Source organism: Bacillus sp. ISL-4 (genome assembly GCF_018613275.1).
Classification (GTDB): domain Bacteria; phylum Bacillota; class Bacilli; order Bacillales; family DSM-1321; genus Peribacillus; species Peribacillus simplex_E.
On sequence record NZ_JAGGQN010000015.1, the window covers coordinates 57672 to 115342 of the forward strand.

General features: G+C 37.4%; 54 protein-coding genes and 7 pseudogenes (2 of these 61 cut by a window edge). 16 read left to right on the forward strand and 45 right to left on the reverse strand.

Annotated elements, in window-relative coordinates; genetic code table 11:
* Positions 1-180, forward strand: partial view of an amino acid permease gene (locus J7J00_RS14410; protein WP_144528659.1) — the 3' end only. It extends 1224 nt beyond the left edge of the window; the window shows 180 of its 1404 coding nt (coding positions 1225-1404); the start codon falls outside the window, past its left edge; its stop codon occupies positions 178-180.
* A gap of 73 nt (positions 181-253) precedes the next feature.
* Here J7J00_RS14410 and J7J00_RS14415 read toward each other — a convergent pair whose 3' ends face one another.
* The 3 genes from J7J00_RS14415 to J7J00_RS14425 form a co-directional block, all read right to left on the reverse strand.
* Positions 254-1114, reverse strand: a complete 861-nt coding sequence (locus J7J00_RS14415; RefSeq protein WP_214791574.1) for a MurR/RpiR family transcriptional regulator — start codon at positions 1112-1114, stop codon at positions 254-256.
* 205 nt (positions 1115-1319) lie between these two features.
* Positions 1320-2693, reverse strand: coding sequence for an aspartate aminotransferase family protein (locus J7J00_RS14420; protein WP_214791576.1), 1374 nt, complete (start codon positions 2691-2693; stop codon positions 1320-1322).
* 920 nt (positions 2694-3613) lie between these two features.
* Positions 3614-3820 (reverse strand): hypothetical protein, encoded by a 207-nt coding sequence (locus tag J7J00_RS14425; RefSeq protein ID WP_214791578.1) that lies wholly within the window; start codon positions 3818-3820, stop codon positions 3614-3616.
* Positions 3821-4122: 302 nt separating this feature from the next.
* Here J7J00_RS14425 and J7J00_RS14430 point away from each other — a divergent pair, with 302 nt between their 5' ends.
* Positions 4123-4629, forward strand: coding sequence for a DinB family protein (locus J7J00_RS14430; RefSeq protein WP_214791580.1), 507 nt, complete (start codon positions 4123-4125; stop codon positions 4627-4629).
* Positions 4630-4671: 42 nt separating this feature from the next.
* Complete coding sequence (locus J7J00_RS14435; protein WP_214791582.1) at positions 4672-4836, forward strand: hypothetical protein; 165 nt, start codon at positions 4672-4674, stop codon at positions 4834-4836.
* 78 nt (positions 4837-4914) lie between these two features.
* Here the strand turns inward: J7J00_RS14435 and J7J00_RS14440 are convergent, their stop codons facing one another.
* The 5 genes from J7J00_RS14440 to J7J00_RS28080 form a co-directional block, all read right to left on the reverse strand.
* Positions 4915-5643 (reverse strand): GntR family transcriptional regulator, encoded by a 729-nt coding sequence (locus tag J7J00_RS14440; RefSeq protein ID WP_214791584.1) that lies wholly within the window; start codon positions 5641-5643, stop codon positions 4915-4917.
* 67 nt (positions 5644-5710) lie between these two features.
* Complete coding sequence (gene frlD / locus J7J00_RS14445; protein ID WP_214791586.1) at positions 5711-6493, reverse strand: fructoselysine 6-kinase; 783 nt, start codon at positions 6491-6493, stop codon at positions 5711-5713.
* Between the two features lie 325 nt (positions 6494-6818).
* Positions 6819-7832, reverse strand: coding sequence for an SIS domain-containing protein (locus tag J7J00_RS14450; RefSeq protein WP_214791588.1), 1014 nt, complete (start codon positions 7830-7832; stop codon positions 6819-6821).
* A 134-nt stretch (positions 7833-7966) separates the two neighbouring features.
* Positions 7967-9310: an amino acid permease gene (locus tag J7J00_RS14455; RefSeq protein WP_214791590.1), complete on the reverse strand. Its 1344-nt coding sequence runs from the start codon at positions 9308-9310 to the stop codon at positions 7967-7969.
* 312 nt (positions 9311-9622) lie between these two features.
* On the reverse strand, positions 9623-9853 hold the full coding sequence (locus J7J00_RS28080; RefSeq protein WP_286201360.1) for an apurinic/apyrimidinic endonuclease family protein: 231 nt from the start codon (positions 9851-9853) through the stop codon (positions 9623-9625).
* Between the two features lie 774 nt (positions 9854-10627).
* On the opposite strand from J7J00_RS28080, the gene J7J00_RS14465 reads away from it, so the two are divergent.
* From J7J00_RS14465 to J7J00_RS14480, 4 genes are all read left to right on the forward strand, one after another.
* Positions 10628-12118 (forward strand): DHA2 family efflux MFS transporter permease subunit, encoded by a 1491-nt coding sequence (locus tag J7J00_RS14465; RefSeq protein ID WP_214791591.1) that lies wholly within the window; start codon positions 10628-10630, stop codon positions 12116-12118.
* Between the two features lie 314 nt (positions 12119-12432).
* Entirely contained in the window at positions 12433-13014 is a 582-nt protein-coding gene (locus J7J00_RS14470; protein WP_214791593.1) for a YitT family protein, read from the forward strand.
* Positions 13015-13197: 183 nt separating this feature from the next.
* Complete coding sequence (locus tag J7J00_RS14475; RefSeq protein WP_214791595.1) at positions 13198-13656, forward strand: hypothetical protein; 459 nt, start codon at positions 13198-13200, stop codon at positions 13654-13656.
* A gap of 260 nt (positions 13657-13916) precedes the next feature.
* Positions 13917-14324 (forward strand): DoxX family protein, encoded by a 408-nt coding sequence (locus tag J7J00_RS14480; RefSeq protein WP_214791596.1) that lies wholly within the window; start codon positions 13917-13919, stop codon positions 14322-14324.
* A 110-nt stretch (positions 14325-14434) separates the two neighbouring features.
* Here J7J00_RS14480 and J7J00_RS14485 read toward each other — a convergent pair whose 3' ends face one another.
* The 12 genes and pseudogenes from J7J00_RS14485 to J7J00_RS14540 form a co-directional block, all read right to left on the reverse strand.
* Complete coding sequence (locus J7J00_RS14485) at positions 14435-15070, reverse strand: class D sortase (RefSeq protein WP_214791598.1); 636 nt, start codon at positions 15068-15070, stop codon at positions 14435-14437.
* A 1-nt stretch (position 15071) separates the two neighbouring features.
* Positions 15072-16487 (reverse strand): processed acidic surface protein, encoded by a 1416-nt coding sequence (locus tag J7J00_RS14490; protein WP_214791600.1) that lies wholly within the window; start codon positions 16485-16487, stop codon positions 15072-15074.
* A gap of 871 nt (positions 16488-17358) precedes the next feature.
* Positions 17359-18909: an acyl-CoA carboxylase subunit beta gene (locus J7J00_RS14495; protein ID WP_214791602.1), complete on the reverse strand. Its 1551-nt coding sequence runs from the start codon at positions 18907-18909 to the stop codon at positions 17359-17361.
* A gap of 39 nt (positions 18910-18948) precedes the next feature.
* Entirely contained in the window at positions 18949-19440 is a 492-nt protein-coding gene (gene accB / locus J7J00_RS14500) for an acetyl-CoA carboxylase biotin carboxyl carrier protein (protein WP_214791604.1), read from the reverse strand.
* A gap of 15 nt (positions 19441-19455) precedes the next feature.
* Positions 19456-19593, reverse strand: a complete 138-nt coding sequence (locus tag J7J00_RS14505) for a hypothetical protein (protein WP_214791606.1) — start codon at positions 19591-19593, stop codon at positions 19456-19458.
* Between the two features lie 57 nt (positions 19594-19650).
* Positions 19651-21006, reverse strand: a complete 1356-nt coding sequence (accC, locus tag J7J00_RS14510) for an acetyl-CoA carboxylase biotin carboxylase subunit (RefSeq protein WP_214791608.1) — start codon at positions 21004-21006, stop codon at positions 19651-19653.
* 118 nt (positions 21007-21124) lie between these two features.
* Positions 21125-21325 (reverse strand): annotated as a pseudogene (locus J7J00_RS14515) (electron transfer flavoprotein subunit alpha/FixB family protein); the annotation flags it as partial.
* A complete protein-coding gene (locus J7J00_RS14520; protein WP_179891142.1) occupies positions 21277-21426 on the reverse strand; it encodes a hypothetical protein in 150 nt (49 codons plus the stop codon). The gene J7J00_RS14520 and the pseudogene J7J00_RS14515, both read right to left, overlap by 49 nt.
* A 59-nt stretch (positions 21427-21485) precedes the next feature.
* Positions 21486-22626, reverse strand: a pseudogene (locus J7J00_RS14525) (acyl-CoA dehydrogenase).
* A gap of 139 nt (positions 22627-22765) precedes the next feature.
* Positions 22766-23548 carry an SDR family NAD(P)-dependent oxidoreductase gene (locus J7J00_RS14530; protein ID WP_214791610.1) on the reverse strand — a complete coding sequence of 261 codons (783 nt, stop codon included), beginning with the start codon at positions 23546-23548 and terminating at the stop codon, positions 22766-22768.
* A 226-nt stretch (positions 23549-23774) separates the two neighbouring features.
* Positions 23775-24251, reverse strand: coding sequence for a 2,4'-dihydroxyacetophenone dioxygenase family protein (locus J7J00_RS14535; RefSeq protein WP_214791612.1), 477 nt, complete (start codon positions 24249-24251; stop codon positions 23775-23777).
* Between the two features lie 189 nt (positions 24252-24440).
* Positions 24441-25229 carry an SDR family NAD(P)-dependent oxidoreductase gene (locus tag J7J00_RS14540; protein ID WP_214791614.1) on the reverse strand — a complete coding sequence of 263 codons (789 nt, stop codon included), beginning with the start codon at positions 25227-25229 and terminating at the stop codon, positions 24441-24443.
* 143 nt (positions 25230-25372) lie between these two features.
* Between J7J00_RS14540 and J7J00_RS14545 the strand changes: the two genes are divergently transcribed.
* Entirely contained in the window at positions 25373-26278 is a 906-nt protein-coding gene (locus J7J00_RS14545) for a LysR family transcriptional regulator (RefSeq protein ID WP_214791616.1), read from the forward strand.
* A 94-nt stretch (positions 26279-26372) separates the two neighbouring features.
* Here the strand turns inward: J7J00_RS14545 and J7J00_RS14550 are convergent, their stop codons facing one another.
* From J7J00_RS14550 to J7J00_RS14565, 4 genes are all read right to left on the reverse strand, one after another.
* Positions 26373-27053 carry a 3-oxoacid CoA-transferase subunit B gene (locus tag J7J00_RS14550; protein ID WP_214791618.1) on the reverse strand — a complete coding sequence of 227 codons (681 nt, stop codon included), beginning with the start codon at positions 27051-27053 and terminating at the stop codon, positions 26373-26375.
* 63 nt (positions 27054-27116) lie between these two features.
* A complete protein-coding gene (locus tag J7J00_RS14555) occupies positions 27117-27797 on the reverse strand; it encodes a CoA transferase subunit A (protein ID WP_396020558.1) in 681 nt (226 codons plus the stop codon).
* 319 nt (positions 27798-28116) lie between these two features.
* A complete protein-coding gene (locus J7J00_RS14560; RefSeq protein WP_214791622.1) occupies positions 28117-29406 on the reverse strand; it encodes an MFS transporter in 1290 nt (429 codons plus the stop codon).
* Positions 29407-29522: 116 nt separating this feature from the next.
* Positions 29523-30578, reverse strand: a complete 1056-nt coding sequence (locus tag J7J00_RS14565) for a TauD/TfdA family dioxygenase (protein ID WP_214791624.1) — start codon at positions 30576-30578, stop codon at positions 29523-29525.
* Between the two features lie 480 nt (positions 30579-31058).
* Here J7J00_RS14565 and J7J00_RS14570 point away from each other — a divergent pair, with 480 nt between their 5' ends.
* Complete coding sequence (locus J7J00_RS14570; protein WP_214791626.1) at positions 31059-31832, forward strand: SDR family NAD(P)-dependent oxidoreductase; 774 nt, start codon at positions 31059-31061, stop codon at positions 31830-31832.
* A 127-nt stretch (positions 31833-31959) separates the two neighbouring features.
* On the opposite strand, the gene J7J00_RS14575 is transcribed toward J7J00_RS14570, so the two are convergent.
* From J7J00_RS14575 to J7J00_RS14600, 7 genes are all read right to left on the reverse strand, one after another.
* Positions 31960-32907: an alpha/beta hydrolase gene (locus J7J00_RS14575; protein WP_214791628.1), complete on the reverse strand. Its 948-nt coding sequence runs from the start codon at positions 32905-32907 to the stop codon at positions 31960-31962.
* A 179-nt stretch (positions 32908-33086) separates the two neighbouring features.
* A complete protein-coding gene (locus tag J7J00_RS14580) occupies positions 33087-34085 on the reverse strand; it encodes a TauD/TfdA family dioxygenase (RefSeq protein ID WP_214791630.1) in 999 nt (332 codons plus the stop codon).
* Between the two features lie 168 nt (positions 34086-34253).
* Positions 34254-34835, reverse strand: coding sequence for an MFS transporter (locus J7J00_RS28085; RefSeq protein WP_286201361.1), 582 nt, complete (start codon positions 34833-34835; stop codon positions 34254-34256).
* Positions 34780-35547, reverse strand: coding sequence for an MFS transporter (locus J7J00_RS28090; protein ID WP_286201362.1), 768 nt, complete (start codon positions 35545-35547; stop codon positions 34780-34782). The genes J7J00_RS28085 and J7J00_RS28090 overlap by 56 nt, the downstream gene beginning before the upstream one ends.
* Positions 35548-35639: 92 nt before the next feature.
* Positions 35640-36695, reverse strand: coding sequence for a TauD/TfdA family dioxygenase (locus tag J7J00_RS14590; protein WP_214791632.1), 1056 nt, complete (start codon positions 36693-36695; stop codon positions 35640-35642).
* A gap of 33 nt (positions 36696-36728) precedes the next feature.
* Positions 36729-38249, reverse strand: coding sequence for a long-chain-fatty-acid--CoA ligase (locus tag J7J00_RS14595; RefSeq protein ID WP_214791634.1), 1521 nt, complete (start codon positions 38247-38249; stop codon positions 36729-36731).
* A 273-nt stretch (positions 38250-38522) separates the two neighbouring features.
* Positions 38523-39419: a LysR family transcriptional regulator gene (locus J7J00_RS14600; RefSeq protein ID WP_214791636.1), complete on the reverse strand. Its 897-nt coding sequence runs from the start codon at positions 39417-39419 to the stop codon at positions 38523-38525.
* A 119-nt stretch (positions 39420-39538) separates the two neighbouring features.
* Here J7J00_RS14600 and J7J00_RS14605 point away from each other — a divergent pair, with 119 nt between their 5' ends.
* The 3 genes and pseudogenes from J7J00_RS14605 to J7J00_RS14615 all read left to right on the forward strand — a co-directional run.
* Complete coding sequence (locus J7J00_RS14605; RefSeq protein ID WP_396020554.1) at positions 39539-40579, forward strand: YeiH family protein; 1041 nt, start codon at positions 39539-39541, stop codon at positions 40577-40579.
* A gap of 349 nt (positions 40580-40928) precedes the next feature.
* Complete coding sequence (locus J7J00_RS14610) at positions 40929-41105, forward strand: hypothetical protein (protein WP_214791638.1); 177 nt, start codon at positions 40929-40931, stop codon at positions 41103-41105.
* Positions 41106-41298: 193 nt separating this feature from the next.
* Positions 41299-41406: pseudogene (locus J7J00_RS14615) on the forward strand (IS3 family transposase); the annotation flags it as partial.
* A 375-nt stretch (positions 41407-41781) separates the two neighbouring features.
* Here J7J00_RS14615 and J7J00_RS14620 read toward each other — a convergent pair.
* The gene (locus tag J7J00_RS14620; RefSeq protein WP_214791641.1) at positions 41782-42846 is read right to left on the reverse strand and encodes a sulfite oxidase; all 1065 of its coding nucleotides are present in this window, start codon (positions 42844-42846) and stop codon (positions 41782-41784) included.
* A gap of 1692 nt (positions 42847-44538) precedes the next feature.
* Between J7J00_RS14620 and J7J00_RS14625 the strand changes: the two genes are divergently transcribed.
* Positions 44539-44991 (forward strand): hypothetical protein, encoded by a 453-nt coding sequence (locus J7J00_RS14625; RefSeq protein WP_214791643.1) that lies wholly within the window; start codon positions 44539-44541, stop codon positions 44989-44991.
* 222 nt (positions 44992-45213) lie between these two features.
* On the opposite strand, the gene J7J00_RS14630 is transcribed toward J7J00_RS14625, so the two are convergent.
* From J7J00_RS14630 to J7J00_RS14645, 5 genes and pseudogenes are all read right to left on the reverse strand, one after another.
* Positions 45214-45528 carry an MTH1187 family thiamine-binding protein gene (locus J7J00_RS14630; protein ID WP_098372734.1) on the reverse strand — a complete coding sequence of 105 codons (315 nt, stop codon included), beginning with the start codon at positions 45526-45528 and terminating at the stop codon, positions 45214-45216.
* A 452-nt stretch (positions 45529-45980) separates the two neighbouring features.
* A complete protein-coding gene (locus J7J00_RS14635) occupies positions 45981-47147 on the reverse strand; it encodes an MFS transporter (protein WP_214791645.1) in 1167 nt (388 codons plus the stop codon).
* A gap of 433 nt (positions 47148-47580) precedes the next feature.
* A pseudogene (locus J7J00_RS28100) lies at positions 47581-47670 on the reverse strand (AraC family transcriptional regulator); the annotation flags it as partial.
* Positions 47651-48262: a LysE family translocator gene (locus tag J7J00_RS14640; RefSeq protein ID WP_214791647.1), complete on the reverse strand. Its 612-nt coding sequence runs from the start codon at positions 48260-48262 to the stop codon at positions 47651-47653. The pseudogene J7J00_RS28100 and the gene J7J00_RS14640, both read right to left, overlap by 20 nt.
* A 344-nt stretch (positions 48263-48606) precedes the next feature.
* Positions 48607-49983, reverse strand: coding sequence for an aminotransferase-like domain-containing protein (locus J7J00_RS14645; RefSeq protein WP_214791649.1), 1377 nt, complete (start codon positions 49981-49983; stop codon positions 48607-48609).
* A gap of 155 nt (positions 49984-50138) precedes the next feature.
* Between J7J00_RS14645 and J7J00_RS14650 the strand changes: the two genes are divergently transcribed.
* Both J7J00_RS14650 and J7J00_RS14655 read left to right on the forward strand, forming a co-directional pair.
* Positions 50139-51041 carry a DMT family transporter gene (locus tag J7J00_RS14650; RefSeq protein ID WP_214791651.1) on the forward strand — a complete coding sequence of 301 codons (903 nt, stop codon included), beginning with the start codon at positions 50139-50141 and terminating at the stop codon, positions 51039-51041.
* A gap of 73 nt (positions 51042-51114) precedes the next feature.
* Positions 51115-51542: pseudogene (locus J7J00_RS14655) on the forward strand (FMN-binding negative transcriptional regulator); the annotation flags it as partial.
* Between the two features lie 113 nt (positions 51543-51655).
* Here the strand turns inward: J7J00_RS14655 and J7J00_RS14660 are convergent.
* Together J7J00_RS14660 and J7J00_RS14665 are read right to left on the reverse strand one after the other, a co-directional pair.
* A complete protein-coding gene (locus J7J00_RS14660) occupies positions 51656-51913 on the reverse strand; it encodes a hypothetical protein (protein WP_214791655.1) in 258 nt (85 codons plus the stop codon).
* Between the two features lie 6 nt (positions 51914-51919).
* Entirely contained in the window at positions 51920-52735 is an 816-nt protein-coding gene (locus J7J00_RS14665; protein WP_286201363.1) for a hypothetical protein, read from the reverse strand.
* Here J7J00_RS14665 and J7J00_RS28875 point away from each other — a divergent pair.
* Positions 52674-52820 carry an AbrB family transcriptional regulator gene (locus J7J00_RS28875; protein WP_396020555.1) on the forward strand — a complete coding sequence of 49 codons (147 nt, stop codon included), beginning with the start codon at positions 52674-52676 and terminating at the stop codon, positions 52818-52820. The genes J7J00_RS14665 and J7J00_RS28875 overlap by 62 nt on opposite strands.
* Before the next feature lie 1089 nt (positions 52821-53909).
* Here the strand turns inward: J7J00_RS28875 and J7J00_RS14675 are convergent.
* From J7J00_RS14675 to J7J00_RS14700, 6 genes and pseudogenes are all read right to left on the reverse strand, one after another.
* The gene (locus J7J00_RS14675) at positions 53910-54125 is read right to left on the reverse strand and encodes a hypothetical protein (RefSeq protein ID WP_214791661.1); all 216 of its coding nucleotides are present in this window, start codon (positions 54123-54125) and stop codon (positions 53910-53912) included.
* Positions 54126-54459: 334 nt separating this feature from the next.
* Complete coding sequence (locus tag J7J00_RS14680; RefSeq protein WP_214791663.1) at positions 54460-54597, reverse strand: hypothetical protein; 138 nt, start codon at positions 54595-54597, stop codon at positions 54460-54462.
* Complete coding sequence (locus J7J00_RS14685) at positions 54597-54776, reverse strand: hypothetical protein (RefSeq protein WP_214791665.1); 180 nt, start codon at positions 54774-54776, stop codon at positions 54597-54599. Before J7J00_RS14685 ends, J7J00_RS14680 begins: the two co-directional genes overlap by 1 nt.
* Positions 54777-55077: 301 nt before the next feature.
* A pseudogene (locus J7J00_RS14690) lies at positions 55078-55665 on the reverse strand (SDR family NAD(P)-dependent oxidoreductase); the annotation flags it as partial.
* Between the two features lie 71 nt (positions 55666-55736).
* A pseudogene (locus tag J7J00_RS14695) lies at positions 55737-56534 on the reverse strand (aldo/keto reductase).
* Positions 56535-56688: 154 nt separating this feature from the next.
* A protein-coding gene (locus J7J00_RS14700) for a multidrug effflux MFS transporter (protein WP_214791667.1) crosses the window boundary here: on the reverse strand, positions 56689-57671 show its 3' portion. It continues 226 nt past the right edge of the window; the window shows 983 of its 1209 coding nt (coding positions 227-1209); the start codon falls outside the window, past its right edge; its stop codon occupies positions 56689-56691.

Sequence of the window (57671 nt, forward strand, 5' to 3'; positions counted from 1 at the left end):
CTGGGGATTTCCATCATTTTAATTTCCATGGCTTTTATCGATTCTACAAGAAGCCAACTATATTCAACACTCCTACTAACTGGGGTAATTATTGTGTTGACTCATTTTTTCGGGAAAAAGAACATCAGTAGCGCAGAGGAGAAAAGTAAACTATCCAGTAATTTGCCTCCATTGAAATAAGCTAAGGCAGAATACGATTATGTGATTAATTAAAAAGCCTTACTTTTCCAATGTGGAAGAGTAAGGCTTCTTTCTATTGCATTTTCTTTTTTTGAAAAACATCAAAATGACTCCAGATGTCTTCTAAAACTTCTAATCGCTCGTGTATATCTTCCTGCTTCTCTTTTCCGACAAACATGATCAAAGCATTAATCAAGCTTAATGGTGCAACGAAAGAGTCAATGAAGCTGGGCATCTGACTGGATGCTGTCAACGGAATGTCCGCATGGGGAATAAGCGGTGAGAGTAAATTATCAGTAATGGCAATTGTTGTCGCATTTTTTTCCTTTGCAAAAGAAAACATTTGAATTGTACTTTTCGTATATCGTGCAAAACTGACACCAATCACTACATCTTCTTCGCTTAAATTGTATAACTTTTCCGATGAATTCTCCAATGACTGCAGAAGTTCCACATTATTTAAAACAATTTGAAGATAATATTCCAAAAACACGCCCAGGGAAGTGGCACTGCGGTTTGCGATAACATATACTCTTCTCGCTTGTAATAAGCATTTCACTGCTTCATGGAATGCATCTTCATCCAATTTCTCCATTGTGGATTTTATGTTTGCGATGTCATCTTGGAAAACTTCGTATACCCCTGAAGACTCTTTATTGTATACCTTTTGGGACATCTTTAATCGCTCTGTCGTTGTCAGTTGCTGCTTAACGGAATTCTGCATATACTGCTGCATCTCTGGATAGCCTGAATAGCCAAGCGAGGTTGCAAACCGCACAACGGTGGCATCACTGACCCCTGCCATTTTTGCTAATTTTCCAACTGTAAAAAAAGGAACGGTCGTTTGATTCTCTAATATATATGTAGCTATTTTCACGTGGGACTTGCTCATTTCCCCTATTTGTCCAGCGATGTTTTGATAGACGTTTGACATTAAAAAGAGCGCCCCTTTATTTATATTTATGTATTGTAGGAGTATCTATTTCCTTTTTGTGAATGATTATAATTTAACAATAGGTTTTTTCATCCTTTTTTGTCAAGTTAATTGCAAGTACCATGGTGGAATTAAAAAAGGCCGATCAATTGAAATCGCTTTGATCGGGCCTTTTGCTTTTCATCTGACACTCAGTTAAACTGAATTATTTCATGATTCGTCCAATGGCTTCATCATGCGCTTCCACAGTTCGAAGAATATCTTCCTCCGTGTGTACAACAGACATCGAATAACGATTAAGCGGCTTTGTATAAATACCTAATTTTAATAACTCATAGTCAATCTCTTTTCTTAATTTCGTATTTGCCCTGCTCATATCACGATAATTTTTAATCGGGCCTTCAGCTAAGATAATGTTAAAGATACTGCCCATACCGACTGTTTGCATGTTTAAGCCATGTTTTTTATACACATTCTCAAGTTCCTTACGTAAGGATTGCGTCTTAGTAAACAAATCTTCCATTGTTCCTTCTTGTTCCAATAAGTCAATAGTTGCTAAACCGGCAGCCAAAATGGTTGGATGACCATTGTATGTTCCACTATGATATAACGGATTTTGTTTATCTGTATTATCTGCTCCAGCTGTTAAAATATCTCGTCCGCCTCTAGCAGAGGTAATCATCATTATTTCTTTTTTACCTCCAATGGCCCCTTCTGGGAATCCGCCGCCCAGAACTTTTCCTAATGTAGTGATATCCGGTTTAATGCCATATACTTTTTGAGCTCCCCCAATCGATATCCTGAATCCTGTTTTTACTTCATCGAAAATAAGCACTATATTAAGTTCTTCTGTTATTCTACGAAGTCCTTCCATGAATTCTTGTTCAGCAGGTATGAACCCTCCTTGAATTGGCTCTAAAATAACACCTGCTAATTCATGTGCATGGGCACGTAAAATCTTCTCGGTAGATTCTAAATCATTGAATGGAAGAATGACGGTATTTTCAATATAGTAATCTGGTATTCCTCTTGATTCTCCTACCGCTTTAGGAGCTGTTGCGTTACCTGCTTGATCCATATCAGGGTTAACACTCACTAATACTTGATCATATCCTCCATGATAATGTCCTTCAAACTTTGCCAATTTCGGTTTTCCGGTATAAGCCACCGCCGTGCGAATTGCAAGAAGTGTAGCTTCCAAGCCTGAATTCGTATAACGAACCATTTCAATACCAGGATATAACTCTACTAATTTTTCCGCCATTGTTGTTTCCATCCTGTGAGGCGTACCGAATATGGTAGTTCCAGACTCTAACATTTGTTTTGTCACAGCATCAAATACTTGTTGATGACCATGACCTAATATAAGAGCTCCATAACATAATAAATAATCGATATATTCATTTCCATCTACATCATATAACTTACTGCCTTTTCCTTTTTCCATCATTAATGGATGTGGCGGAAAGTATTTAATATGTGCTGTGACACCGCCCGGAATCACGTCACAAGCTTTTTCAAATAAATTAGCTGATTTTTTTGTTTTTTCTGATAATGTTTTTTTGTCGTGTAGTATCATAATTAATTTCCCCTTTATATAGATTTTTTTCATGCGAAGTATTTATAAATAATAGAAGAGATTTTTTAAAATTTAATCAAAACTTCTATTAAATGTGGATATTTTTCAGACCAAGCCCAGATATTCAATTGATTAAGCAACTAGGTCCAGCCCGACCATAAGAAGATAAAGGAAAATAAGCTATACACTTTGAAATTGCTTCCACCAACCATCATTTCCAGCTCCTCATTCACTTCCTGTTCAAACCAATAGTAAATTTTCTCATTATTAAAATAAACATTTCATTATAAATTATAATATGAAATAAATATTACAAAGTCAAGATTAATAAGGAGATTTTTGTTTATTTTTAAGATCTCAGAGATATAAATGCTAGCCGGATGAAGCGATTCAACGGCTATTCAAAAAATCAGAAACAATTTCTCAATAAATAAGCTGTTATCCATATTTTCGACGGATATCTGACTTTAATGAGCAAACGCCAATTAAGCGCTCCAAAAAATGGCGCGCTTAATTGGCGTTATTTATCATGCACTTCAATCATATCTGTGTCTCCTTGGCCTCTACCGCAGCAATTCTATCCCACCGTCGTTATTTGGGGATACTGTATCTATTACATATTTTTAGAGGTTCATCAGGCGGTGCTCAGATTCCTACAACATTTTAAACTAATAAAAAAGAAAAATGAGACTGATACCACGGAGTTTTCTGCATTGAACGGAGCTCAACTATATTGCTGAACTTTTAAGGCAAAGGTTTTCTTTTTCGGTCACTATTACACCTTCTCCCTTCTTATAATTTTAAGGAGGGAGGAGGCCCATTTAGCAAGCTACATTTTTAAAATCAGAAGTTCCCTTTTCACTTTTATATTTTGATTTTCGTTCTAATGAAGGAGAAAATTTTAGAATACGTAACTGCACTTACATTGTTTCATAGTTTTTTATTTCAAATTCACTTAGAGGTCGATTAATCGACTTACTCAATTTATTAATAAGCTCTTGGTAATCCTTAGTATCATCTGGATCTATACCTTCCCTGACGTTTAGTATCTCGTATCGGTCATACTGTTCTGGAATAAGTTTTCCGTCTACATGGATATAAAGCCTATATTTGATCCTCAGATTCATAAAAATACCATCTCCTTTACTATCAGTTCGATATAAGGAGCTGTTTTCCTGCAAGAAAAAATACTCTAATGTGGCCACCACTTACTATTCATTTTTCTAATCAGAATGATCAGTAGTTCGTATTATCTCAAAACCTCTCTTTTTATATTCGCGATGAGCGCAGAACGGTTAGGAGGAATTGTTATATATATAAGAGAACAGCATATTAATAAATATACTTTATTGAATTTACCTGAATTTTTTTTGTTTTTACTGCATAAATTGTTCAATACGAAAAAACTAGTGTATATGGGGGTTTTTTAATGAATCATCCCGATTCAGTATTAGAAATGTATAACTATCACTCGTGGGCAAATGTGGTCATCATCGATCGGTTAAATGAACTTCCACAGCACATTTATCATAAGGAAATTCAGAGTGGTTTTTCGTCGGTATCAAAAGTGTTGTCTCACATTTATCTCACAGATTATGCGTGGTTTGACATTATCTCAGGTAAAAGTATGGATGAAGCAATGGCATCTTCCAATCAATTAAGAGAAGAGGTGGAAAAGAAAAGTATTGAGGAAATGAAAAAAATATTTTTAGACTTATACGAAAGAAACAAATCACTTCTGAGTACAGAGGATATGGAAAAGGTAATTGTCGTGGATAACCCATATGCTGGGTTGCTTGAAACTACCATTTCCGAATCGGTATTACACGTTGTCACACACGGATCATATCATCGTGGCAATATTGCTACAATGTTGCGGCAAATGGGGCACACTTCCGTTATGCAAGATTTTGGCCTTTACCTTTATTCAAAATAGAAAACAAAACTATATCCGATTACTGAATAAGGGGAAATATCGATGGACGAACTAGTTGGCACTTGTGTTCGCTGTGCACGAAATGTATATTGTACTGCTGGATTTCTGAACGGTATTCTGTTAGATAACAAGAAAATCTTATGTTTTAATTGTAAGGATATTTTATCTGCAACGATCAAAGAAGAAAGGTTGGAAGATGAGAGTTGAAGGAGTAATACACCAAATCAAAATGTAAAAACACTTTTCAAAACTTCAAAATAGGTCATGCCAATAATTTGGCTTGACCTATTTTGCCCGATGAACAGTCAGATTGACCTTGTTGGTTTCACACATGAACGTTGAGAGATGCACAGGTCGGTCGTTTGCATCGAAAGCGATCTTTAATATTCTAAATAAATTGGCGCCAATATCACATTCTAAAAATTTAGCATAGTTTTTTGTAGCACCAATCACGTCTATAATTTTATCGTTACTGACTATTTCTGTATGGTAATCTTCCATAAGGATTTTATAAGTTGATTCATCCCTTGCAATCTTCTTTTCTAAATCCGGGAAACGAATTAACGAATAATGAGCGGTATCGTAGAAAAGCGGACGATCATTTACATACATGAGTCTCTCAAGTTCGAGAACGGGGCTACCTTCTTCAATGAGGAGATGACCTGCAACGTCTTTTGGAGCTGGTATGACCTCACTTCGTAAAATCCGGGAATTCGGTATCATCCCAAGCTGATGACTAAACTCCGAGAATCCACTTATGGATAACAATTCATTATGGAACTTATTAGATGCAACAAAGGTACCTCTGCGCGGAATACGTGTCAGTGTTCCTTCCTTCACCAATTCCTCTATTGCTTTTCGTATGGTAATGCGACTAACGTTATAAGTTTCACAAAGCTCTGCTTCGGTTGGGATTTGTTCATCTGGTTTATATTTACCGTTCTGAATATCATTCTTCAACATTTGCCTAATTTGCATATATAATGGCTGGGGGGTTGAAGGATTTAAATTCATATTAGATTCATCCTTATCCGTCAAAATTTATTATTTACTATCTATTATACATTATTTCCATTCCCAGTCACCACGCACCGAAATATCTAATTGTTTTCGCAGCAGACTCTGCACCCGATTCTAAGCAATTACCGATAGATTTGCCTTTCAATATTCCATAAATAAAACCGGAAATGAAGGAATCCCCCGCACCCATAGTATCCACCACATTCGCTTCAACGACACCGCATTGATAAAATTGAATGCCGTCATAGGCAAGTGAACCATTTTCACCTAAAGTGGCGACCGCAATTTTAGATCCTTGATTTTTTACATCCATTAAAAATTGGCGGATAAAGGCATCATCCTTCGTATAAGAGAAAAAAGGATAATCAACAGACTGCGGTAAAGTCTTCACTAGATCGTGTTCTAGCTGATCTGAGAAATCAAAAGACGTGAGCATTCCTTTTTCTTTAAAAAAGGAATAGTACCTGTCCGTATGTCCCCAAATCCCTGAATGTATGAGCTGAAATGTTTGAATGTACTGGAGCTCTTCCGTCGTTAAATAGAAATGTTCCATGACTCCTTCGTCGTATTCTCCAAATCTGCGGTCATTACCTACCATTTCAACAAAAGTAACCGCTGTTTTTCCTTCTTTCCTCGAAAGATGAGAAATATCAACGCCTTTTTCCTGAATCGCTTGAACCATTTTTTCACTATATTGATCGGAACCCACCCAGCCAATATAAGCAGATTCAGCACCTAACCCTTTTAAATAGACAGCCACATTTAAAGGATTACCGCCAGGATAGACCTCCCCGCTCTTTTGATAGACATCCATACAGTTATCTCCAACTGAAACCGTTCTCATCATTTCCCCCCGCTTTCTTTGAACTTAAGAAATGAGCACTACTAAGTAGTGCTCCATTTTGACGTCAAAGGATTCCTTCATATTTTTTACTTGATTATAAGAAACACTCTCTAGATTGAAGAAATTTGCAACACTCCTGCCGAATAACTGGCTAGCCAAGACCCCACAGGCGCTTGCTTTGATGGGGCTTGGCAGACAGTCGGCGGAAAGGGAGCGGATTTCTGAAATCAGCTTGACCTTTTTTTAAAGAAAAAATTGAAGGTAATCTGGTTCTTCTCTAATTTGTCTACAGTCTGGAGCACTACTAAGTAATGCTCCACAAATCTTAATATTCCATTTGTCGATAGTATCTTCTAAGTGTTAATGGGTGATTTCTTTCACGCTCAAGGTGAACGCTGATTCTACTTAATACTGCCCAGTTAATACTAACAGAAAAGTGCTTTCTAAATTCTTCGCTGATGCCATCCATTTCAAAGCTTTTGGTATCAATAACCGTTATCTTTTTTGAGATTTTTTCTACAAATCTCTCTACACGGTCCATTAGCGGCCTTGTTTCGTCTTCTCCTTTTAGTAAAATAACACTTGTATCTTCAACAACAAGTTCAAGCGTACCATGGAAAAACTCTGCCGCGTGGATGGATTTCGCTTGGATCCATTGCATTTCCTCTAAAATGCACATTGCATATGAATAAGTGTTTCCCCACAGGTTACCAGAACCGACCATCATGTGGTAATCCGTGTCTTTATGTGTAATGGCAAATTCCTCTGCTTTTTTGTCAAAAGATTTAACGGCATCCAGAATTGCACGTGGAAGAAGAGAAACCTCCTTCGTGAATTGTTCATATTGTGGGAAGTCATCATTGTTATACATGAAACGGAAGACGACCATGTACAAAAGCATAAAGAATGTATCAAAAGAGTGCGTTTCAGAACCTGTCGTAATACAATAATCCGCAATTTGTGTTAACGGAGTATTTGGCTCTGCAACTAAAGCGATTGTAGTAGCCCCTTTTTCTTTACAATATTCAGCCGCTGCAACTGTTTCTTGAGTTGTCCCAGATACAGATGTAAAAATACAGACTGAATCTTTGCTGAAATGCTTATGATTCATCACCATGAACTCAGCAGCAATTTCTGCATGGACATCAATGGTAGAATTTGATTTTAAAATGTATTCATATGGATACATCATGGCTATGGTGCCACCAGCCCCGATCAGGAAAATATTACTGTAGCCCCTTTTTGTGATTCCATCTACGATTTCTTCAATTTGGCCTCTAAAAGCTAGGCCCTCTTTTTCTACAAGATCAAGAAATAACCCCTCATCAAACTTTAGCATCAATATCTTCCTCCCTGTATCCTTGTTTATTTGTTATGTCTTGTATTATAACTAAACATAATAAAATTCACAATTGTTTTAGTTTAAATTTTAAGGACGTTTATCGAAGAGGCCTAACTTCCCTTATCATTCTGCTAAGCCACGATATCGCTGTCGTTATTGCTCTTTGATCCATATTTCCTATCCCAATAATAGTAAACCGGCAGACCTGTTGCGATAACGATCAATGCTGCAATCACTCCTTGAATAGGAGCCCAAGTAAATGTTCCCCAGGCAAGCCATGATGCTCCAAGAATGGCTAAAACCGTCGTTAATCTCCACATTGGCATACGATAGATTGGATTATAATCATCCCTTTTACGACATTTATAAACTGCGGCAAAGTCCAGAATGTTAATAACCAATTGAATCAGTGTGAAATAGCCAAGTAACACCGTTAAATTACTAAAGCACACAAGAATACATGCATACGCAACTTGAACGATGATGGAGAAACTTGGAGTTTCATACTTTGGATGGACTCTTGCAAAACGTTGAAAGAATAGTCCGTCCTTTGCCATTGCATACTCAAGGCGGGGCTGAAACATTATGCAAGAGCTCAGCGAACCCAAGATAACAATAATCGCCGTAATGGCAACAAATGATGATGCAATATCAGATAATCCCGGAATATATTTTACAGCTTCAGAAACAGCCGCGTTGGAGTTCATTAATTCTTCAAATGGCATCAAGCCGATGACACAAACCGCTAGCAGCGTATATAAAGCCAACACGATGAATACCGAACTAATAAGAGCTCGTGGAAGTATTTTCCCTGGATTTTTGAACTCACCAGCCATGAAACAAATCGCAGCCATCCCCGTATAAGCCCATGTGGTTGCAGATACACCACCTATTAAACTTGAATTTTGGGTACCAGGTCCTGGAGTATAAGTAAAGTTATCAGGGTTCATATACATGATTCCCAGGACAATGACAATCAGGAAAGGAATGATTTTGATAGCCGTGATAATGACTTGGAAAAGACCTCCTTCTTTCACACTTCGATAATGAATCGATGTGATGAGCAGGATGATCGCAATACCCAATAATTTCCCGGCCACTCCTGAGAAAAACGGGAAAAAGGTTGCTAAATAAGAAACAATCGCTAAAGCCATAATCGATATCGATGGAGGATCCAAAGCCCAGAAAGTGGCCCATCCATATAAAAATGCCAAAGGCCTCCATCCAGCTTTATTTAAATAAACGTAACCGCTTCCATTTTGGGGGTATGCCGTCGATAACTCCGCCAGCACCATTACTTGCGGTATGGCAATCACCCCGCCTATTATCCAAGCTAGAATAGAAATGGAAGGAGTACCCGCAGCCCTTGCAACATCACCAGATGAGACAAAAATACCCGACCCTATAGTAGTTCCAACAGCAATAGCTAGAGCAGACCAAAAACCCAGTTTTCTTGTAAGTGTGCCATTACTCATAAAGAGTTCCTCCAAATTAGATGATTAAATTCCTAATTCCCTTACTTTTTCAATAGATTTCATGATTGCATCTCTTGGATTTTGATAATAATTTGATCCCATGATCTCTAGAGTACAGCTTCCTTTGTAACGATGGCTTTTAAGGCTTGTTAAGTATTCTCTCCAATTTAAAACCCCATCATCTAGTGCCAGATGCGTATCTGATTGACCATCTATCCATTAGGTGAAAATGGCTTAATTCGGGAAGGAAGGAAAAATACTCATCAGGGGTTTCACCTGCCAGCTGCATTGAAACTGTATCTATCATTCCTTTTAACGAGAAAGATTGGATTCATATTTTGTTAATGGCTCTAAAGCAGGAATCAAACCTTCCCTTTCAGCTACTTTGGTTAATAAAAAGATTGAGTCACTTGCATACTTCCATGATTCCTCTTGTGAGACAGAAAAGTCCCCTATTCCAGAAGTGATAAGCATCATGTTTGTGTCTAACGCCAGCGCGGCGTAAAGATTTTCCATGAAATATTCAATGTTTTTTTTCGCCAATGAGCATCCTAGGATGCAATGTTATAAGGATAGATACATTGCTCTGGAGTATAGCAGAGGATTTTCATATTTCTAGACTTAATTTCCCTTCTCAAACTCCTTATATTTCCTAGTATGCTGCGATAAACATATAGATGTGGCTCCCCACCCCATAATTCAATGCTTTTAATCTCAAGGTGATCCATGCAATCCAAAAAATAATGAAAAGGAAAATGCCTAAAAGTGATATTCATCCCTGCAATATTCAATTATTTCACCCCCTCAAAACATCTTTTTATTTGTTATGTTTTGTATTATAATTAACCAATACATTGATTGCAATAATTATTTTGAATATTTAAAAAATACTAATTCTCACATACGGAAAAGGCGTGATTTTTTTATCCATCACACCTTTTTATCAATTAACTATTTTTTAGTGAATACGAATGATAGAATGTTAAAGTATTTATACTTAAGTGGAACAATTTTTCTGATACGTAATAAGTATTATATTGGTGATTATTGTTCGAAGTATGATATACATGTAGAATGGATGTTAAACTGGGGGATTTCCTAAAAAAGAGAATATATCCTGGATATTGTCAAGTTAGTTGTTAATAAAGAATAAACGCCTCCAAAATCCGTGAATTGAGGTTAATCTACTTAAGATGGTGTATATCATTGGAAAATATAGGTTGGTTTACTTGAAAACTTCGCTTTAATTTCTATAATTTTTAAAAATAGCAGGCAGTACAATACGTACTACCCTAGCGGAAAGGACGTGCCATAATAATGAATCACGACAAAACAGCTATCACTAAAATTCGAACGGGTCCCATGTTTGCGGTGATGCTGGCTGGGGCTCTAGTCGCTTTCTTAAATCAGACATTAATTAATATCGCATTGCCTCAATTAATGAATCATTTTGAAATATCAGCTGCAACAGCTAACTGGCTTACTACAATCTTCTTATTGGTCAATGGGATTGTCATCCCTATCACTGCTTTCTTAATGGAACGTTTCAATACAAGACAACTATATCTTGCTTCGATGGGACTCTTCGCTTTAGGAACTTTCCTATGTGGTATTGCCCCCAGCTTCTCCGTCTTATTGATTGGACGAGTGGTTCAAGCTGCTGGGGCAGGGATTTTATTCCCTTTGATTACAAATGTGATTTTCACTTTATTTCCATCTAACAGACGCGGTTTCGCAATGGGCATATTTGGTATCGCGATGAATTTTGCCCCTGCTGTAGGACCGACGTTATCAGGATGGATTATACAAAACTACTCTTGGCGGGTTCTGTTTTTTGTCATTTTCCCATTTGCACTGCTTGACTTCATCTTTGCCATTTTCATCATCAAAAAAGTAGGGCAAACGAGTCGGCCTAAACTCGATAAAATGGGTGTAATACTATCAACTATCGGATTCGGCGGAGTTCTATATGGATTTGCTACTGGCGGTACCAAGGGCTGGGACAGTCCCGAAGTACTGACGATGTTCCTTGTTGGAGGAATCAGTTTAGTTTTATTTGTCTGGAGGCAATTTACTGTATCCCATCCTATTTTGGAATTTAGAATTTTTCGGTATCGGATGTTCACTTTAACGACAATTATCAACATCATCGCAACTATGGGTATGTTCTCTGGAATGATCATCATGCCAATCTATATGCAGAATATCCGTGGGTTTACCCCGATGGAATCCGGTCTAATGCTATTGCCTGGCGGGATTTTAATGGGAATCATGTCTCCTATCACAGGTAAGCTGTTTGATCGATTTGGTGCGAGATGGCTTGCGGTGAGCGGACTTGCCATCACTATCATTACAACCTATCTTTTAACGCGGCTTGAAACAGATACGTCCTATTCTTATGTGGTGTGGGTATATACTATTAGAATGTTCGGAATGTCGATACTGATGATGCCTATCTTCACAGCTGGATTAAATGAATTGGCACTTAGCCTAAATAAATATGGAACAGCAATGGTCAATACATTAAGAATGGTAGCTGGTGCTGTTGGCATGGCATTCTTTGTTTCCATCATGACAAACCAGGGAACGAAGCATGTTCAGGAAATCTTATCTCATAGGAACATATCACCAGATAATACATCACAAATGGCCATGGCCATTAAACAAGGTAGCGTAATGGGAGTGGATGATGCATTCATGATTGCAACAGGTTTGACCATAATTGCATTCATACTGGCCTTTTATATACGGCAAACTTCACCGCAAGAAGATACCATTACAAATCGCCTAACAAAAAAAAGAGCTTGAATAAACAAGGCTAAACTCAACCTATTTTCCAAGGTATAAAAATTCTATAAAACTGACTTGCCCCATTAAAGCCAAAAAAAGAGCCACTTTTTATGAGTGTCTCTTTTTTTGTCCAAATTACTTCATGTGCTCAAGGTGACGGCCTTCATTTTGATCCTGCTGCTTACTCGCATGCATCTAAAATTTCAGAACATCATTTGGGGAGGAGAGCCAACAATACACAAATAGCAATCGTAATTTCCAAACAGCTAAGTATATATTTACATTCCTCTCATATATTTTAAGATAATGATTTGGACAAGGGGAATGTTTTTATGAAAAAGTTTGTTACTCTGCTTTTTTCAAGTTTTTGCATTGGAGTAGGTCTTAACCTGTTTATTGTCCCCATTCATCTAATAAATGGGGGGATATTTGGAATAAGTTTGTTAATCAAATATGTTTGGGGAATCCAAGTTGGACATACAATGATCATGATCAACATTCCCATATACCTTCTATCTCTTCTATACGATAAGTCTTATTTCTTCAATGCCATCCTTGGGTTAGCTTTTACTTCAACCGTTATTGATTGGCTAACACCACTAAACGGTTTGGTTCATCTACCGATCATAACGAGTGCCATTATCGGTGGAATGACAATTGGGATCGGTGTTGGCTTTATGCTGAGACAACATATTAGCCCCGGTGGAGTGGATTTACTAGCACTATTAATCTCTAAAACCACAGCAACTAATCCTGGAATTATTATTTTTATTATTGATTCACTCATAGTAATTGCGGGAATTATTATATTGAATGACTTAAAGTTAATGTATTCACTCCTCACGATTTCCTGTGTCGGGATATGCGTCATTTTTATCAATTCTTTTAAGACAATAAACATTTTTATAAGATAAAGCCAAGTGGTGAACAGGGAAGCCTGATCAAGTATATCCCCCCTTTCGATATACATTTTGCTCGTGTTGCACCCATGATTTAGCACGTATACTCGTGTTTTCGCGCCGTTTACTCGTGAATTTTGGCTATTTACTCGTGAATTCGTGCTGCATCCATGATTTCGCACATTTACACATTTACTCGTGATTTCGCACTTTTTACTCGTGAGTTTGGCTGTTTTACTCGTGAATTCGTGCTGCATCCATGATTTCGCACATTTACTCGTGATTTCGCACCTTTTACTCGTGAGTTTGGCCCATTTACTCGTGAAATCAGCTTATTTACTCGTGAATCCATGCTGCACCCATGATTTCGTCAGTTTACTCGTGATTTTGCACCTTTTACTCGCGAGTATGGCCCTTTTACTCGTGAGTTTTTGCCATTTACTCGTGAATTCAGCTTATTTACTCGTGAATCCGTGCTGCCCTCTTGATTTCGCACGTTTACTCGTGAGTTTGGAACATTTACTCTTGAGTTTTGGCCATTTACTCGTGAATTTAGCATGTTTACTCGTGAATTCGTGCTGCCCTCTTGATTTCGCACGTTTACTCGTGAGTTTGCGCAGTTTATTCGTGAGTTTTGGCCATGTACTCGTGAATTAAGCACGTTTACTCGTGAGTTTGGCCCATTTACTCGTGAATTCAGCATGTTTACTCGTGGGAGTGGATTTCTGAAATCATCTGAATACTTTTTAAGAAAAACTGCAGGCAAACTCGCTTTTCTTCGAGTTTGCCTGCATTCGTGGCGCGATTCTTATTAAAGAATCGCCCTTCGACTGTTGAAGTTCATAATATAGAGTGCATTAAAAAAAGGAAAGTGGAATATGATTAAAATGTCAATCTAAGGGAGGGAATGAGAATATATGAAAAAAGCAAAAATTATATATTGGATTTTCACAGTACTTTTGGTGGCACTAATGGTTTTGGGTTCTATTCCGGATATAATGTCTGTTCCCGATGCAGTCGCTTTATTTAATCATTTAGGTTATCCTACCTACCTCCTACCCTTTATTGGAATAGCCAAATTATTAGGTGTCGTGGCAATACTAATTCCAGGTTTCCCGAGAATTAAGGAATGGGCTTATGCCGGTTTTGTATTTGATTTGACGGGTGCTATGTATTCAAGCATATCAGTGGGCGACCCTGCCAGTGGATGGCTGCTTTTCATTATCGGATATATATTGATAGCCGGCTCTTATATTTACCATCATAAAATATTAAAATCCGCTACATCGAGCACTTTGAGCAATAAGGATAGCTTAACAATATAATAAATTGGCAACAATCACGTCTCATAAAAGAAGAATTGGAAATTAAAAGAGTCCCGATAAGGTTTACCTTATCGGGACTCTTTTTTTTGAACATAAAAAGTTGCTTATTATTAACTTACTTTTTTTGAAAACAAATAAGCGACCAGAATATAGCGTTCAGGTGCCGCCCCGATATAATCAAAGGGATAACAGGTACTGACGGTTAGCGTTGCCCGTGGCTTTGGTACGATTACGGTTCGATCATCCTCATCCACAATTCGAACTTTGTTGACTTTGTATGTGAACTCGCCTGCCGATGTTCTTACAATCAACAAATCTCCTTCGCCAACTTGCCCGAGTTTACGGAATACCGTATCTCTATGACCGGAAAGAACGGAATTGTCATTTTCCCCTGGTAGTACACTTCCTGCAAAGTGACCAACGCCTTTTTCCAATTCATCCTCGTTTGTGCCATGGAAAATAGGGAGTTTGGCTTTTAGTTTGGGTATATACAGTTCCCCGATTTCTTCACCCGTTTTAGGGCGGACAGGATATAGCTCTTTCTTTGTTGTTTTTTTACTTATTGGTTCACTACTTGGTGGTTTCTGTACAGTTTCATTCACTTGGCTACTTGGAGTATGAGTCTTGTAAAGAAAGTAGCCTTTTGCAAACTTATACATATTGGATGTGGAAAACCAAACCCCAAATAAAATGATGGCAATTGTACAAGAAAGCAGAAGCAACCGCCTTTTCTTTAATTGTTTCATATTAAGCTTTCCTAATTCTTCGATACATCAAGCTTCCGAACAAGACAATGCAAAGTCCTAAAAGGGCATTAGGGATATAATCGGAAGCGGTATTTGGCAGTTTAGCCCCTTTTACAGTTTGATGTTCCGATTTAGTATGAGTGCTGATCTTTTGTTTTACTGGTTTAGCAACCGGTGCCTTTTCAATAGTCTTTTGCACCTCTTTAGCAGATTCCTTTATTTGCCCGCCTGCATTGGTAAGAGTATCAGAATCGACCATTTCACCCGTTATTAAAAGATCAGCCAAGAACTTCCCATCAGTAGAGTATATTGATATTTTCAGGTTTGCACCTTTCAGTTCTTCCAATTTCATTAGATCCAAAAGTGATACAGGTGATTCCGAGCCACTTTTCACAAGTGAATAGGATACATTAAGCTTAAAGATGGAAAGTAATTCTTCATAGATTGATGCCATTTCAGCTATCTGTTCAGCTGTAAGCTCGGTTGCTACATCAAATTCCTCAAAAGCCATCATGCGGTTGCCTAATTCTTCAAGTTGCTTGACTGTTTCCGGATTGGTAAGATGCTCCTCCAAAGACATTAAGTGGTCTTCAAGCCTCTGTAGTTCCTCTTCCGTTAAACCGAGTTCTTCCTCGAAAATAGGAAGGAGATCTTCGACAACTTCACCATCCATCCCCCCACCAGTAAGGTTCCAAACAGTTTCTTCAAGATTATCTATGTATATATAATCGTTAATATCTTCACCATTTTCTTCCAACAATTGAAGCACCGCTTGTTTATCCAATCCATAATTTTCATTAAAATAATCTAAGTTGCTTAGGTCTGCCTTAATGACGTCACCTAAGAATTCGCTAAGCTCATCGACAGATTCGAATTCTTCCGTGCTAAAATCATAGTGTTCCAATGACGCTTCGATATCTTCTTTTGTTACTTCGAAGCCTCTTTCCTTGCTAACCTTGGCTAAATAATTGACAAGTTCTTTGTCAAAGTTTGGATCGCGTTCAAAATCGCCCTCTTCTGCATAGAAATAAACAGCTTCATCGAGGTCCCAGATAAAGATATAATCGTCTAGTTCTTCGCCATTTTCATGCAATAGTTGAATTAGGCTCTCATTAGTTAGATTATAATCTTCATAAATGGCATCTAAATTACTTAAATCTGCCTTAATAACTTCGCCCAAGGCTTCTTTAAGATCATCAATAGATTCAAAGTTATTAATACTTTCATCGTAATAAGAAAGAGATGTTTCAAGATCATCCTTCGTCACTTCAAAACCCCTGACAAGGCTTACCTCTTTTAAATACTTTGTAAGTTCTTGCTCAAAATTTTTGCTTGGTGCTGCCGATGCCGATGCTAATTGCGGGAATAAGCTAATTAACAACGCAAATGAAACTAAAATGGTCCACAGTTTTTTCATACTTTTCTCCTATTCATAACATTTCATATGTTTCTAGAAAATTATAAGGTAATAACAATAATTTAACAATGAAGTTATTTTTTCCAATAAGGGAAAATGGCTATTTCACTTACTTTGCTACCAAACTTTTTAACAGCATATACCACTGTTTGCGGTAATCAAGACGTATTTCTTCCTATTAATATATCGATTACAAAAAGAGGGGTTAAAAACACCCCGGCTCCTGTGCCTCCAGATAAAATAATTATTAATATCGTATGCCTACTAAACATAACTAAAGTGAAATAATCCGAAAAATAATGTTTGAGGGGTAGTTGCTTTTTGTAGGGCTTACTCAAGTTCTTTTGCGGATTCTAATATTTTCTCTTTCTTGTTCTCCTGCTTATTCATTACAAGAAATTTACACACTTTTATATTATTGCTCTCTAGTAAAGCCCCCTCCCCCTTAAGGTTACATCCATTACGAAAAATAAAAACGCAAATCCTTACGTTTCAAGGATTTGCGTTTTGTTTGATTTATAGCGTTAACCTATTAAATTTTACTGCTTCCTTCACTAATCATAACTTCAACATCTATCTCCATCAGCATTTCCGGCATTGCAAAACCACTTACGATCAAGCCGGTACTGCAAGGATCAACATCTTTAAAATTTAAACCGTATGCTTACTACCATAAAAGACTACCTGTTTTTCCTTCCTGTTCTTCCATTTTAAATCCACGCCAACCTTTTGCAATAATTCCTTGCTGGGATGCTATTTGCTATCGCTCTCTCCCTTCTATATCATTTTACGGTAGGCGTTTTTTCATTTGTCGTCTTCACACGTTTTTCTTCTATTAATATAGGTAGTTCATAAACCATTTAGAAAAGGTTTACAAAGGAATATTTCCATGCCTTTTCTTAGGTAATGCTTTCTTCTTGTTTTTTAGCATTTCCAATGCACTAGCGATACTTTTTCTCGTATCCCTCGGGTCAATTACATCATCAACAATGCCATTAGCTGATGCGACGTAAGGATTGGCAAACCGTTCGCGGTATTCGTTGATTTTTTCTTGCTTAAAGGCATCCGGATCTGTACTTTCACTAATCTCTTTTGCAAAAATGATATTGGCCGCACCAGCTGGTCCCATAACCGCAATTTCTGCATTAGGCCAAGCAAATACTAAGTCTGCCCCGATTGCTTTACTGTTTAAGGCAACGTAAGCCCCACCATATGCTTTTCGAAGAATCACGGTAATTTTGGGAACCATAGCTTCCGAATAGGCATATAAAATTTTCGCTCCATGCCGGATGATCCCTCCATGCTCTTGTTGGATTCCTGGGATAAAGCCACTCACATCTTCAAATGTAATTAATGGAATCTTAAAGCAATCACAGAATCGGATGAATCGAGCACATTTGTCAGATGAATCAATATCAAGACCACCTGCCATCATCTTCGGATTATTTGCGATAATACCGACTGTATCGCCGTTTATACGGCCAAAGCCAACTACAATATTTTTGGCAAATTTCGGATGAACTTCCATAAAATTTTGATCATCGACAATTAAATGAATCACATTACGCACGTCATAAACCTTCGTACCATCAATCGGGACAACATCAAGAAGTTCATCGATTCTTTCATCTAAAGGAATTTTATTTACTGGCTCTTTGTAAGGTGGATTTTCTTCATAGTTTGATGGCAAGTAGCCAATTAATCTCCTGACTTCGTTTAATACGTCTTCTTCTGTTGGTCCAGTAAAATGGGCATTTCCACTTATTGTGGAATGAACGGACGCACCACCTAAATCCTCACTATTAATCTTTGCTCCCGTTACCGACTCAATTACCTTTGGACCTGTGATAAACATTTGACTTGTTTTTTCTACCATGAAAACGAAATCTGTAATCGCAGGAGAATAAACAGCCCCCCCAGCACAAGGTCCCATAATCACGGAAATTTGTGGAATTACGCCTGAATACATGGAGTTCCGATAGAAAATGTGTCCATATCCGTCTAGTGATAAGACACCTTCTTGAATTCGTGCTCCACCTGAGTCATTTAACCCGATTATAGGTGCTCCATTTTCTGCTGCTAAATCCATGATTTTGGTAATCTTCGTCGCATGCATTTCGCCAAGTGCTCCCCCGAAAACAGTAAAATCTTGAGCAAAAAGGAAAATAAGGCATCCACCAACCTTACCGTATCCTGTAACAACCCCTTCTCCTGGAGCCTCCCCGGATCCATATTCAAGGCCGCGATTTTCTATGAATGGGTTTATTTCAACGAATGTCCCTTCATCCACTAATATTTCGATACGCTCTCTAGCAGTAAGCTTCCCGCGATCATGCTGGGCATCAATCCGTGCATAACCGCCCCCCAGCTTTACTTTTTCCCGTCGTTCTTCCATGATCTCGATTTTATCGAACATATCCATGCTGTGAGTCCACTCCTATCAGTGTTTAAATTTTATTGCTTATGCTGTTTTTACGAGGAACAAGGGCTGGCCATATTCAACAACCTGACCACTCTCCACAAAGATTTCAACAATTTCACCACTAACTTCCGCTTCAAGCTCATTCATAAGCTTCATGGCTTCCACAATACATAGCACTGTGCCTTCTTTTATTTGATCTCCCACTCTTACATAGGCATCAGAATCAGGTGATGGAGCCGTATAAAATGTTCCCACCATTGGGGAAGTAATTTTATGAACCGATGTGTCCTCAGTAATTGTCGATAGTGTTTGTATTTCTTCCTGCTTTTGAACGGGAGCGGCTTCCACTTTCACAGGTGCGACAGCAATAGTCGTTGGGACTTGAGTTTCTTCGATAAGCGCTGTTTGTCCGACATTCATTTGTTTACTAATCGTTATTTGCTGATCATTTTCACCTTTAATCGTTAATTCTCCAATTGAAGAACGGTCCACTGCTCGAATTAATTCTTTAATGTCATTCATTTTAAACATGAGGAAACACTCCTTCTACAATTTAATTTCTGTTATTTTTTCTTTACTCATTTCAGATTTCTTAGGATCTATGAAATCTCCACCCATAGGTTCAGTCCCGATTATCCGGCCATTCTCATCAACAATTACAAAAAATTGTTTTTCCAAATCCATTACCTCTTCTCTTTACTAAATGCTCTAGTGCCACTGAATACTTCAAATCACCACTAGTTACTTAGTGGAAACTGTTAGATCATTCATCTCTAAAAATTTCGTGTTAAAATTACCAGCTTTAAAATCCGGATGTTCTAATAAGCGAAGGTGGAAAGCGATTGTTGTATCAATTCCTTCAATGACGAACTCGCTTAAGGCTCGCTTCATCCTTGCCATTGCTTCTTCACGATTTTTTCCATGTACGATTAATTTGGCAATCATCGAATCATAAAATGGTGAGATCGTATATTCTGGATAAACTGCGCTATCGACTCGGATTCCAAATCCACCTGGAGGTAGGTATAATCCAATTTTCCCAGGGGATGGCATAAAGTTTTTATCAGGATTTTCTGCATTAATCCGGCATTCGATCGCCCAACCATTGATATGAATATCTTCTTGTTTGACAGATAGCCTATGACCTGAGGCAACAAGTAATTGTTCTTTGATTAAGTCTACTCCTGTTATAAGTTCTGTAACTGGGTGTTCAACTTGAATACGGGTATTCATTTCCATAAAGTAAAAATTTTTATGTTTATCTAGTAAAAATTCAATCGTACCTGCCCCCGAATATTGTACGGCCTTCGCGGCTTTTAATGCCGCCTCTCCCATTTTCGTTCTTAGTTCTTCATCAAGTGCAGGGGATGGCGCTTCTTCAATTAGCTTTTGATGGCGTCTCTGGATTGAGCAATCACGTTCCCCTAAGTGCACGACATTGCCAAAGGAATCACCCATAATTTGGATTTCAATGTGTCGAGGCTCTTCAATGTACTTTTCTAAATAAACACCTGCATTACCAAAAGCTGTAGCTGCTTCTTGCTGCGCCATTGAAATCGCATTTTTTAACTCCTCCTCGCATTTAGCAACCCGCATCCCTTTTCCACCACCACCAGCAGTGGCTTTAACAATAACGGGATACCCGATACTTCTTGCTGTAAACACAGCTTCCTCAATATCTTCAATAATCCCATCCGTACCTGGAACAATTGGTACGCCAGCGGCTTCCATCGTTTCTCTCGCTACCGCTTTCGCCCCCATCTTACTGATTGCCTCAGGTGATGGTCCAATAAAAATGATATCGTTTTGAATACATATATTAGCGAATTCTGCACTTTCTGCTAAAAATCCATAACCAGGATGGATAGCATCTGCATGTGATACTTGAGCAACAATTAATAAATTGGTCATATTCAAGTAGCTCTTAGATGATAGGTGTGGCCCAATGCAATAGGCTTCATCTGCTAGTCGTACATGCAGAGCTTCACGGTCTGCTTCAGAATATACAGCGACCGTAGATATCCCCATTTCCTTACACGCCCTAATCACACGGACAGCAATTTCTCCTCGATTAGCAATAAGATCCTTTTTAAACATATAGGATTTCCTTTCCAAAAGTTTATTATTGTCTATCAATCACTCCATTGATAGCAGATTTATTGAGAAGAGATGCACTTATTAATCAGGAGCAGTACATGTTCTATCCCGGATTCTTTTAAGAATTTATTAGTACTTTTTTAATTTCTTTCGTTAGAGGCAGGATCACCTCAAACAAATCCCCCACAATACCGTAGTCCGCTACTTGAAAGATAGGGGGCTCGGGATCTTTGTTAATCGCAACGACAACTTTAGAGTTAGACACCCCGGCTAAATGCTGAATGGCACCTGAAATTCCGCAGGCAATGTACAAATCAGGGTTTCACCTAGCACATCCGCCAATTCTTTTATTTTTCCTTTTTCCACTGCCATGCTGTAAGGCTCTAACTCATGCCCAAGCAAATCTTTCACGTTTGACAAGCCCATTCGCCTCTTTTTAATAGATTACATTCCTGTTTTTCGTTAATTTTGAGTTTTTTCTATGCTTTAAGCAGATTTCCGGCAATAACAAGACGCTGAATCTCTTGCGTCCCTTCATAGATTTGGGTAATTTTAGCATCTCTCATATATCGTTCTACCGGGTATTCCCTTGTGTATCCATATCCGCCAAATACTTGAACAGCCTCCACCGCTACTTCCATGGCGGTGTCTCCAGCAAATAGTTTGGACATTGCAGAATGAAGTCCGTATGGAATTCCTTGTTCCTCACGCCATGCTGCCTGATACGTCAATAAACGGGCTGCTTCGATTTTTGTGGCCATATCGGCTAATTTGAATTGAATAGCTTGAAGTGAGCTAATCGGTTTGCCAAATTGGACGCGATCCTTTGCAAATGCTACAGCATTATCAAATGCTCCTTGAGCTATTCCAACAGCTTGGGAAGCGATTCCGTTCCGACCGCCGTCGAGAGTCATCATGGCAATCTGGAACCCTTCACCAACTTGGCCCAAAAGATTGTCCTTTGGAACGCGGCAGTCCTCAAAAATGACCTCTGTCGTGGCGGAAGAGCGAATGCCCAGCTTTTTTTCCTTCTTTCCTACCGAGAAACCTGGGAAGCCCTTTTCCACAATAAACGCAGAAATGCCTTTATGCTTTAGTGCCGAGTTGGTCTGTGCGAAAACGATATAGGTGTCGGCATAGCCTCCGTTGGTGATAAAAATCTTCGATCCGTTCAAGACCCATTCTTCTCCGTCTAGAACGGCTGTTGTTCTCATTCCACTGGCATCAGATCCGGATCCAGATTCCGTCAAGCAATACGCACCCATGTTTTTTCATTCCGCCATGGCCCGCAAATATTTTTGCTTTTGATGTTCCGTTCCAAACTTGAAAATCGGCCATCCGGCTAACGATGTATGTGCGGAAAGCGTGGTCCCAATTGAAGCGTCCACCCGCGACAATTCCTCCACCGTAATCACATAACTCAAGTAATCGGCACCTGCACCTCCGTACTCTTCTGGCCAAGGAATGCCGCATAAACCAAGTTCCGCCATCTTGTGCCAAATCTTGATATCAAAGCATTCCTCTTCATCACGTTGACCGGCAGTAGGTTCACATTCGTTTAGAGCAAACTCTCGCACCATTTTTTGCATCATTTGATGTTCCTGATAATAAAAAATTCATCATTAGTCCCCTTTTTTGATTTTGTTATTCCAAACAAAATATCTTCTAAAAAACTATGTAAGCTATTTGCCATCGTAAATCTATAAAGATAATACTTTTAAAAACTCCAACCCTTTCAAGGATAGAACTTTAATGCTATTTACACTTTTTGTTCGATAAGCTTTCGGGTATAGATGGTTACCCATTTCCTTGGCAGCAATCCCACAGATTTAGCCATGAGTTTATTTTTAAAGCCTGGAATGATCACCGTTTTATTCTTCATTAACCCTTCAAATCCGCACTTGGCAACAGCTTGCGGTTCAATTAAGTTCTTAATGAAAATTTTTGTTCTTGTTGAGGCCAAGCCTTGCGTGAGCGGCGTTTTGGTAGAAGGGGGACATAATACAGAAGCTTGAACTCCGGTTCCTTTAAGTTCTTCCGCAATTGCTTCCGTAAAGAATAAGACGTAAGATTTGCTGGCCCCATACATCGACATCCGTGGAGTTGGCTGAAAGGCCGCTGTTGAAGCCACGTTTAAAATTTTACCTTGCTTTCGTTTCACCATGTCATCCGCAATAAGTCTAGTTAAATACGTGAGCGAAATCATGTTGAGCTTCAAATATTCCATTTCTTTTTGAATATCCAATTCCGTCATCAACCCTAATCCGCCAGCTCCAGCATTATTAATCAAAATATCGATGTCGATTCCTTCGCTTTTCAAGTATCGATGCAAGCTCTCTACCGTTGTATGCCTACTCAAATCGCCGGCAAAAGTATTCACTTGCACGCCATGTTCCTTTTTTAGACTCTCGGCTTGTTGTTCCAACAACGCCGAATCTCTGGCAACTAATACCAAGTTATAACAATGCTCTGCAAAAACTTTTGTGAATTCATATCCGATCCCTTTTGTAGCACCAGTAATCAAAACCGTCTCTACTGTCATTTATTATTATTCCTCCCAACATTATTGTCTGTTAAGTTTGAATATTGGAAATTGTAAAAATATTATTATGTTAATGATTATACTTATAAGTATTAATAAAATAAAATTAAAAATATTAATTTGTAAATTATTATGACTAATATTTAAAATGAAAAAGCCCAGAAAAAAAGAGAAGCCTCTTCGTCATGTGGACGCCGGACTTCTCCTTTTTTCATGAATCTAACTATCAAAATTTAGTCACATCAATAGGTTCAATTCCTTCAGCCGCGCAATGTTCATAGTATTTTTTCAGGAATGTTTCCCAATTGTCTCTGGCAAGAATTTCTCCTTCTTCACCCAAATAGTCTAATGTTCCTTCTACAATATTGAAGGTGATAACATCTTCATCCCCTACAGCTATCGGCGTATGTTTGGAGCCTGCAGGCTCATAAACCATGTCACCTGGTTTGGAAATCCAAGGCTCCTCGAGATATCTCCAAGTCCCTTGGACGGTATATACAATGACTGTTCCAGGATGGAAATGGGCCGGAAGCTGCATTTTCGCAGGAACACATAATAAAGTAATCGTCTGTCCTGTCACAGGGTTGGCTTTAAGCAATTTAAATTTAGAATCTCCAAAATAAGGAATCCAAGGCAATTCATCTACACTAACATTACCTGCATGAAATACTTCTACTTCTTTTACATCTTTTAAATTACTCACTTAAAATCCCCTCTTCCAATAAAATATTTAATAAATTCGTATATTGTTATCGCTTTCATCAGCAAGCAAACTAACTAGTTTGAATTTACTAATTTCAGTATATTTGTAATTATCAGTTAAGTAAAATTGATATTTTTTAATTGCAATTAAGTATGATTAATTTACTCAACCCCGTTATTTGGATGAAATTTACTTAGCCCCAAGTCCACCATCAAGCGTCAAAATTTGTCCAGTACAATAATCAGATGCTGCTGAAGCAAAGTAAAGGAGTGCACCTACCAAATCATTGTCACTGCCTAATCTTCTAACTGGAACTTGTGAGGCAATGAAAGGGCCTGCTTTGTGTACAAGTGTTCCCGGTATTTCTGGGTTATTCATTCCTGTAGTGAAAACTCCAGGAGCAATTGAATTTACATACACTCCATGTCGTCCCCACTTAACTGCCAGATCCTTCGTTAAAGTCATGACTGCACCCTTACTAGTTGTATATCCGACAGAATCTACAGCTTCCGGGTCAACACCTTTAAAGCCGATACTAGAAGAAATGTTAATGATTTTACCGTTTTCGTTATTAATCATATGTTTACCAACTGCCTGACACATCAAGAATGTTCCTGTCACATTTGTATCCAGCATAGCTTGCCATTGTTCTAAAGGCATATCCGTAGCAGGAGACTCAAAAACTGTTCCGCTGCCGTTGACTAAAATTTTGATTTCCCCAAAATGAGAAACCGCTTTCTCCACACCTTGAACGACAGATTCCCGATCTGTGACATCCAATGATAGAGCAATTGCCTGTCTTCCTAACGCCTCGATTTCTTTTACAACTGCTTCGCAAACCTCTAAACGCCGTGAACATACAACAACGTTTGCTCCGGCTTCTGCCAACGCCAGTGCCATTACACGCCCTAACCCGCTGCCGCCTCCGGTAACGATTGCTGTCTTACCATTTAAATCAAACAATTGGTTCAATGACATTCTAGTTCTCCTCCTGTTTTTAGAATATTCAAAGATTTTAAAATATTATTGATATTGATTATACTAATAAATTATAATTAAATAAAATTAAAGATTTTAATCTGTAAGTAAGTATTACTAATATTTAAAAAAGGAGAATAGTCATGAATATTGAACAATTACTATATATCGTAGAAGTCGCAAAATACAGTTCTCTGTCTATCGCAGCACAGAATCTACATGTGACTCAATCCAACATCAGCCAGTCCATAACCAACTTGGAAAAGGAGCTGGGGATTAAAGTTCTTAAGCGGTCACGGGGACAAGGCGCTGTCCCAACCGATGAAGGAAGAATCATTCTGAAACTCGCCTATGAAGTACAAAAAAAACTTGAGGAAATAAAAGTGACTGCTAACTTATTGAATTCCACGGAAGTGGGGGAACTAAAAATATCGTCATTACCCGGATTGATGACGTTCCTGGTAAAAGCGATAGCATCGTTTAGACATGATTATCCGCACGTGAATTTGGAGGTTGCCGATAAAAGTGGATCTGCTGTAATTGAAGATGTTCGACAGCATAAGACTGACATTGGACTGATTACGTATTCACGTGATTTGAACATAAACATGGAAGGAATAGCTTTTGATGCATTAATCGAAGGTAAGCAGAAAGTATATGTTTCTAAGCATTCTCCCTTAGCCATTCTTGGCACTATAACTCCGCATGATATACTTGATCAAACTCTCGTTACATATAAGGGTGAATTTATGCAGTATTTTATACAAGATTTCTTTCAGAAATATAAGCCCTTGAAAATCTTATTTACTTCAAATAATATGGATGGAGTTCTCCAAGCCATCAATGAAAACTTGGCAATTACATTTGCTCCTGATTTCGTAATGAAAAACTATCCCCTTATCATTAATGGCGATATCGTTCCAATTGATTTGGTGTATCATCCGACTGTAAATATTTCTTTAGGATTAGTTCGATCAGAGAATAAACATTTGTCCACTTTTGCCAACAAATATATTCATTATTTAAAATCAGAAATAATTAAGAATTAAAAAAGAAAAAAAGAGAAGGTTCTTCGTCTCAAGGTGGGCGAAAAAGCTTCTCTTATTACAAATCTATCTCTACCCTAACAGGAATAAGCAGTGTTTACCTTGTAAAAGAAGTCTTTTGGCGATCCCCTTTACCACATGTCAAATTGGCGCTGATCGTAAAGGAAGCCTCCGTCTTTTCTATCACTTCATCAAGTGAAACACCTTCTTGAGTTTCCACAAGAATCATTCCCTCGTGAGTAAAATCAAAAACAGCCAAGTCAGTAATCAGTCGATTTACAACCTTTTGACCTGTCAATGGAAGGGAACAGCTTTTTTTGATTTTGGATTCATTGTACTTATTGGTGTGCTCCATTATGACCACAATTCTTTTGGCACCATGGACAAGATCCATCGCACCTCCCATCCCTTTGACCAATTTTCCCGGGATCATCCAATTTGCCAAGTCACCTTGTTCGGAAACCTCCATACCTCCCAAGATAGCCAGATCAATGTGTCCCCCACGAATCACGGCAAAGGACTCAGCACTGTCAAAGAAAGATCCACCGATTACCGCTGTAACCGTTTCTTTCCCTGCGTTAATAAGATCAGGATCTTCCATCCCTTCAACTGGATAAGGTCCGATGCCAAGCAACCCATTTTCAGATTGCAATAATACATGTAATTCTTTCGGTATTTCGTTCGCAAGTAAAGTAGGTATTCCAATTCCTAGATTCACGTTCATCCCATTTTGAATCTCTTGAACCGCACGCTTAATGATTTTTGTCCTAGTATCCATACTGTTAATCCTCCTGAAAAATTGCATTGTAATTTTTGCTCTAAATTACCCTTTAAAGGTAAGTTAAGTAGGGATGACGGTACGGCGTTCAATTCTTTTCACATAATTTCTCCCTTCCAATATCCTTTGAACATAGATCCCAGGTGTATGAATCTCATCCGGATCAAGAGCACCCACTTCAACCATTTGCTCCACTTCGGCAATCGTAATCCTGCCTGCCGTTGCTGCGAGTGGATTAAAATTCCGCGCTGTCTTCCGGTAAACCAGATTTCCTAACGGTTCACCTTTCCATGCCTTGACGAAGGCAAAATCCCCAACAATTCCTTCTTCAAAAATATGCGTTCTGCCATTAAATAATCGGTGCTCTTTACCCTCTGCAATCGGTGTACCCACGCCAGTCGGCGTATAGAATCCAGGGATGCCAGCTCCTCCTGCCCGAATTCTTTCCGCCAGTGTACCCTGGGGAACAAGCTCTACTTCCAATTCTCCACTTAAAAATTGCTTTTCAAAGATCTTGTTCTCACCTACATAGCTTGCCACCATTTTCTTAATCTGTTTATTGGCAAGCAGTAAACCCAGTCCCCAATCATCCACCCCACAATTGTTACTGACAATCGTTAGGTCTTTAGTTCCTTTTTCACGCAATGCTAGAATTAGATTCTCGGGAATTCCCAACAGACCAAACCCACCAACAATGATGGTTGTACCATCTTGAATATCTTGAATTGCTTCATGAAATGTTATGTTTAACTTTCCTTGCCCAGCCAATATTTTCACTCCCTGTATTATTAACTTAATTGTTAGAATTTTTTTATTATGATGTAGATTACACTATAAATATTAATTAAATAAAATTAAACTTTAATTTATTAGTCCTCCACTTCAATATGATCATCAGCGTAAGTCTCGGATATCTTATCCTGACAACTCCAGCACTTACTGCGATTTCGCTCCATAATGGCTAATTCCTCATGACACAATACACAACTGTCCATCTCAGAAACGGCCTTTTCATTTTTACACATAGTCCTATTTCCCTCCTTGATTCACCTATTAATGATTTTTATACAATAACTTGTTCCTCAGATTTTATCGTTGTTTGACTTCGGTTCGCGGGACGGACAATGGTCCAAAACAATAATCCGATTACGAACATAACCAAAGAAGTTACATGGAAGCCATAACCATATCCAATTGCCTCAGTTCCTGCATACTGGATAAGATACCCGAATATGAGCGGAGCAATAATGCTTGTTGAACTTGATAGAGCCACATAGGCCCCTTGAGCCTTTCCAATGTTTTTGGTAGAAAAGAAGTCCATAAATATGGCGGGTGCGAGTGAAAGAATAACAATCGCAAAGCCCGGAGCAAGGATAAAGAATAGAATGGAGATAGCACTAGAATTAAAGGCATTTGCAAGAAATAAGCAAATAGCGGATAGCACCATCGTAATCCCTGCAACATTTATTCGTGCTTTACGAATATCTCCTGTTTTGCGATAAAGCCGATCCGATAACAAGGCAAATACAATTTGGCAAATGGCTGCAAAAAGAAAAGGTAAAGACACTGCAAGTTTTAACTTTTTTCCATCAAAATGTTGAATTTCGGTAAAATATGCAGGAAACCATACCGCTTGAACGGACAATAACCAATAGGCACAACCTGCACACAAAACAGTAAAAATAAAATTTTTAGATAAAAGATACGGAAGAAACTGACGCCAAGAAACATTAGAAGAAATTACTGAGTGCTTATCTTCTTGATCAAAAGCATACGAACCGATTTCTTTTGGGCTTTCTTTACCAAGAATCAACCATAAAACTAGAACCATTAGTCCAACAATCCCCATTGCTATAAAAGCAGATCTCCATCCATATGCATTGATCAAGGAGATTAATAATGGCGAAGCAATCGCGGGCCCGATTGTTGCTCCAAAGAGAACAGCACCAAAGCCTATACCATGTCTATGTTTAGGGAACCATTTTCCTATTATTGAAGTTGATATAGCAACGGCAGGACCTTCCCCTGCTCCCAAGACCATTCTTGTCACTACTAGCAAAGACAGACTGGAAACAAAAGGTGTGGTAAATTGAACAATCAACCATACAAACGAGATCCAAGTAAACATTTTTTTCGTATTTCTTGAATCGGCCATTCCCCCTAGAATGAAAGAGGAAAAGGTAAAGAACCAAAAGAACGAACTGCCGACCATTCCCCATTGTGAAGGACTTAAATGTAACTCTTCCATTAGAGGAACAGAAACCAAACCAATGATAATTTTATCAACCTGGTTGATCATGCCTGAAGCTACAAGAATTAATAATATGATCCAAGAATATTTAGGTGTTTTCAAATTAATAATCTCCCCTTCTATTCCGTTAACATGAATCAATTGGTGTTTTAAAAGTTTTTAAAGGTAAAATCTTCCACGTTCAACCTCATCTAAACTCTTTATATTTATAAAACCCATTACCTCATTTTTTCTGTAATACCTCCAGCTGTTTTTTCACGTACAGGAATACCGCCGCGACCCGCTTTCCCTGTTTTCTCATCAATGAACATCGCGAAGTCTGGCGCAATTTCTCGCCCATTTGGCATTGTGAGCCACAATCTTAATAAATGACGTTTGCGTTCGGGTTCTTCATAGTCTTCGTATACAGTACGTGAATGAAGAACAGTATAATTATTAACAAATTGCATATCACCTGGTTCCATCATCATATCAATATGCATGTTTTCATCATATAGGAGGGAATCTATTAAGTCATATGCTTCAGTTTCAACTTTTGACAAATATCTACCTGTTTTCGCTTGTGCCGATTCGACATATCCTCGATTATATCTGCAGCTTAATTTACCTTCGTAATAACTAAAGACTGGTGATGAATAAACAGGAGATTCACCTGGTGTTTCCTCACCACGACGATCCAAGAAATATGGAAGATAGAGAATTCCAAGATATTCTGGGTACCTATCCAGAATTTCATTGTAAATCGCAATGGAACTTACGATACTACTGTAACCGCCAGATTTAGCTTTTCGAAGACTTAATAATCCGACTACGTCAGATCCATCTGGGTGAAAGGGAAGATGAGCATTCGTTTGGTAACCACGTACATTTGAATCATTAATGTTGAGACCTTGGTCAACAACATGTCCTAATAAATCACCTTTTGCGTTTTGCGTTACTGGGATGCCCAGGTGGACTCCGAGACCCCAGTAAATGATGCTTGCTTCTTCATCTGTATACTTTTCAATTGGTAAGCCACGAATTAATAGAAAACCTCTTCCATTTTCCAGCTCGTCTATAAAGTAGGCTATTTCGTCAGTAAGATCCGGAATTGGAAAGTCCTCCTTGTTAAAATCAGGTGCCTTTAACCCTATTTGTTTTGCATGGAATAAAGCGCTTTCAAGATCTGCAATCGTTTTCTCTGACAAATAATAAATCCATGAATCATCTTTAGCTAAATCAATACCTTTCCAAGCTACTGGTCCTTGAATTTTTTCCTTTAAAATAGACGTCACCGAGAATCCTCCTTCGTTTTCTATTGCAATTTTTTAACTATAGTACCTAATGAAAAAGTCTGGGCTGTTTTCCTACTTTTAAAGCGACTGCCCACTATCTTTCAAACCCTTATACAAACATTTATTGCTTAATAAATGATGTTCCTTGTTCCCCCTTTATTTTCACGAAAGCGCTTTATATAACTTCTGACTGTTATAAATGTTATTCTGTTAATTATATTCATAATTTTCAGTTAAATAAAATTAAAATTTTTAATTTGCAAATAAACTTTACTAATAAATGGAAAATACAACACCCTTATACATGCAATTTTACAACACTTATCATTATATTAATAAAACTTATGTGCAATTTAAAATCTTTAATTTTATATAATTATCATTTATAGGTAGAATCAAAGATAGAAATGATTAAATATTCTAATAAACCACTTTCAAGCAGAGTCTTATACAAGTTAATTCGAAACAGGAGGTTGAACTATGGACTTAAAATTATCTGGAAAAAAAGCACTTATCGTTGGAGGAAGCAGGGGGATTGGCAAAGCTATTGCCCGTCAGTTGGCTTTGGAAGGTGTGGATTGTACGATTTGTTCAAGAAACGAATCTTCACTAAAGAATGCAGCAGACGAATTGGCCAATGAAACCAACAGAAATATTTATCCAATCGTGGCAGATACTAATGATCCTGACTCTATCCTAAATTTAGTTAAAAAATCAGCAGCAGAAATGGGAAGCATTGATATTTTAATCAACAGTGGAGCCCGTGTTGGAGGTCATGAATCAGAGGAATTTAACAGCATTAAAGATGAACTTATCTTGAAAGATTTTGAAGAAAAGTATATGGGCTATTTTCGTTGTGTCCGGGCTGTTGCTCCTTATATGATCCAAAATAATTGGGGACGTATTATCAATATAAGTGGTCTGGCAGCTAGAATTGGCGGCAATTATTTTAGTTCCGGTCCTCGTAATGCATCTGTTGTCCATATGACAAAATCCGCTTCATTAGAATTAGGAAAGCACGGAATTACTGTCAATGCTGTTTATCCAGGGATTGTCGATACTGAAACGTTTAGAGGCCGTGTCACTAATGAGGAAGCTATACGCCAGGCAGCATCAATGAATGCCCTCGGCCGCTTGATTACACCAGAGGAAATTGCTAATGTCATTACCTTCCTAGCCTCACCTTTGGCGGCATCGGTAACTGGCGATGTCATTTCGGTAACCGGTGGAATTGGAAATACCGTTTATTACTAAATGCCTAGGGGTGCTATTGTTACTGTTTCGTTGATATCAATAATTTCTATTTTTAAAATTAAATAGGTTATTTTAAAAAGCGAGCCTCACTAAATTCTGAGGCTCGCTTCATTTAGAACATTTTCTTTCAATCTATCCCTATTGTATATTTTAAGGAACTCAAGAACTTCTCGATCCTAGAAACAGTCAATTCTATGTTCTTTGAGAAAATGGCCATTTGTACAAAAAATCCGTGGACCATCCCGGGTTCACATTCATATTCAACTTGAACACCAAAATCTTTCAGACGTTCAGCATAGGCCATTCCTTCATCCCGAAGTACATCATTTTCCGCTGTAATAACAATTGCTGGCGGGAGACCACTTAAATCTTGAGCGACCAAGGGGGAAGCATACTCATTACACCTGTCCTCATTATTCCTTAAATAATGATCACGGAACCAAATTAACTGTTCGCGATCAAGACCAAATCCTTTTGCAAAGGTTCGATGGGATTCCGTATTGAACTCAAGATTTGTAGCAGGATAGATTAAGACCTGTGCAGTGATGTTTGGACCTTTTTTGTTTCTCGCCATCATCGTAACTACAGTCGCTAGATTTCCACCTACGCTATCCCCTCCAACTACCAATCGAGAAACTTCTCCGTTAAATGAAGTCCCTTTTTCAAAAACCCATTGCAATGCGGAATAGGCGTCTTCTACTGGAGTCGGAAACTTATACTCTGGAGAAAGACGATAGTTTACGGATACAACAATACTTTCCGTTCGATTCGCTATCATTCGGCAGCTTGCATCCGTTGATTCAAAGTCTCCTAGTACCCATCCTCCACCATGGTAGTAAATAAATAGAGGGAAAGGACCTTGCCCTTCCGGTATATATACCCTACATTTGATTGTTTCATCCTGGCTTACCGGAATCATGAAATCCTCAACTTTTGAAAGCGGTTCTAATTTTACAGCAGGACGCGGTGCTTTAGAAAGCATCTCTCTTACTGACTTATGATCCATCGTATGAATAGGTGGCAGCTGATTAAATGCTTGTAAATATTTTTCTGCTTGCGGATCTAAATTTGCCAAAAAACATCATCCTCACTTCAGGTTATTTTTAAATTACCCAGTCTATATGCGAAACCATTATTCCTGTCAAGAAACTCTCACTTCAAAATAAAAAAAATAAAATGGTGATTTCATTCATCATTTTCGTTGAATAAAATCACCATTCAAGAATTATTGGTGATTATTATTACCACCGGTTTTTATCTAATTACAGGTGCTCCTCCTATATAAAACTCGAAACCTGGAGCAATTTTTCGGCCATTTGGCATCATGAGCCACAATCTTAATAAATGACGTTTGCGGTCATCTTCTTCATAATCTTCAAATAGTGTACGTGAATGAAAAACGGTATAATTATTAACGAATTGCATATCACCCGGTTCCATCATCATATCAATATGAAAGTTTTTATCAGCAGTAAGGGAATCTACAAAATTAAATGCTTCGATTTCCTCTTTTGACAAAGAGATACCTGTTTTTGTTTGTGCTGATTCGACATATTGACGCATATATCTGCAGCTTAATTTACCATCGTAATAGCTAAAGATCGGTGATGAAACTACTGGAGATTGACCTGGTGCTTCTTCTCCACGAAGATCATGGGCGAATGGACGAAAGAGAATTTCAAGGTACTCAGGGTGATTATCCAGAATTTCATTATAGATAGACAACGCACTAGCGATACTGCTTAAACCGCCAGATTTCGCTTTACGAAGACATAGTAATCCGACAACATCAGCGAGATCTGTGTGATAGTCAAGACGTACATTTGTTTGGTAACCTCTTACTGTTGTATTATCATTAAAGTCTTTACCCATGTTTTTGATATGCCCTAAGAGGTCACCCTTTTTTCCTTGGATGATCGGTAGGCCCAAGTGAAGTCCAAGACCCCAGTAAATGATACTAGCTTCATCGTCAGTATATTGATCCATTGGTAATCCACGAATCAATAGAAATCCTCTCCCATTCTCCAGCTCGTCAACAAAATAAGCAATTTCATCAGCGAGATCAGGAATTGGGAAATCCTCCTTGTTAAAATTGGTTGCCTTTAACCCTATTTGTTGAACATGTAATACAGCCTTGTCAAGAGCTGCAAGGGTTTTCTCTGACAAATAATAAATCCATGAATCATCTTTTGCTAGTTCGATACCTTTCCACGCTGAACGCCCTTGAATTTTTTCCTTTAAAATAACGGACATACATATTCCTCCTTTATATTTGTTATATCGCCGTAATTAACTGAATATTTAGAATTCATTATTTATGGCACACTTATTATTAATTAAATGAAATTATTATTTGTAACTTATAATTAAGTTAGATCAATATAATCTTACTAAGAATCTTTCAATCTACGTTTATATCTCTTAAATTCTCACTTTCTCATCTGTTTCAATTATTGTGTGGCTTTCCTTTGCGGGACGTACACCGATCCAAAACAATAATCCGATAATGAGCATTCCTAAAGAAGAAGCTTGAAATGCGTATCCGTATCCGATAGCTTCAGTCGCTGCATTTTGAATAAGATAGCCAAATACGAGTGGAGCAATAACACTTGTAGTACTCGCAAGTGCAATGAACGTCCCTTGTGCCTTTCCAATATTCTGGGGAGAAAAAAACTCCATCAATATTGCGGGTGCGAGTGAAAGAATGACATACGCAAAACCCGGAGCAAGGGTGAAGAACAATATGGACATCGCCGTGGAATTCGCGGCATTTGCTAGGTATAAGCATAGAGCGGATAACATCATCGTTATACCGGCAAGATTTATTCGTGCTTTACGAATATCTCTGGTTTTACGATAGAGCCGATCTGATAGAATGGCAAATCCTAATTGGCAAAAGGCTGCAAAAAGAAAAGGTAAAGACACTGCTACTTTTAATGTTTGACCATTAAAATGTTGAATTTTGGTAAAATAGGCTGGAAGCCATACCGCTTGTACGGTCAATAACCAATAGGCACCCCCCCCCGCACAATACGATCAGAATAAAATTTTTAGATAATAGATGCGGAAGAAACTGACTCCAAGAAACTTTAGAGAGGCTGGATGATTGCTGCTCCTTTTGCTGTATCGACGGCCAGCCGATTTCTTGAGGACTTTCTTTACCGAAAATCATCCATAATACCAGCACAATCAGTCCCAGAATGCCCATCGCTATAAATGCAGATCTCCATCCATAATGATCAATCAAGGAGATTAATAATGGTGAAGCGATCGCAGATCCCCCTGTCGTTCCTAATAGAACCGCACCAAAGCCGATGCCGTGCCTATGTTTCGGGAACCATTTTCCCATGATTGCCGTGGATAGAGCGGGGGCAGGACCTTCACCAGCTCCCAAAATCATTCTGGTTACCAAAAGCATAGACAAACTGCTAACGAAAGGGGTGAAAAATTGAACTATCAACCAAATTAACGACATCCAAGTTAACATTTTTTTCGTGTTTTTTGAATCGGCCATGCCGCCAAGAATAATAGAGGAGAAGGTAAAGAACCAAAAGAAAGAACTTCCTACGACTCCCCATTGCGATGGACTTAAATGTAACTCTTTCATTAAAGGAACGGAAACCAAACCAATAATTATTTTATCCACTTGGTTGATCATCCCGCTAAGAACTAGGAATAATAAGATAATCCAAGAATATTTTGGAGTGCTTGTCATGTAAATCTCCCCACATTTTCCTATATAAGGAACACTTTTTCCGAACTCTGAAAAAGTGTTCCCACTCGTTCTTATAAACGTTTTATAAAAAATCACTTCAGGGTTTCTACAATACCGCCAGATGTTGTTTTACGTTGCGGTACGCCGCCGCGACCTGGTTTACCCGTATTCTCATCAATAAACATCGCGAATTCCGGGGAAATTTCCCGACCATTTGGCATCGTAAGCCACAATCTTAAAAGATGACGTTTGAGTTCCGGCTCTTCATAGTCTTCGTATTGAGTACGTGAGTGAAGAATCGTATAATTATTGACGAACTGCATATCCCCTGGCTCCAACATCATGTTATAATGTAAATTCTCATCATGAAGGAGGGAATCCAGTAAGTCTAATGCTTCAATTTCCACTTTTGACAATTGGATGCCTGTTTTTGCTTGTGCTGATTCGATAAATAAACGGACATATCTACAGCTCAATTTACCATCATAATAATTAAAGATTGATGATGTAAATACTGGAGGTTCTCCCGGCGCTTCCTCTCCACGACGATCAAAGTAAAATGGACGACAGAGAACTCCTAGATATTCCGGGTACTTCTCCAGAATTTCATTGTAAACAGTCATCGAACTGATGATACTGCTGTGACCTCCAGATTTCCCTTTTCGCAGACTTAATAATCCAACAACATCAGATCCATCAGCATGAAATGGAAGATGCAGTTTCGTTTGGTAACCACGTACATTAGAATTTTCTAAGCTAAGACCTTGATCTTTGACGTGCCCTAAGAGGTCACCATTTGCGTTTTGCGATACTGGAATACCCATGTGAAGTCCGAGGCCCCAGTAAATGATGCTTGCTTCTTCATCCGTATACCTTTCAATAGGTAATCCACGAATTAATAGGAACCCTCTCCCATTCTCCAGCTCTTCAACAAAATAAACGATTTCTTTATATATATCAGAAATCGGAAAATCCTCTTTGTTAAAATCAGGTGCTTTTAAACCCTTTTGTTTAACATGAACTAAAGCGTTCTCAAGCGAGGCAATCGTTTTTTCAGACAAATAATAAACCCATGAATCATCTTTAGCCAGGTCAGTGCCTTTCCACGCTACTTGCCCTTTAACTTTTTCCTTTAAAATGGTTGACATAATTAATCCCCCTTTAATAAGTTGGTTTATTTCTTACTTCACTTCAGTCAATTCTCTTAACTCTCTGCGCAAAATCTTCCCTGTTGAGTTCTTAGGCAGTTCTTTAAAAAATTCTACTCGCTTAGGAAGCTTGTACTTCACCAGCTTATCCTGACAGAATTGAATAATGTCATTCATGGTGATCTTCTCATCCTTAACTACGACAAAAGCTTTAACACTTTCTCCGTATTCCCCATCTGGAACTCCGATTACGGCCGCCTCTACCACAGCAGGATGTTGATATAGGACTTCCTCCACTTCACGAGGATATACATTGTAGCCTCCAACAATAATAATGTCCTTCTTGCGGTCAACAATGTAGATGTATCCTTCTTCATCCATTGTTGCGAGATCACCAGTGTAAAACCACCCGTCATTAAAAGCAGCTGAAGTAGCTTCCGGCATCCCCAAATATCCCTTCATTACATTCGGCCCTTGAACAACTAATTCTCCAACTTCTCCTCTCTGCAATTCTTTTCCGAACTCATCTACAACTTTGCTTTGGACAGCTGGAATATTCAAGCCGATAGAACCTGGCTTGCGAGTCCCATTTAAAGGATTAATAGCGACGAGAGGAGCAGTTTCCGAAAGCCCATATCCTTCCAAGATAGAAACATTAAACTTGTTTTCAAATTTATGCAGCAGCTCTGCCGGAATCGAAGCACCTCCTGATATACACATGCGAATAGATTGGCAATCCTCCGCAATCGCTTCAGGCAATTGATAAATAAAACTGTACATCGTAGGTACTCCAGCAAACACGGTTGCCTTTTTTTCTCGAATGGTGCTGACCACGTCATGAGGGCTGAAATTAGGCTGGATCAGGACTGTTGCCCCACAAGCAATTGGCGCATTCAGACAAACTGTCATACAGAATACATGGAACATTGGCAGAACAGCTACGATACGATCTTTAACATCGAGTTCTAGTAATTTTGAAATGGAGTCCGCATTTGAAACCAAGTTCCGATGCGTTAACATTGCACCCTTTGGTTTCCCGGTTGTTCCTGATGTGTATAGAATGACTGCAAGGTCTTCCTCATCAATGTAAGGGCTTTCGTAAACATTAATGCTTCTGCTTGTTTCCATGAGATTCTCCCATGTCGATTCCTGGTCCTCGGCTTCGGTATAAACCACAAGCTTCAGATTTTCCAATTGTTTTATAACTTCTGATAACTTCTGTTCTACAGATACATGAGTAATGACCGCTTTAGCTTGACTATTGTCTAATAAGTAGTTGATTTCCCCTTGGGTATACAAAGGATTGATTGGAACAACAAATGCACCAAGCCGTAAAATGCCGTGGAACGCAATGAGAAATTCAGGGCTATTTCCTAAAATAAGAGCCACTCCATCTCCCTTCCTGATTCCTTGTACATACAGACCAGTAGCCAATTGATCCACCTTCTGATTTAGTTCTTGATAAGTAACACTTTCATCTCTATAGATATAAGCGATACTTTCTGGGAATTTACTTGCGCTTCTTTTTAGATTTTCGTTTAAGTTATAGCTCATTAAATGAATTCCACCCCTTTTCTCACATAGGAGGCTTTGAACGCCCACTATTTTGAATATTTAAAATATTTACATTTTAAGTATACTCATTAATTATAATTAAATAAAATTAAAGATTTTAATTTGTATGTAAGTATTAATAATATTAAAAAGGAAATACAGGATAACAGGAGGGCTACTTCGATGATCTCTACATCTACTTATAAATAAAGACAAAGCCCCAGTAAAGAGCTTTGTCTTTTTTTATATTTTTGATTAATTTATAAAATAGAGCTATTGCAATAATTGGTTCTTTAGATATTTTTCTATTAACTCAATAAATAAGTTCATAGATTTCGTATGCAATTCCACAGATTCTGTTATTACTGAAAAATTTCTTTTTATCGGTGTCCCTTTTACATTTAATACTTGAATGGTACCGAGCATTCTTTCTTTTTTAACAGTAAGTTCAGATAAGTAACTAATGCCAAGCCCGGCTTCAACTGCTTCTTTTATAAGTTGTGTGCTGCCGAACTCCATTAACTTGGAAGGACGTATTTGTAAAGATTGAAATAATGTTTCTGTTGCCTCTCTTGTACCAGAACCTTCTTCACGGACAATCCAATTCTCTTGTTCTACCTGATTTCGTGTAACTTCCTTATTGAAATAAATTGGATATTTACCCCCTGCCACGATATACATTTGGTCGGTGGCAACGGATTTTATATATATATTTCTAAGAGAGATTTCCCCCTCTACAATTCCTACATCGATCTCATGACTTGTGATTGCTTTGGCAATATCCCTTGTGTTGCCAATCTGTACCGAAGGGTAGATATTAGGAAATAGGTTTTTCATTCTTGCAAGTATATGTGGTAATACATACTCTCCAAAGGTATAGCTGGCACCAATTTTCAATGGTCCTGTTGGCTCGTTATTTAATTCATTCACTAACATTGACATTCGTTTATATAAACCTGTTATTTCTTTAGCATGTAAATAGACTATTTCACCTGCTTTAGTCAGCTGGACAGATTTGTTTGTTCGTAGAAGCAGTTTTGATCCTACATATTTTTCCAATTGCTGAATTTGCTGGCTGACTGCAGGCTGAGTCATATGAAGCTCTTCCGCTGCCCTTGAAAAGTTTCTTTTATCAGCTACAGATATAAATACAGATAATAGTTGATCCATATGTTCTCCTTCTAACTATCGCATTTACTTATTATAACTATAATAATCATTTATTTTCCTTATTGTAAATCATTAGTTACGATAAATTATAAATAATCCAAATAAGGGGTTGAAAAACATTGGAACAAAAAGCATTAATAACTCCCAGTCCAAATAAGCAAAAAAAAGCGGCAAAAAAGCTAAATGTTTCTTTGATTTCTGGAATTGGTTTTACATTGATCATAGCCGTGTTAGGTTTTATTTTGGCAGCGTTGCCAGGTCTAAATCATATTGGACCTCTTGCGTGTGCCATTTTACTAGCTGTGGTTTATAGACAGGTTTTTGGATATCCAATAAAATTACGTACTGGTATTCAATTTTCATCAAAAAAACTATTGAGATTTGCCATCATACTTTATGGATTAAAGCTTAACATGATTGTGATATTTCATCAGGGTTTCCCTCTATTGCTAAGAGGGACATTAACGATCATTTTTTCAATTGTTGTTCTTATGATCATTGCAAAATGGCTGAAGGCAGATTTTAATCTTTCTTTATTATTAAGTGTCGGCACAGGCATTTGTGGTGCGGCTGCCATCGCGGCCATATCGCCAATTATAAAAGCAAAAGATGAAGATACGGCTATGGGAGTGGGCATCATCGCATTAGTCGGCACAGTGTTTTCAATAATCTATACGTTAATATATCCTTTTTTATCTATTGGTCCTATGAACTACGGAAATTGGGTTGGAATCAGCCTACACGAGATAGGCCATGTTGCTTTAGCTGCTGCCCCGGCAGGCCAGGATGCTCTTGCTCACGCATTACTTGCCAAACTTACACGAGTATTCCTATTAATTCCGGTTTGCTTTATCCTCATGTTTTGGATGAAAAAGAAAGGGAAAATAGAAGGGGAGGCAAGATTCGAGTTTCCATGGTTTTTAATTGGCTTTATCGTTATGAGTTTTGTGGGAAGCTATATCATTGGTAATAAGGTATTGGTATCACAAAAAGTGATGACTGATATTGCAGGCTTCACATCATTTATCTTAACAATGTCAATGACCGGATTAGGATTAAATATTAGCTTGAAAGAATTACGTACCAAAGCAATACGTCCACTTATTGCCATTATTATTACATCAATTCTTTTATCATCGCTAACGTATATTAGTTTTTAACAAAGAATAAAAAGGTGAATTTTTACCCACTGCAATACATATATGACGTCATGAATATGTTCAAACCGAATATTTTTTTATTTTTTTAACTCATTATAGATTCATGGATCATAGCAAAATCGTAATTTAGTTCTTTAATGGTGTTTAGTAAAGTTATTGCTTTTGAAATAACTATTTTACCATCGAAAGTGGGCGTAACTCCTTGTTTTGAACGGATTACCGCACGATTGCTTACAAGGCCTTAATAGGTCATTTCAACGCATTCCAGTCATCACTATAATTTTTTAGCATAAAATTAAAATATTTAGGGAATTAATAATTACGTTACTCTGATAAAAAGGAGATGATTATGAGTATGATTGATAACCCATTGAATAATGAGAATTACGAAACCTCTGTAGAGTCAGTTGAAGGTGAAGCTACTATCAACTCACCTAATGAACAATCCGACGCCCTTCCAATAACTCAGTCAAAAGATCCTGAATTCGATCTTTTCGGCACAGGATTAAATGAGTATCCGTTTTAATTTAAATTCCTTATCCCATGATACCTAATGAATATTGTTGATGATATTAGTGGATTAGATTTGATACCAAGGCATTTCATCGCTGCATTCGTTTTAAAGAACTCATCCGCTCATTGGGATGTTTGTTTAGGAATAAGATTCACAGGCATCACCCTAATAATATTAGAAACTGCCGGGTCAGGTTACAAAAATCGGACACAAAGTAAACCACAAAAAGGTACAGCGTATCATGAAAGAACTAGGGCTAAAATGTCTTGTCCGTATGAAAAAATATCGCTTTTACAAAGGGATTGTGGGCAAGTAACCTTTAGTCTATCAGTCTGGTGCAATATCGTTACTTTCAGTGGTATGTTTTATTAAATGGGAAATGTATAGTGTATACTACCACACGACCGTAGCGGAAAAGAAAATAAATTTTATAGACATGAAATTAAAACCAAAAAAAGAACCAATTAAAATATATGGTTCTTTACATTAAGGGTATTTGACGTTCTTTGTAATTTTTCCTTTTCATGGATTAACTCAATCAATTTAACCAATTTCAAAGATAATCAGGGCTAATTTTTTCTCCTATCCCTGGACTCGATTGGATCACTTATATTTCTTCTACGATTACAACTACCAGGGTAACAAAAGTTTTTTCAGCCGTTTTCTTTTCCTTAAATTAAATTCAAAGTTATTCTACCTTAACTTTAATTTTATCAATGGCATTATACCCATAACCTTTTTTATTCCAAAAAGGTAAATTAGGTTGAATTCGACCAAATGAATCTGTTGCCCTGGATTTAATCGTATACTCACCTTTTTCTAATATAGTCCATTTAAATGACCAACTAACCCATCCATAACCAATATTCTTACTAGGTAATATATCAGCTTTTCTCCATGTATAGCCATCATCAATACTAATTTCCATCTTTGTAATTAATCCTTTTCCTGTCCATGCAATCCCTTTTATTAAATGCTTACCAGTATTTAGAATGTCCATATCCAGCGGTTTTTGGATAGTCGAATTGATATGTATTGTAGTGACTGGAAATGCATTTTGATCATTGTCTTCATTTGGATAATACACGTAATCAATTGTTTGAAAGGGCCCATTGAATTTTGAATTAATAACACTTATCTGCTTTATCCACTTAACAGATGCCATTGCATACCACTGCGGAACTATTAACCTCAGTGGATAACCATGTTTAAAAGGAATTGGCCGATTATTATACTCATATGCAATAATGGTATCCGGATGCAGTGCTTTCTCGATAGGCAAACTCCTGGTGTAGGTGTAAACCTCATCTAGATCGGTCCTATTTCCATAATCATAACCCTCCACGACAACTTCTTTAGCCCCTTCACCTAGTCCAGATAGTTCAAGTAAGGTCCTTAATGGTACACCTTTCCACCTCCCTTGGCTAATAGCTCCCTTTTCCCATTGTTCTCCAAATATTTTAGGTTCGAATAGATTACGCTTGTCTCCCGAGCATTCAAGGACAACTTCCAGCGTTTTTGATGGGTATTGAAGAATGTCTTGCATGGACAGAAGTAAAGGAGCGGATACTAACCCATTTATAGGGAGCCAATAGTTTGAATAAGAAAGGGTCGGATAAGAAAAGTGGTTCCTTCTATAAAATAATTGGTTTTCCATGCGATCATTATTGATAAATTGAATCGGTGTCTCCTGATTTTCCGGCAGCAAACTACGAGTCAATAAATAGGGTTTCACTTTATGTGGATTTGTCATAATTCCCCCCTGATTAAAATGAATCATTATGGATGTATACGTTCATTACAGCCTAATTAGGTTATTGAATTAATACCCCTATAGGGTTTATTTTACATACTTTCTGATCAGCAGGAATCCCACGCATTTTTTGGAATATAGTATGAGCCGACTCAGTAGCTTTTCCAGAGTCCGAATCAAATTGAACCAAGGTAAATCAATTACCTCCACCAACAGGACAGCATTATGTAGGAAATAATTATTTTTGGACTAACTGGTTTATTCATAAAAGAAGAACTGCGATGAGAGGTTGCCTATCAATTTTCAGAAGGAAAGGTTCAAATGGAGAAAACCATTCAATCGTCTTTCGAAAATTCACTTTCTCAAGATAAGGACTTATAATACGAAGCCTACAATCATATTCTTGCTTCCACCAATGAATAAAAAGGAGACTACACATCGGAAATTTTAATATGAATTCTCCTTTTACTTCTTGTTAAACAACTCACCATTATCGGAATGCATCAGTCTTTAGGTTATTAATCCAATTGCATTTTTTAGAACTTTCGGTGCCTTTTTAATTCCTTCTGTTCCAATAAAACTGCTCGCACTCGCTATTAATACGCTTGAAGAAATGAATTTGACTACATAAAAAATTCCTGATCCAATAATTAGATCTAGGATTAAAAACCTTTTAATTGTCGAGCCTTTTATTATATAAATAACGATTTGATCGTTTTTCTTCCTACTCAGCATTGTCACACCCTTATCTTTTTCCTAAATGGTATGACAAAGAGGGGTTGTCATATTCTTATTCATCATGTGTCACCTACTGCTTTCTGTTAGTATCGGGCATAACAAGTTTCTAAAAAACATATTTTTTTTGATTCAATTTCCTAAAACAAACCAGTTCACAATCTGACGGATATCAATCACAATTGTCAAAAGGTCATATCTTCCAATTTGGATACCTTTAATTTCTCGTCTAAAAAATCCATTACGAAATGAATGGGTTTTACAGATGTAACCTCTTCTTCTAAAACATATAAATTCACTTAATTTGTTCGGAATCATGTTTTAACTGAATACCTATGTGAAACTCTCCCGAAAAAAAAGCCTCAAGTTGCTGATTTTACATTGTATGACCCCCTCACCCCACCTTCTTATCCAAAATGAAAGAGCCCCAATGAATGGATGCTCCAAAACTATTTAAAATGAATTTAACCCTTAATGATTGTTAGAATTGTTTCTTGTTTTTACTGTAATCACTACATCATTTTTTATCCTCTTTTTTCTTACTACTATTTTTCTCTTTACTCTTACAATGTATTTCTCTAGCTGAAAAAGCACTCAGTAAATGAGTGCCTTTCAATGATTTATGAAAACGTTCAGAGGGTTCTTCTATGAATTATTTTCTTTAAAGATTTTCTTGGAACTTCACTCCAATGAAGGTAAAAATATTACTGCTATGAACATTATGTTTATTCACTACTTTAAATAGATATAGTATTAAAACTCACCCTTTAGGTGCTTTTTAATTTTTTCACTTCCACTTAACAGCGTCCATTCACACCCAATAGTATCACGATTAATTCCTATTAATTCCTTAACGAGAATTAGAAATGAAAAAATTTTGCCGTCTTATCACGTTCTTAGTACTAATCTCTTTTTCTCCTAATAAACTTAATAAACTAACTATTTAGGAGGGGTATAATGTTTAATCAAAAACTGGATAGTAATAGTCCACTTATTTATAAAATTAATGACGTCACTTACCAAAAGTACAATCTATATAAGAAACCATACAATAGGGAAGTATTCGTCATAAAAGATTACGGTGAAGACCGCGGTATTACCAATAAAAGTATTGCGTTATTCGAAGCAGTTAAAGATCATTTTGAACGTTTTAAAATTGCAAAAATTGTTAAAGAAATTAATAAGGACAATCTTTTGCTCGATAGTGATCTCATCCTTATAGACAAAAAAGGAAATGAGCTACACCTATCTGGTTGTAGTTGCGGGTATGCTGGCACTGGTGCGGATGGAACGGTTGAAATTTTGAACAAGGCTGGATTCGAGATAGATAGAAGGTTTGTTTTTTGTTCAAAAGGATTCACTCTTTTTCATCCGAATGAAGAAAAGGAACTATATGGCGAACGCTTATAACTTTCTACCTGTCCCCCTTACTTTGATAGAACTCTCACAAATACAAAAATCAAACAAGAAACTCTATATAGAAAAGGATTATTATCTAATATAGATAATAATCCTTTTCTATTTTACAAAGAACTTAAAACTGCTTCCATCCAAATGCCAAAAAGGTCATCTAATGCTTAGTTCTCTATTTTTATACATTTCACTGCGAAATCCTCTTACTTACAAAACCTGTTATTCCTCAAGCATGCCCTTCACTCGCTTTACTTTGTCTTCCATCTTGCGGTCTTTATCACGACGGTCATCGATTCGGATATTCGTACAAACTCTAGCAAGACCTTTTTCAAAAGGTACTTCGTGCATCGCTTGGATCACTTCAAACAACTTAGGCAAGTCGCCTTCAATGATTGTATTCATGGGAGTCAGTTGAAAACGAATTTCTCCCTTTTCTTCATATTGTTTTAAAACTCTTTGAATATCTGCCACATAACTGCTGACACTTGGAGTTTGTGTACCGACAGGAATAACCGTTACATCAACTATTGCCATACTAGTTCACCAATCCTTTTTATGTATTAATCAAGAAGCTTACTGACATCTATCCTATATAGACGGATGCTTTTACTATTATAACTTAAACTCCCCAAACTTCGCACCTACGAAAACAGATATAAGCTTTGGAGCTAGTTACCTCTTTTTAATCCAAAGTTTGAGATTCACAAATCAAAGCACTTATGCGGGTAAGAAAATTACTGAAAATCGGTGAAATAAAAAAGGAAGCACTGATTCTTAGACGCTTGTCCTGCCGGCTAGGCCAACAGCTGCTTTTTAAGCACCCCCTGTATGCGCACGAGATGAACTAGATGTATTGCAGGTTTAGTGTATTGGTATTAAAGGTTTGTTTTCTTGAATAGCCTTCTTAAGTAAAAGCCATATTATCATTCACTTTTTTGCAAACAAATCCACCTCTATTAACATAAAGGTGGATAGTTTTCATCGATTTATATATTTTTATACCTTGACTTTTCAATTAAATAATCCTTATATACTAAAACTGCAACAACAATAAAACTTAGACTAACAAACCTGAAGATCATCTCTAAACTAATCCATTCAGCTAAAATACCTAATACAAATGCGCTAATTCCAACACCAACGTCAAAGCTGGAAAAAAAGGTTGCGTTGGCTGCGCCTCTTTTTTCTTCTCTTACATTTTGAACTGTCCACGTTTGTAAACATGGCATAACAGTTCCATAACCTGCCCCAAATAAAATCGCCGCAATGATAAGTTGAATATCATTTGTTGCATAAGAAAGTATAAAAAGTGACAAAAATCCTAACACAGCTGACATAATGATAATAGACCAAGGTCCTTTTTTGTCATACCATTTTCCCGTAAACGGACGTAGTAATGTAGCGACAGTTGCATTGATAAGGAAAAATAGAAAAATATGATCCAATCCCTTTTGTTTTCCAAATAGAACGACAAATGTAATGATCGCTCCAAAACCAAGTGTTGTAATAACCGTCAGTAACGCTTGGAACCAAACATCTTTTTCAAAAATCATATCCAATAATCGAAATGGTTTCTTCTCACGCTTTACACTGGTAGGTGAATATACAAATTGAAGCGCAATTACTGCCAATAGGCTCAGTACTACTGATGACCAAATTAAAATATCAAAGGAAAAAGAGTCATAGATAAGGATACCTATACTTGGTGCAATGATAGCCCCTACCGTTGTGGATATAGAAAAATACCCTATTCCTTCTCCTAATCGTATCTTAGGAATTAAATCAACTACTATTGTACTATTAGCTGTGGTCGATACTCCCCACGCTACACCATGGAAAAGTCGTAACAATAGAAGAAGCCATATAATATTAAGAAATGGATACAGCATTGTTATAATCATTAAAGCTGCACTTGCACAAATGGCTAGACTTTTCCGTTGGTTATCAATTAAATAGTAACCTACAAAAGGTCTGATTAGAACAGCACCTATCGTAAATAATGTTGTTACTAGACCAACATGAATGGAAGATGCATTCATGCTTAACATATAGGCTGGCAAAATAGGAAGCAACATTTCAAACCCTATAAAAACTAATAAGTTGCTTGTAAATAAAAAAAGAAATGATTTATTAAAGATTCTTTGATTTTTCATATAACTATTCCTCGCTTCTAAATTATTTTTCTAAGTTAGAAGCGTTTGGACCACTGAAACGTTTTTCAATTGTCTAAGTTTTTTAGTCAATTGACTCACCCTCTCTAAACCCCTTAAAAATTTTCAAATAATCATATCAGAATCTCGCCTTATAAACAAGCTAATTTTTAAACAGCTTTATTAAAAATTAAATGACTTTATTGTAAATGGAACAACTTTATTGTCAGTCTACAGGAATTAACATCACAGTTTTTGTCATTGTGTATTTATTCCAATAAAAAAACATCCTCGACAGGATGCTTTAAAATTACTAAAACCCATTAAAAGCCAAAATTACAACCTATTAATCCTTCACAAGCACCCTCGTAACGAATGATCTTTTCTTTCTCCCCAAGTGATCTTTAGCGAATTCTATTTTTCTTGATTTTTTTTATTTGTGAGAGTGCTTTTTATACGTAAAATCAGAAATGCTGGCTGACAACGCCGTAATACCTGCAGATTTTTTATAGATAAATTTGTCCATTTAATTCACCCCTTATCTTCAGCCAAATCATTATAGCAGAATAAGCTAAAGATATTGCCATCACGGCATTAATAAACTTTTCATGCTTCTGCAAAAACTCCTTGAAGATCGTACCGAAAAGAACCCATGTAATAAATGCTAAAAATCCTACAATAGTTATAGAAACAACACTTATTGTCACTGCAGGCATTGCAGTATAGTGTGGCATAATAAAGCTGGGAATTACAGTCATTGTAAATAGAACCACCTTAGGATTTAAAAACTGCATAAGGAAGCCTGACATAAAAGTGGCAGTTCGGTTTACATTTGGTTTTGATGTATCCATTTTGTAAATTTGATAAGCGAGATAGAACATATAAAAGCTTCCGATTATCTGCATAACGATCAAAATTTTTGGGATCATCGTTACTAGCATAGTATTCAACATAGCAGAAATAACAAGTAATAAACCAAAAGCAATAGTTGCTCCATACGTATATTCCATTGCCTTCTTTGTCCCCATATTATGCACTGTGGATAATATCACGATATTAGTAGGTCCTGGTGTAAAAGTTACAATAAAACAGTAAATTAAAAAAGATGTAATATTCATGAGGAAAACTCCTTTCAAGTAACCCAAATATTACATCTTAAAATCAATTGGTATATAGTATATTATTGCAGGTTTATTAGGGTACCTCAAAGACTTCTCAGAAAACATACTGAATATTTCAATCATTCTTCAAGCTTTAACCCTTTATCTTGCCTTTTTTGATGGGAGAGTACATATAGGCCTATTTCAAAAAGAACATCAAAGGATAGTTAACAGTTTTTAGAAGTAAGTAAATATGTTTCGAATGACCGCTCAAATTCTAAGTTAGATAATCAACCGTTTTGATATATGCTTGGAAATCCGTATAATCCTCTGATGCTGCCCTCTATAAAAACTTACCAATTCTATATGAGTAAAAAGTTATTTGGAGTAATATGTTTTTTTCTACTGTCAATTAAAGCAATACAGTGAGCCAATCGCTCTACCCCTAGTTTAATTTGACTCTCGTTCACTTGTGAGATGCATAATCGGACGAGATTTTCCTTTTTATATTCTGCTAAAAACATCCTTGAGGCATCATCAACATATATATGCTGCTCATTTAACATATGAACCACCTGTTTTGCTTTCACATTTTCGGGCAAACTGATGGAAAGATAGAATCCGGAAGTCGGTTTTGAAAAAGAAGTATTGGCCGGCAGCAATAATTGACATGCTTCTTGAAGGATTTGCATTTTAGTCCTATATACCTCTTTGACTTTTTTGAGATGGCTATTAAACATACCGCTTTTTAAATAGATTTCTAGCGCACCTTGAGAAAGTGCTGAACTATTAAAATCCGAACTAAATTTATATCGTATGAAATTGTTAATCATTAATGCAGGAAGAACGACAGTACCAATCCTTAACCCAGGGAGAAAAATTTTCGAAAGGCTTTTAATATAGATCACTCTCCCAGAAGGATCAAAAGAAAATAAAGGATCTGATTTTGGATTTGGATCAAGGTCTCCTAATATATCATCCTCCACTATATATACATCGTATTTTTCAGCTAACTCAACGATTTTTTTCTTTTCGCTATTCGTATAACAATGTCCAAGGGGATTGTGAAATCTCGGGATAATATAGAAAAATTTTATATCATTATTTCGAAAAATGTATTCCAGACGATCAAGATCAATCCCTTCCATTGATAATTCAATTCCAAAAGTAGCAGTTTGATGCAGATTGATCGACTCAATGAATCCGAAATAAGTAGGCTGTTCAATTAGAATATTGTTTTTTCCATTTGGAAATGGCATAGACACTAATAAATTAAGGGCTTGCTGCGAGCCAGATACAACGACTAATCTTTCTGGTTGAGTGAAAACCTGTAAATTTTGCAGATATTTCACCAACTGTACTCGTAGTGAGTAAAGCCCTTGTTGATCAGAGTATGTAAAAAGCTCTTCTTTATAATGATCAATTGCTTGATTCATACAATGTTGAAATTCCACATAAGGCATAACATTTTTATCTGGACCGGCAGACAAAAAATCAATCACATCATTTTCTTCCGTCGCTTTTTGGTATTCATTCACAACATAGTAGCCGCTCTTAGGAACAGAATAAATTAAATGCTCTTTTTCAAGTTCTACGTATGCTTTAATGACCGTATTTTTGCTGCATGAAAAATACTCAGATAACTGACGAACTGAAGGCAGTTTACTGCCTGCAATTAGCGAACCATCTTCTAGTCGAAGCTTAATGTCTTCCATTATCTTTATATATTTTGAATTCATTTAATGATCTCCCTCCAATTGTACCAGGACAGATAGGTAAAAAAATGGTTTATTTTTATCGAATGTACTCATAGTATGTTAATTATATCAAAACTGTTTTTAAGATAAGAAAAAAAACGGTACAGATGTGGTACAAAGTATGGGGGTCAGAAAATATGCAGGGAGAAAAAAGAGAAAAATTCGGATTATTTTTGGGATTAGTGGGGGTCATTTGTTTTAGCTTAACACTTCCTTCTACAAGTATTGCAGTAGAATATTTTGGAACTGCGATCGTTGGTTTAGGAAGAACAGTCGTAGCCGCAATTTTAGTAGCCGTTGTACTAATTTTTCGTAAGGAAAAACTACCTTCTCTTCGTCAATTCAAACGTCTACTCATTGTTGCTTTTGGTGCAGTTTTAGGATTTCCTCTCCTCACTTCTTGGGCAATGGAATCCTTGCCTGTTTCGCATGGAGCTGTTGAATTAGCCTTGTTACCGTTAGCGACAGCCGGATTTGCTATATTTAGGGCAGGTGAAATCCCATCTCTCAAATTCTGGATTTCAAGTATAATCAGCTCTTTAGCGGTAATTATGTATGCACTTCATCTTGGGTTCGGCCAATTGCAAATTGCCGATTTAGCTTTACTGGCAGCAGTGGTCATTCTGGGACTTAGTTACGCAGAAGGGGGAGAATTAGCGAAAGAATTAGGTAGCTGGCAAGTGATTGCTTGGGCAATTATGATCGGTGCTCCATTTTTCATTATTCCAGTTGGGCTAAACCTGACATCTGAAATGATTCATGCCCCTTTACAAGCTTGGATTAGTTTTATTTATCTCGCAGTGGTTAGTCAATTTCTAGCCTATGTTGCTTGGTATAGCGGAATGGCTATGGGCGGGATAGCAAGAGTTAGTCAGATTCAATATTTACAACCATTTTTGATGATTCTTTTTGCAACTGTATTTCTAGATGAATCCATCACAATCTTCACTCTTGTAATAGCAGTGATTGTTGTCTTTTCTGTTATATTAGGCAAAAATGCTCCCGTATCAAAAAACGGAGCTGTAACAGAGAAAAGCTAACTGCATGAAAGTTAGCTTATAAAAGACTAAATTGTATAGATGAGAAGTTGTCATGAATATAGACTTATCTTAGAAAGACATCAAAAATCAAACCGTCTTTTAGCTATTTTCCATGGCCTTCATTGTTATATCTCTCCATCTTGGTATGAGACGGATAAAGCAGTATCAACATGGAATTATTTGACCTTTCATGTTTACGGAGAAGTCGAACTGCAAAAGGATGAACATGATTTAATTAGTGCCCTACATGATATGGTATCGAAGTACGAAGCTCCTGACAGTTCATACAGTTTGCAAGATGTAGATGCTGAGTTTCTCGCTGGTATGAACAAAGAAGTTCAAGGATTCAAAATAAAAATCAACTATATAGAAGGGAAAGCAAAGTTAAGTCAAAATCATCCATTGCAAAGACAAGAGTTAATTTTTAATCAACTGGAACAAATTTCAAATACGGATGAACATCAGATTTCACAATTAATGAAATCAAATCTAAAAAAGTAACATGAATGTTACTGCACTAACGGGAGTGTTGATCACATAAGGATTAACGCTCTTTTCCTTTTTGAAGGTTAGGCGGAGCGTTTGATTCTGGATTTTATGCCGTGCTAAACTTCTTATCTCTCTTCCCATTGGTCTAGGATACTTTGAAAAACACCCTTTTTTAAATAAAGCTCAATCTCCATGTGGGTATCCAAACGCAATACTGTCTGGAACGCGGTCCTTGAGCCATCCGGTTTAATGGCTTCAACCTTCACATTTTGGAACGGACTGAGCGGCTCGTCCAACCCTATGATGGAATAGCTCTCTAGACCAGTCAGATTCATCGATTCATAGTTTTCGCCAGGCATAAATTGAAGATGCACAATCCCCATCATGACCTAGTTACTCTGGTGAATCCATTCAAAACTTTCCGCGATGACTGCCTTGACGCCGAGAAGGTAGGCCCCCTTAGCGGCCCAATCTCTTGCACTCCCTGTTCCATATTCTTTGCCGGCTAAGATAACCAGCGGCGTATTTTCCCGTTGATAGCTCATGGCTGCGGAATAGACATCCATTTCCTCCCCGCTCGGCACATGGAGAGTAAAACCGCCTGTCTTATCTATAAGTTTATTCTTTAGCCTTGGATGGGCGAAGGTTCCCCTGACAAGTGCCTCATGATTTCCTCGGCGGGAACCGTAAGAATTGAAATTGGCGAGTTCGACGTCCTGCTCAACAAGGTATTGTCCGGTGGTACTCTCATACGGAATGTGGCCGACAGGCGAAATATGGTCCGTAGTGATGAAATCACCTACCATTAACAAGACTCTCGCTTTGTGAATATCTCCTGGTTGGTGTTCATCGATCTTCGCTTTGAAGAAGGGGATGCTTTTAAAGTAAGTGGATTGCTCATCCCATCTAAAAATCGGATGATCATCATATTCTAAACCCTGCCATCTCTCGTCGCCTTCAAACACATTTTCATTGGCTTCTCGAAATAAATCGGATGAAATCGTAGAATCCACTAGGCTAGAAATTTCCTCGGAACTCGGCCAAATATCCTTCAAATAGACCTCTTTGCCCGATGCAAATCTGCCCAGCGGTTCGCACTCCAAATCAATATCCATTGCCCTAGCATTTGGCTCAAGCTTCCTAATGTCGTTTGCATTGGACACAACATTGACTGCAAGTTTCCTAAGCACAGCCCCAGGTGGCATAGATCAAATGGTATTATTAGCTGATACAGTTAATGCAGAGGTTTCGATGTTCCAAATGTTCAGGTACTGTTCATCTTTGTTTTAATTATGCCTTTGATGAAAATGTTTTATCGTTGGCGAGAAAAAAAAGAAATTGTCTACAATCAAGAAAGCAGTGGAGTAAAGTATTAATATATAAAAGCGTATTTCGGTTAATTTTTATTTAGAATCTATAACTATGGAGAAGACGCTCTGATGATTGAATTTATGTCAGGGGGGCGTTTTTTTGATTGAAATTAATAAAGATGAAAGTTAATCCCATTTAGTAGTAGATACACAATATTTCTGAATTGAATGAAGAGACTTAGAATAATCGAAATGGACAACCATGTAATCTTGAAATTTGCTTACTGAGTTAGTAATTCTTACCTTTCTTCGTTCAATGAATGAAATCCATTATTCCTAATTAATTGCGATACCCATGTTCTATAAAATTTTTATTGAATATTATTACCTAATATTTATTACGAGATATTTGGTTAATGAAAATGGGGAGATAACATGGAAACTACTTTTTGTAAAGAGTCACGTGTACTACGTTCAAGTAGGGTTTTTTAGAACGACTTAATAACCATAATACGTTGTTCGGAGGACGGTTGCTAAGCGAAGTGGATCAAGCTGCTTCCATCTCAGCTGCTAAACACAGTAGACGAGAATGTGTAACAGGTTTCAGTGGATGCGGTTGAAATTTTACATCCGATTCGTCCGCAAGAGTCTGTGTGTTTTGAAGCGTTTGTTATATGGACTGCTCACTCCCGTAATTCCTGTAGCCCCGGTGGTTCCGGTGGTACCTGTAATCCTGTAGCTATTGGTATATAAGGCTTATTGTAGAGTTGACGCAAACCGTGGGATATGTAAGTTTTTGGTCTTCGCAATCTGACAAATCACTAAGAAACAAAGCTTCGCTTAAAAGTTTGATATCGCAAAGTATCTTTACTTTGATGTCAGGATTGTCGCATTTGTAATAATCGTCCACTAACCGTTTAAGTTCGTGACAAATAAGTTCAAATTGAATCATTTTCCAGATTTCTAAGGCTTAGCTTCACTGACTTCTTAATCGGTTTCTTTTTCTCATCATGGTTCATCGTTCTCACCACAATAAAAAAACACCCAAATTAATGGATGCCTTCTCCTTTTATTCATCAATTTTGACTTCTTTCAATAGATCATTTCTATACGAAATTGCATCTCGTTCAAAAACTTTTTTAAATCTATTTTCGTACTCTTCGCGGGTTATTAGTCCTTTTTCATCCAGTAATTCTACTATAGCTCTAACCCTTACTCTACTCGACACTAATTCGTTTGTCATATTGGATAATAAAATACCGATTTTCTCATAATCATCATTCATTTTTTCATCCCCTTTGTTAACTAATTTGACAAAAGGGACTAATTCCCTGCAAAGAAAAGCACCCCTAATAATAGATGCTAATGTTTTTCAATAGGTAAAACATATAAAATAAGGGTGGGGTGTCAGTTCCTCTTTTACACCCTCATTTAACTATGAGCCATATTAACATAGCACCCAACCACAATCACACCCGATTATGGAAAACTTTATAGGTTCACTTCATTTTTTACGGTCTCCTTTATTGCACCCTATGGATGACTGTAACTTTAAGTACACTACTTAACATCTTTTCTACATTAAATAATGAATTCATGTTAGGAGTTAAGAGATTATGCTATTCAATTGGCTTAACCTTATATCTCAAAACGGTTTTTAATTTTTCAGGTTCAACTTTTCTAAAATCTGAAAGATATATTTCTTTATGTTGTAATGAAGTTCTCTCAAGATTATTATTTTTTATGAATTCATTCATTAATTAAAACTTTGAGGTTCATCATCATATGGACCTACATGAAGCATTTGAACAGATAAACCATCTTGAAATGTACCGAACTTTACATCATTCAGAAATGGATGTGGTTTCTTTTTTTCTACATTTTCAAATGCTCTCTCTACTATTTCTTCTGTTACAAAATCTGGTTGTCTAATCATGATAGTATATAATTATTCATCTTTATTCAATGTATCTAATTTCTTTCCCTCTTCTGTTAAATCCCAAATTCCTTTCGCACTCTTTTAATATGTATTTTAGAAGACAAGCGTGTATCTTATTGATAAAAATAGACTAAACGATAAAAATCGATCAGTCTAATCAATTGGTTAACCCTTCTTTATTAGAGGTGATTCCGATGATAAAAGCATGCTTACGAATTACATATATTAAAAAAAAGTCGATTAAGCTTTACTACTTATTGAATTCCCTGAACGGAAAAATCGGATCTTTCAGATGAAACTAAAAAGTAGATTCGTTTACAATGCCTACAGTCTTGCTGCTATCATACAGATCTAACATAAAACCAGCCATTTCTTTTGATGTATGAAACTCAGGAATTTTTCCTTCATATTTATACTCATCAATATCCAACGAACGCAGTTCAAATTCTGTATCCGTAACAGCTGGGGCTAGAACCTTAGCCTGCATTTTTGAACCTTTACTATTTAATTTTTGAGCAAGACCTTCTGTGAACGCACTTACGTAAAATTTTGTTGCGGAATAAGTCACAAAATCTGAAATCATAATATAGCCACCTGCTGAAGAAACATTAATAATCTGGGTACCTTCCACATTTTGATAATCTCTCACAAACAGTGAAGAAAGAATGGTTAGTGCTTCAATATTTAAATGTAGCATTGATTCAATTTTATTTATATCTTGGTCTCCTACAGAAGCAGAATTTCCAAAACCGGCATTGTTAATCCATGTTTCTAACTCATAATTTTTTAATGATTCATAAAATGTGTGAACATTTTGTGCTTTTGATAAATCAACAGGTTTTACAATAACATCCAGACTTTGATTTATCTCCGCTATTTCACTTTTTTATTCCTCCACCTATAATATTTTTATATCCTTATTGTGGATAGTAACAGCTATACTGCTACTTCCCGAAATTAGTCATGAAATTTCATGTTGCTGAGCCGTTCCACGTTTTCAGGATCGTGGATAGATAAGATTAAGCTCTTTTTGGTGTCTAACGCAGCAATCTTCTCCATATCTTCCACACTCAATTCAAAGTTAAAGATATTGAAGTTTTCGATGATTCTTTCCTTGTGAACAGACTTTGGAATCGCAACAATTCCTCTTTGTATCAACCAGCGTAAAGCCACTTGAGCCACGGATTTATGATGTTTTTCAGCTATTGAGACCAAAACTTCAACATGGTGATCCTTCATAAATTGAGCAGTTTCTACTTGTTGTGTAAATGCATGTGTTTCAACCTGGTTTACGACAGGAACGATGTCATGATGAACGATTAAATCCATCAGGCGGTCATTAAGAAAGTTACTTACGCCGATTGCCCTGATTCTACCCTCACGATATAATTCTTCCATCGCACGCCATGATCCATGGACATCGCCAAATGGCATATGAATGAGATACAAATCCAGATAATCCAGCTGCAGTTTTTACAGTGATATTTCAAATGCTTTGTTTACACGCTCATAACCGGCATCCTGAATCCAATGCTTTGTTGTAACAAATATTGCCTCTCTAGGCACACCGCTTCGTTTTATGGCACGGCCGACTGCTTCTTCATTTTCATAAACAGCAGCCGTATCAATCAAACGGTAACCTTCCATCAGGGCGTTATTAACTGATTCTTCGCATACATCTTGATCATCAATTTGATAAACCCCAAATCCGAGTATCGGCATCTCAACACCATTGTTCAGTGTAACCTTTTGCATGTTATTTCCTCCTATTTTTTATTTAGTGAAACGATTGTATTTGAAGACTTTGGTAAGTATCCACCATTTCAATGTGCAGACGGCATAGGGGAACATAAGTAAACCTTTTTCCTCTTGATTCCCCCCCTAATAAAACAGAATGGAAATTTGAAAGTTACATGTATTGTGAGGCTGTTGATGACCTTTTCACCAAGATAACGTAGGAGATAACAGCCAGAATACTTGTCATAAAAATTGTTATTCCGAAGGGTACGGCAGAATTTTCTCCTGCGATACCTACTAAAGGGGAAGTGATAGCCCCTAACGCAAATTGAAGAGAGCCTAATATGGCGGCCGCACTCCCGGTAATATGCCCTTGTGATTCCATTGCCAGTGTAAATGAAACCGGTCCAATCATTCCAATAGCTGCTGCGAATAAGAAGATTGCAATGAACAACGCAACAAATGGTCCGTGAACTAGCACGACAAACAATATCGCAGAGGTAGTGATGAAAGCTAAGAGCAGTCCATTCCGAAAAATACGGTGTTCGTCCATCCGCCCTGCCAGTCGTTTGACAAGCTGTGATCCCAGAATAATCCCAAGCCCATTTAAGGCAAAAAGAACCGAAAACAGTTGAGGCGATATGCCATACATATTTTGATAAATAAATGGAGTGCCGGCAACATAGGCGAACACACCAGAGAACAATATGCCGTTGACAAGCGCATACCCCATAAAGCTCCGATCTCGAAGCAAGGAACCATAGTTTCTTAATACTTGCCTAAAATTGCTGGGAACACGCTGCTCAACAGGCAAGCTTTCTTTTATTCCCCATATGGATATGCCTGTTAAAAAAAGCCCTAAAAAACCTAGAAAAATAAACACACCGATCCATGAAGTGAACGTAGTCACTGTGCTTCCAGCAGTAGGAGAAATCAATGGTGCGACATTACTAATCATCGTCAACAGTGCCATGAATTTGACCATTTCTACTCCACTGTAGCGATCACGAACAATCGCGCGAGAAATAACAAGCCCTGCGGAAGCAACAAATCCTTGAATGAAGCGTAAAACAATAAATATACCGATGCTTGGCGAAAATGCACATACTATAGAAATAATAAAATAGAGCAGCATCGAAATCAGCAAAGGCTTAC

Excerpts from the sequence above, each read along its gene's own strand:
- J7J00_RS14415 (WP_214791574.1), bottom strand. The coding sequence starts at position 1,114 with ATGTCAAACGTCTATCAAAACATCGCTGGACAAATAGGGGAAATGAGC.
- J7J00_RS14420 (WP_214791576.1), bottom strand. The coding sequence starts at position 2,693 with ATGATACTACACGACAAAAAAACATTATCAGAAAAAACAAAAAAATCA.
- J7J00_RS14425 (WP_214791578.1), bottom strand. The coding sequence starts at position 3,820 with ATGAATCTGAGGATCAAATATAGGCTTTATATCCATGTAGACGGAAAA.
- J7J00_RS14430 (WP_214791580.1), top strand. The coding sequence starts at position 4,123 with ATGAATCATCCCGATTCAGTATTAGAAATGTATAACTATCACTCGTGG.
- J7J00_RS14435 (WP_214791582.1), top strand. The coding sequence starts at position 4,672 with ATGGACGAACTAGTTGGCACTTGTGTTCGCTGTGCACGAAATGTATAT.
- J7J00_RS14440 (WP_214791584.1), bottom strand. The coding sequence starts at position 5,643 with ATGAATTTAAATCCTTCAACCCCCCAGCCATTATATATGCAAATTAGG.
- frlD (WP_214791586.1), bottom strand. The coding sequence starts at position 6,493 with ATGAGAACGGTTTCAGTTGGAGATAACTGTATGGATGTCTATCAAAAG.
- J7J00_RS14450 (WP_214791588.1), bottom strand. The coding sequence starts at position 7,832 with ATGCTAAAGTTTGATGAGGGGTTATTTCTTGATCTTGTAGAAAAAGAG.
- J7J00_RS14455 (WP_214791590.1), bottom strand. The coding sequence starts at position 9,310 with ATGAGTAATGGCACACTTACAAGAAAACTGGGTTTTTGGTCTGCTCTA.
- J7J00_RS14465 (WP_214791591.1), top strand. The coding sequence starts at position 10,628 with ATGAATCACGACAAAACAGCTATCACTAAAATTCGAACGGGTCCCATG.
- J7J00_RS14470 (WP_214791593.1), top strand. The coding sequence starts at position 12,433 with ATGAAAAAGTTTGTTACTCTGCTTTTTTCAAGTTTTTGCATTGGAGTA.
- J7J00_RS14480 (WP_214791596.1), top strand. The coding sequence starts at position 13,917 with ATGAAAAAAGCAAAAATTATATATTGGATTTTCACAGTACTTTTGGTG.
- J7J00_RS14485 (WP_214791598.1), bottom strand. The coding sequence starts at position 15,070 with ATGAAACAATTAAAGAAAAGGCGGTTGCTTCTGCTTTCTTGTACAATT.
- J7J00_RS14490 (WP_214791600.1), bottom strand. The coding sequence starts at position 16,487 with ATGAAAAAACTGTGGACCATTTTAGTTTCATTTGCGTTGTTAATTAGC.
- J7J00_RS14495 (WP_214791602.1), bottom strand. The coding sequence starts at position 18,909 with ATGGATATGTTCGATAAAATCGAGATCATGGAAGAACGACGGGAAAAA.
- accB (WP_214791604.1), bottom strand. The coding sequence starts at position 19,440 with ATGTTTAAAATGAATGACATTAAAGAATTAATTCGAGCAGTGGACCGT.
- J7J00_RS14505 (WP_214791606.1), bottom strand. The coding sequence starts at position 19,593 with ATGGATTTGGAAAAACAATTTTTTGTAATTGTTGATGAGAATGGCCGG.
- accC (WP_214791608.1), bottom strand. The coding sequence starts at position 21,006 with ATGTTTAAAAAGGATCTTATTGCTAATCGAGGAGAAATTGCTGTCCGT.
- J7J00_RS14530 (WP_214791610.1), bottom strand. The coding sequence starts at position 23,548 with ATGACAGTAGAGACGGTTTTGATTACTGGTGCTACAAAAGGGATCGGA.
- J7J00_RS14540 (WP_214791614.1), bottom strand. The coding sequence starts at position 25,229 with ATGTCATTGAACCAATTGTTTGATTTAAATGGTAAGACAGCAATCGTT.
- J7J00_RS14545 (WP_214791616.1), top strand. The coding sequence starts at position 25,373 with ATGAATATTGAACAATTACTATATATCGTAGAAGTCGCAAAATACAGT.
- J7J00_RS14550 (WP_214791618.1), bottom strand. The coding sequence starts at position 27,053 with ATGGATACTAGGACAAAAATCATTAAGCGTGCGGTTCAAGAGATTCAA.
- J7J00_RS14570 (WP_214791626.1), top strand. The coding sequence starts at position 31,059 with ATGGACTTAAAATTATCTGGAAAAAAAGCACTTATCGTTGGAGGAAGC.
- J7J00_RS14580 (WP_214791630.1), bottom strand. The coding sequence starts at position 34,085 with ATGTCCGTTATTTTAAAGGAAAAAATTCAAGGGCGTTCAGCGTGGAAA.
- J7J00_RS28090 (WP_286201362.1), bottom strand. The coding sequence starts at position 35,547 with ATGACAAGCACTCCAAAATATTCTTGGATTATCTTATTATTCCTAGTT.
- J7J00_RS14590 (WP_214791632.1), bottom strand. The coding sequence starts at position 36,695 with ATGTCAACCATTTTAAAGGAAAAAGTTAAAGGGCAAGTAGCGTGGAAA.
- J7J00_RS14595 (WP_214791634.1), bottom strand. The coding sequence starts at position 38,249 with ATGAGCTATAACTTAAACGAAAATCTAAAAAGAAGCGCAAGTAAATTC.
- J7J00_RS14600 (WP_214791636.1), bottom strand. The coding sequence starts at position 39,419 with ATGGATCAACTATTATCTGTATTTATATCTGTAGCTGATAAAAGAAAC.
- J7J00_RS14610 (WP_214791638.1), top strand. The coding sequence starts at position 40,929 with ATGAGTATGATTGATAACCCATTGAATAATGAGAATTACGAAACCTCT.
- J7J00_RS14620 (WP_214791641.1), bottom strand. The coding sequence starts at position 42,846 with ATGACAAATCCACATAAAGTGAAACCCTATTTATTGACTCGTAGTTTG.
- J7J00_RS14625 (WP_214791643.1), top strand. The coding sequence starts at position 44,539 with ATGTTTAATCAAAAACTGGATAGTAATAGTCCACTTATTTATAAAATT.
- J7J00_RS14630 (WP_098372734.1), bottom strand. The coding sequence starts at position 45,528 with ATGGCAATAGTTGATGTAACGGTTATTCCTGTCGGTACACAAACTCCA.
- J7J00_RS14635 (WP_214791645.1), bottom strand. The coding sequence starts at position 47,147 with ATGAAAAATCAAAGAATCTTTAATAAATCATTTCTTTTTTTATTTACA.
- J7J00_RS14640 (WP_214791647.1), bottom strand. The coding sequence starts at position 48,262 with ATGAATATTACATCTTTTTTAATTTACTGTTTTATTGTAACTTTTACA.
- J7J00_RS14645 (WP_214791649.1), bottom strand. The coding sequence starts at position 49,983 with ATGAATTCAAAATATATAAAGATAATGGAAGACATTAAGCTTCGACTA.
- J7J00_RS14650 (WP_214791651.1), top strand. The coding sequence starts at position 50,139 with ATGCAGGGAGAAAAAAGAGAAAAATTCGGATTATTTTTGGGATTAGTG.
- J7J00_RS14660 (WP_214791655.1), bottom strand. The coding sequence starts at position 51,913 with ATGGGGATTGTGCATCTTCAATTTATGCCTGGCGAAAACTATGAATCG.
- J7J00_RS28875 (WP_396020555.1), top strand. The coding sequence starts at position 52,674 with ATGTCGTTTGCATTGGACACAACATTGACTGCAAGTTTCCTAAGCACA.
- J7J00_RS14665 (WP_286201363.1), bottom strand. The coding sequence starts at position 52,735 with ATGCCACCTGGGGCTGTGCTTAGGAAACTTGCAGTCAATGTTGTGTCC.
- J7J00_RS14675 (WP_214791661.1), bottom strand. The coding sequence starts at position 54,125 with ATGAATGATGATTATGAGAAAATCGGTATTTTATTATCCAATATGACA.
- J7J00_RS14680 (WP_214791663.1), bottom strand. The coding sequence starts at position 54,597 with ATGAATGAATTCATAAAAAATAATAATCTTGAGAGAACTTCATTACAA.
- J7J00_RS14685 (WP_214791665.1), bottom strand. The coding sequence starts at position 54,776 with ATGATTAGACAACCAGATTTTGTAACAGAAGAAATAGTAGAGAGAGCA.